General features: G+C 63.6%; 53 protein-coding genes and 4 pseudogenes (2 of these 57 only partly in view). 33 read left to right on the top strand and 24 right to left on the bottom strand.

What is annotated here, in order from left to right:
- On the top strand, positions 1–686 hold the 3' portion of the coding sequence (locus QFZ91_RS38705) for a transporter substrate-binding domain-containing protein (protein WP_429570507.1). Its footprint begins 52 nt before the window's first position; 686 of the gene's 738 nt are visible here — the last part of the coding sequence; its start codon lies off the left edge, out of view; it ends in the stop codon at positions 684–686.
- Positions 687–741: 55 nt separating this feature from the next.
- Here the strand turns inward: QFZ91_RS38705 and QFZ91_RS38700 are convergent, their stop codons facing one another.
- Positions 742–1,971: a TIGR03118 family protein gene (locus QFZ91_RS38700; RefSeq protein WP_429570506.1), complete on the bottom strand. Its 1,230-nt coding sequence runs from the start codon at positions 1,969–1,971 to the stop codon at positions 742–744.
- 40 nt (positions 1,972–2,011) lie between these two features.
- On the opposite strand from QFZ91_RS38700, the gene QFZ91_RS38695 reads away from it, so the two are divergent.
- Both QFZ91_RS38695 and QFZ91_RS38690 read left to right on the top strand, forming a co-directional pair.
- A complete protein-coding gene (locus tag QFZ91_RS38695) occupies positions 2,012–2,185 on the top strand; it encodes a hypothetical protein (RefSeq protein WP_429570505.1) in 174 nt (57 codons plus the stop codon).
- Between the two features lie 119 nt (positions 2,186–2,304).
- Positions 2,305–2,637 carry a hypothetical protein gene (locus tag QFZ91_RS38690; RefSeq protein WP_429570504.1) on the top strand — a complete coding sequence of 111 codons (333 nt, stop codon included), beginning with the start codon at positions 2,305–2,307 and terminating at the stop codon, positions 2,635–2,637.
- Between the two features lie 161 nt (positions 2,638–2,798).
- Here the strand turns inward: QFZ91_RS38690 and QFZ91_RS38685 are convergent, their stop codons facing one another.
- Complete coding sequence (locus tag QFZ91_RS38685) at positions 2,799–4,016, bottom strand: FAD-dependent monooxygenase (RefSeq protein WP_176106931.1); 1,218 nt, start codon at positions 4,014–4,016, stop codon at positions 2,799–2,801.
- A 125-nt stretch (positions 4,017–4,141) separates the two neighbouring features.
- Between QFZ91_RS38685 and QFZ91_RS38680 the strand changes: the two genes are divergently transcribed.
- The gene (locus QFZ91_RS38680; RefSeq protein ID WP_429570503.1) at positions 4,142–5,086 is read left to right on the top strand and encodes a LysR family transcriptional regulator; all 945 of its coding nucleotides are present in this window, start codon (positions 4,142–4,144) and stop codon (positions 5,084–5,086) included.
- A gap of 447 nt (positions 5,087–5,533) precedes the next feature.
- Complete coding sequence (locus QFZ91_RS38675) at positions 5,534–6,538, top strand: DMT family transporter (RefSeq protein WP_429570502.1); 1,005 nt, start codon at positions 5,534–5,536, stop codon at positions 6,536–6,538.
- A gap of 31 nt (positions 6,539–6,569) precedes the next feature.
- On the opposite strand, the gene QFZ91_RS38670 is transcribed toward QFZ91_RS38675, so the two are convergent.
- The 3 genes from QFZ91_RS38670 to galU form a co-directional block, all read right to left on the bottom strand.
- Complete coding sequence (locus QFZ91_RS38670) at positions 6,570–7,637, bottom strand: rhodanese-like domain-containing protein (RefSeq protein ID WP_176106934.1); 1,068 nt, start codon at positions 7,635–7,637, stop codon at positions 6,570–6,572.
- Positions 7,638–7,694: 57 nt separating this feature from the next.
- Positions 7,695–8,351, bottom strand: a complete 657-nt coding sequence (locus QFZ91_RS38665) for a peroxiredoxin (protein ID WP_176120989.1) — start codon at positions 8,349–8,351, stop codon at positions 7,695–7,697.
- Between the two features lie 376 nt (positions 8,352–8,727).
- Positions 8,728–9,627 (bottom strand): UTP--glucose-1-phosphate uridylyltransferase GalU, encoded by a 900-nt coding sequence (gene galU / locus QFZ91_RS38660; RefSeq protein ID WP_176378706.1) that lies wholly within the window; start codon positions 9,625–9,627, stop codon positions 8,728–8,730.
- A 640-nt stretch (positions 9,628–10,267) separates the two neighbouring features.
- On the opposite strand from galU, the pseudogene QFZ91_RS38655 reads away from it, so the two are divergent.
- Positions 10,268–12,251, top strand: a pseudogene (locus QFZ91_RS38655) (phosphatase PAP2 family protein).
- A 105-nt stretch (positions 12,252–12,356) separates the two neighbouring features.
- On the opposite strand, the gene QFZ91_RS38650 reads toward QFZ91_RS38655, so the two are convergent.
- From QFZ91_RS38650 to glnH, 5 genes are read right to left on the bottom strand one after another with little or no spacing between them, the layout of a single operon-like run.
- Positions 12,357–13,355: a MurR/RpiR family transcriptional regulator gene (locus QFZ91_RS38650; protein WP_429570501.1), complete on the bottom strand. Its 999-nt coding sequence runs from the start codon at positions 13,353–13,355 to the stop codon at positions 12,357–12,359.
- Positions 13,291–14,376, bottom strand: a complete 1,086-nt coding sequence (locus QFZ91_RS38645; protein WP_429570500.1) for a C45 family autoproteolytic acyltransferase/hydolase — start codon at positions 14,374–14,376, stop codon at positions 13,291–13,293. The genes QFZ91_RS38650 and QFZ91_RS38645 overlap by 65 nt, the downstream gene beginning before the upstream one ends.
- Positions 14,377–14,386: 10 nt before the next feature.
- Complete coding sequence (gene glnQ / locus QFZ91_RS38640; protein ID WP_018438275.1) at positions 14,387–15,124, bottom strand: glutamine ABC transporter ATP-binding protein GlnQ; 738 nt, start codon at positions 15,122–15,124, stop codon at positions 14,387–14,389.
- Positions 15,121–15,777: a glutamine ABC transporter permease GlnP gene (glnP, locus tag QFZ91_RS38635; RefSeq protein ID WP_018438276.1), complete on the bottom strand. Its 657-nt coding sequence runs from the start codon at positions 15,775–15,777 to the stop codon at positions 15,121–15,123. The genes glnQ and glnP overlap by 4 nt, the downstream gene beginning before the upstream one ends.
- 29 nt (positions 15,778–15,806) lie before the next feature.
- A complete protein-coding gene (glnH, locus tag QFZ91_RS38630) occupies positions 15,807–16,553 on the bottom strand; it encodes a glutamine ABC transporter substrate-binding protein GlnH (protein ID WP_176120984.1) in 747 nt (248 codons plus the stop codon).
- A gap of 403 nt (positions 16,554–16,956) precedes the next feature.
- Here glnH and QFZ91_RS38625 point away from each other — a divergent pair, with 403 nt between their 5' ends.
- From QFZ91_RS38625 to QFZ91_RS38560, 14 genes and pseudogenes are all read left to right on the top strand, one after another.
- Entirely contained in the window at positions 16,957–17,577 is a 621-nt protein-coding gene (locus QFZ91_RS38625) for a cytochrome b/b6 domain-containing protein (RefSeq protein ID WP_429570499.1), read from the top strand.
- Positions 17,578–17,580: 3 nt separating this feature from the next.
- Positions 17,581–18,375 (top strand): molybdopterin-dependent oxidoreductase, encoded by a 795-nt coding sequence (locus QFZ91_RS38620; RefSeq protein WP_429570498.1) that lies wholly within the window; start codon positions 17,581–17,583, stop codon positions 18,373–18,375.
- Positions 18,376–18,424: 49 nt separating this feature from the next.
- Complete coding sequence (locus tag QFZ91_RS38615; protein WP_429570497.1) at positions 18,425–19,039, top strand: hypothetical protein; 615 nt, start codon at positions 18,425–18,427, stop codon at positions 19,037–19,039.
- 257 nt (positions 19,040–19,296) lie between these two features.
- On the top strand, positions 19,297–21,681 hold the full coding sequence (locus QFZ91_RS38610; protein ID WP_429570496.1) for a bifunctional salicylyl-CoA 5-hydroxylase/oxidoreductase: 2,385 nt from the start codon (positions 19,297–19,299) through the stop codon (positions 21,679–21,681).
- Positions 21,678–22,451 carry an SDR family NAD(P)-dependent oxidoreductase gene (locus tag QFZ91_RS38605; RefSeq protein WP_429570495.1) on the top strand — a complete coding sequence of 258 codons (774 nt, stop codon included), beginning with the start codon at positions 21,678–21,680 and terminating at the stop codon, positions 22,449–22,451. The genes QFZ91_RS38610 and QFZ91_RS38605 overlap by 4 nt, the downstream gene beginning before the upstream one ends.
- Positions 22,448–23,002, top strand: a complete 555-nt coding sequence (locus QFZ91_RS38600) for a MarR family winged helix-turn-helix transcriptional regulator (protein WP_429570494.1) — start codon at positions 22,448–22,450, stop codon at positions 23,000–23,002. Before QFZ91_RS38605 ends, QFZ91_RS38600 begins: the two co-directional genes overlap by 4 nt.
- Before the next feature lie 19 nt (positions 23,003–23,021).
- Positions 23,022–23,873 carry an enoyl-CoA hydratase family protein gene (locus tag QFZ91_RS38595; protein WP_429570493.1) on the top strand — a complete coding sequence of 284 codons (852 nt, stop codon included), beginning with the start codon at positions 23,022–23,024 and terminating at the stop codon, positions 23,871–23,873.
- A 1-nt stretch (position 23,874) separates the two neighbouring features.
- Entirely contained in the window at positions 23,875–25,086 is a 1,212-nt protein-coding gene (locus QFZ91_RS38590; RefSeq protein WP_429570492.1) for an acyl-CoA dehydrogenase family protein, read from the top strand.
- Positions 25,083–25,523, top strand: a complete 441-nt coding sequence (locus QFZ91_RS38585) for an acyl-CoA thioesterase (RefSeq protein WP_176120955.1) — start codon at positions 25,083–25,085, stop codon at positions 25,521–25,523. The genes QFZ91_RS38590 and QFZ91_RS38585 overlap by 4 nt, the downstream gene beginning before the upstream one ends.
- Positions 25,523–25,918 (top strand): RidA family protein, encoded by a 396-nt coding sequence (locus tag QFZ91_RS38580; RefSeq protein WP_429570491.1) that lies wholly within the window; start codon positions 25,523–25,525, stop codon positions 25,916–25,918. Before QFZ91_RS38585 ends, QFZ91_RS38580 begins: the two co-directional genes overlap by 1 nt.
- Positions 25,919–26,002: 84 nt before the next feature.
- On the top strand, positions 26,003–27,643 hold the full coding sequence (locus tag QFZ91_RS38575; protein ID WP_429570490.1) for an AMP-binding protein: 1,641 nt from the start codon (positions 26,003–26,005) through the stop codon (positions 27,641–27,643).
- A gap of 33 nt (positions 27,644–27,676) precedes the next feature.
- On the top strand, positions 27,677–28,900 hold the full coding sequence (locus QFZ91_RS38570; RefSeq protein ID WP_429570489.1) for a dienelactone hydrolase family protein: 1,224 nt from the start codon (positions 27,677–27,679) through the stop codon (positions 28,898–28,900).
- 319 nt (positions 28,901–29,219) lie between these two features.
- Complete coding sequence (locus QFZ91_RS38565) at positions 29,220–30,713, top strand: MFS transporter (RefSeq protein ID WP_429570488.1); 1,494 nt, start codon at positions 29,220–29,222, stop codon at positions 30,711–30,713.
- 45 nt (positions 30,714–30,758) lie between these two features.
- Positions 30,759–31,591: pseudogene (locus QFZ91_RS38560) on the top strand (AraC family transcriptional regulator).
- A gap of 48 nt (positions 31,592–31,639) precedes the next feature.
- Here QFZ91_RS38560 and QFZ91_RS38555 read toward each other — a convergent pair.
- Both QFZ91_RS38555 and QFZ91_RS38550 read right to left on the bottom strand, forming a co-directional pair.
- A complete protein-coding gene (locus QFZ91_RS38555; RefSeq protein WP_429570487.1) occupies positions 31,640–33,004 on the bottom strand; it encodes an MFS transporter in 1,365 nt (454 codons plus the stop codon).
- 355 nt (positions 33,005–33,359) lie between these two features.
- On the bottom strand, positions 33,360–34,232 hold the full coding sequence (locus tag QFZ91_RS38550) for an AraC family transcriptional regulator (RefSeq protein ID WP_429570486.1): 873 nt from the start codon (positions 34,230–34,232) through the stop codon (positions 33,360–33,362).
- Between the two features lie 149 nt (positions 34,233–34,381).
- Here QFZ91_RS38550 and QFZ91_RS38545 point away from each other — a divergent pair.
- The 3 genes and pseudogenes from QFZ91_RS38545 to QFZ91_RS38535 form a co-directional block, all read left to right on the top strand.
- Positions 34,382–34,756: pseudogene (locus tag QFZ91_RS38545) on the top strand (hypothetical protein); the annotation flags it as partial.
- Positions 34,757–35,097: 341 nt separating this feature from the next.
- Positions 35,098–35,382, top strand: coding sequence for a PQQ-binding-like beta-propeller repeat protein (locus tag QFZ91_RS38540; RefSeq protein ID WP_429570960.1), 285 nt, complete (start codon positions 35,098–35,100; stop codon positions 35,380–35,382).
- A gap of 142 nt (positions 35,383–35,524) precedes the next feature.
- Positions 35,525–36,022 carry a GNAT family N-acetyltransferase gene (locus QFZ91_RS38535; RefSeq protein ID WP_176121093.1) on the top strand — a complete coding sequence of 166 codons (498 nt, stop codon included), beginning with the start codon at positions 35,525–35,527 and terminating at the stop codon, positions 36,020–36,022.
- 6 nt (positions 36,023–36,028) lie between these two features.
- Here QFZ91_RS38535 and QFZ91_RS38530 read toward each other — a convergent pair.
- The 3 genes and pseudogenes from QFZ91_RS38530 to QFZ91_RS38520 all read right to left on the bottom strand — a co-directional run.
- Positions 36,029–36,317: pseudogene (locus QFZ91_RS38530) on the bottom strand (flavin reductase); the annotation flags it as partial.
- A 138-nt stretch (positions 36,318–36,455) separates the two neighbouring features.
- The gene (locus QFZ91_RS38525) at positions 36,456–36,791 is read right to left on the bottom strand and encodes a hypothetical protein (protein WP_176106988.1); all 336 of its coding nucleotides are present in this window, start codon (positions 36,789–36,791) and stop codon (positions 36,456–36,458) included.
- 193 nt (positions 36,792–36,984) lie between these two features.
- Positions 36,985–38,610 carry a PLP-dependent aminotransferase family protein gene (locus tag QFZ91_RS38520; protein WP_429570485.1) on the bottom strand — a complete coding sequence of 542 codons (1,626 nt, stop codon included), beginning with the start codon at positions 38,608–38,610 and terminating at the stop codon, positions 36,985–36,987.
- A 93-nt stretch (positions 38,611–38,703) separates the two neighbouring features.
- Between QFZ91_RS38520 and QFZ91_RS38515 the strand changes: the two genes are divergently transcribed.
- From QFZ91_RS38515 to QFZ91_RS38480, 8 genes are all read left to right on the top strand, one after another.
- The gene (locus tag QFZ91_RS38515; RefSeq protein WP_429570484.1) at positions 38,704–39,438 is read left to right on the top strand and encodes a GNAT family N-acetyltransferase; all 735 of its coding nucleotides are present in this window, start codon (positions 38,704–38,706) and stop codon (positions 39,436–39,438) included.
- A 208-nt stretch (positions 39,439–39,646) separates the two neighbouring features.
- Complete coding sequence (locus QFZ91_RS38510) at positions 39,647–40,309, top strand: VC0807 family protein (protein ID WP_429570483.1); 663 nt, start codon at positions 39,647–39,649, stop codon at positions 40,307–40,309.
- A 290-nt stretch (positions 40,310–40,599) separates the two neighbouring features.
- Positions 40,600–42,117, top strand: a complete 1,518-nt coding sequence (locus QFZ91_RS38505) for an efflux transporter outer membrane subunit (protein ID WP_429570482.1) — start codon at positions 40,600–40,602, stop codon at positions 42,115–42,117.
- 54 nt (positions 42,118–42,171) lie between these two features.
- Entirely contained in the window at positions 42,172–43,323 is a 1,152-nt protein-coding gene (locus tag QFZ91_RS38500) for an efflux RND transporter periplasmic adaptor subunit (RefSeq protein ID WP_176378731.1), read from the top strand.
- A 16-nt stretch (positions 43,324–43,339) separates the two neighbouring features.
- Entirely contained in the window at positions 43,340–46,399 is a 3,060-nt protein-coding gene (locus QFZ91_RS38495) for an efflux RND transporter permease subunit (protein WP_429570481.1), read from the top strand.
- 95 nt (positions 46,400–46,494) lie between these two features.
- On the top strand, positions 46,495–47,463 hold the full coding sequence (locus QFZ91_RS38490; protein ID WP_429570480.1) for a quinone oxidoreductase family protein: 969 nt from the start codon (positions 46,495–46,497) through the stop codon (positions 47,461–47,463).
- A gap of 149 nt (positions 47,464–47,612) precedes the next feature.
- Entirely contained in the window at positions 47,613–48,200 is a 588-nt protein-coding gene (locus tag QFZ91_RS38485; RefSeq protein WP_176106995.1) for a DUF4337 domain-containing protein, read from the top strand.
- Between the two features lie 55 nt (positions 48,201–48,255).
- A complete protein-coding gene (locus QFZ91_RS38480) occupies positions 48,256–48,873 on the top strand; it encodes a LysE family translocator (protein ID WP_368715575.1) in 618 nt (205 codons plus the stop codon).
- A gap of 25 nt (positions 48,874–48,898) precedes the next feature.
- Here QFZ91_RS38480 and QFZ91_RS38475 read toward each other — a convergent pair whose 3' ends face one another.
- The 5 genes from QFZ91_RS38475 to QFZ91_RS38455 form a co-directional block, all read right to left on the bottom strand.
- The gene (locus QFZ91_RS38475) at positions 48,899–50,173 is read right to left on the bottom strand and encodes an RNA polymerase sigma factor (RefSeq protein WP_429570479.1); all 1,275 of its coding nucleotides are present in this window, start codon (positions 50,171–50,173) and stop codon (positions 48,899–48,901) included.
- Between the two features lie 16 nt (positions 50,174–50,189).
- Positions 50,190–50,603: a YciI family protein gene (locus tag QFZ91_RS38470; protein WP_176120937.1), complete on the bottom strand. Its 414-nt coding sequence runs from the start codon at positions 50,601–50,603 to the stop codon at positions 50,190–50,192.
- Between the two features lie 178 nt (positions 50,604–50,781).
- Positions 50,782–51,135, bottom strand: coding sequence for a YciI family protein (locus QFZ91_RS38465; protein WP_176106999.1), 354 nt, complete (start codon positions 51,133–51,135; stop codon positions 50,782–50,784).
- A gap of 315 nt (positions 51,136–51,450) precedes the next feature.
- A complete protein-coding gene (locus tag QFZ91_RS38460) occupies positions 51,451–51,924 on the bottom strand; it encodes a hypothetical protein (protein ID WP_176378735.1) in 474 nt (157 codons plus the stop codon).
- 698 nt (positions 51,925–52,622) lie between these two features.
- Positions 52,623–52,895, bottom strand: a complete 273-nt coding sequence (locus QFZ91_RS38455; protein ID WP_176107001.1) for a DUF1488 domain-containing protein — start codon at positions 52,893–52,895, stop codon at positions 52,623–52,625.
- A gap of 344 nt (positions 52,896–53,239) precedes the next feature.
- Between QFZ91_RS38455 and QFZ91_RS38450 the strand changes: the two genes are divergently transcribed.
- Positions 53,240–53,725, top strand: a complete 486-nt coding sequence (locus QFZ91_RS38450) for an N-acetyltransferase family protein (protein ID WP_429570478.1) — start codon at positions 53,240–53,242, stop codon at positions 53,723–53,725.
- Positions 53,726–53,773: 48 nt separating this feature from the next.
- Complete coding sequence (locus tag QFZ91_RS38445; RefSeq protein WP_429570477.1) at positions 53,774–54,124, top strand: DOPA 4,5-dioxygenase family protein; 351 nt, start codon at positions 53,774–53,776, stop codon at positions 54,122–54,124.
- 26 nt (positions 54,125–54,150) lie between these two features.
- Here the strand turns inward: QFZ91_RS38445 and QFZ91_RS38440 are convergent, their stop codons facing one another.
- From QFZ91_RS38440 to QFZ91_RS38425, 4 genes are all read right to left on the bottom strand, one after another.
- Positions 54,151–54,465 carry a high-potential iron-sulfur protein gene (locus tag QFZ91_RS38440; RefSeq protein ID WP_176378738.1) on the bottom strand — a complete coding sequence of 105 codons (315 nt, stop codon included), beginning with the start codon at positions 54,463–54,465 and terminating at the stop codon, positions 54,151–54,153.
- 36 nt (positions 54,466–54,501) lie between these two features.
- The gene (locus QFZ91_RS38435; protein ID WP_429570476.1) at positions 54,502–55,191 is read right to left on the bottom strand and encodes a nitroreductase; all 690 of its coding nucleotides are present in this window, start codon (positions 55,189–55,191) and stop codon (positions 54,502–54,504) included.
- Between the two features lie 110 nt (positions 55,192–55,301).
- The gene (locus tag QFZ91_RS38430) at positions 55,302–56,024 is read right to left on the bottom strand and encodes a PepSY-associated TM helix domain-containing protein (RefSeq protein ID WP_429570475.1); all 723 of its coding nucleotides are present in this window, start codon (positions 56,022–56,024) and stop codon (positions 55,302–55,304) included.
- Positions 56,021–56,303, bottom strand: the end of a protein-coding gene (locus tag QFZ91_RS38425; protein ID WP_429570474.1) for a Fe2+-dependent dioxygenase. 401 nt of this gene lie beyond the right edge of the window; the window shows 283 of its 684 coding nt (coding positions 402–684); the start codon falls outside the window, past its right edge — the gene reads right to left on this strand; it ends in the stop codon at positions 56,021–56,023. The genes QFZ91_RS38430 and QFZ91_RS38425 overlap by 4 nt, the downstream gene beginning before the upstream one ends.

Genomic DNA, 56,303 nt, shown 5'->3' with positions numbered 1-56,303 from the left:
CAGATGGTACTGCCACCGGTGCCGACATCGCTCTGGCCGACACGGTCCTTCGGGCGATCGGTGCCACCCGGATCGAGCACCATCTGACATCGTTTAGTGAACTCCTGCCCGGCGTCGAAGCAGGCAGGTGGGATATGAACGTTCCGCTGTTCGTCACGCGTGAACGCGCCGATAGGGTCGCGTTCAGCGTCCCCGTATGGGGGATCGCAGACGGTTTTCTGGTTCGGACTGGAAACCCGAAAGCGCTCGACAGCTACGCGTCACTCGCCGAGCGCGCTGACGCGCGCGTTGGCATCATAGCCGGACAGGTTCAGCACGACTCGGCGAGAGCATCTGGCGTAAGCGAGGATCAGATTACCGTCTTCGAGCATCAGGCCGATGCTATCGAAGCGGTGCTCTCCGGCGCCATCGATGCCTATGCGAGCACGGCCTTGGGGAATCGGATAGTGGCGAACCGGATCGGAGGCTCAATGCTCGAGGCCGTCGCGCACGAACCGGGAACGAAGGGCCAGCAGCAGAAGCCGCCGCTCGGGGCATTCTCGTTTAATAGAAGTAACAGCGATCTGATCCAGGCGGTAAACCAGGCCCTTCGTTCATATCTGGGCTCACCGGATCACCGTGCTCGCATGGCGGCTTTCGGCCTGACACACAACGAGATCGATCCCGCTATCGCGGGTCGAGGATAAAGAAATCCCGCCGCTCTCGCATCAAGAGCGGCGCTTGTCCATTGCGCGCTTGGCGCTACATTCCAACGCTCATCCCTCCGCCCGCGCTTGTGCCCGTGCCCGTGCCCGTGCCCGTGCCCGTGCCCGTGCCCGTGCCCGTGCCCGTGCCCGTGCCCGTGCCTGAGCTCGACGTTGCCGTATTCAGATCGATTCTTCCGTAGACGCCATCTGCTTCGTCATTCGGGCCTGCCGCGAAGAAGAGCGTGCTGGAAGGCTGATTGCTGAGGTCGTTGCCGAACGCGATGCCCCATATGCCGTGTTCGACGATCGGGCTGTTGTTCGGTCCACTGATCGGTCCCATCGACTGCCCGCTCGATGCGTTGAACGCATTGATCATGCCATCACCGAAATTGCCGATTATGATTGCGCCGCTCATCGAGCCGAAACTCGCGGGTGCCTGCGCAATGCCCCACGGCGCGTTCAGCGGACCGCCTGTTGCGAAGCGTTGCTTCAGATTGCCCGCCGTGTCGTACACATCGACCATGCCGAGCCCCGCGCCCGGGACATCGTCGTGTTTGGCTGCGTCCTGCATTGCATAGGTGACGAACAGATTCGAGCCGATCGCCTGAATGCCGAACGGCGCAAAGCCCGCCGGCATCGCCGGGTCCGTGAAGGCGCCGGGCATCGAGACCTTCGTGAACGAGGTATCGAAGACGTCGATCTTGTTGTTATGGAAGTCCGTCGCGTAGAGGAAGTTGCCATTGTTCATGGCGGCGAGCGCGAGGCCCTTATAGACGGCACCACCGGCACCATCGTCGTACATGACGAACGCATTGGTCGGCCCGACGGCGGGCGCCCAAGCGGTGATGGTGCCGCCTTCGCCCGTGAAGATGAATGCGGCGACTCCGGACTTGCCGTTTTCCGTGACGAGGAAGCTTTGTGTTCCGTTGAACACGATGCCCGTCGGCGATGCGGAGCCGTTCTTGCCATCAGGTATCGTGACGACCAGCGATTGCGGCACGCCATTGCCGTCATAGAGCGTCGCGACATTGGTGCCATTGTCCGCGACCCACGCGAAACCGCTGGGATTGAACGCGACGCCCCAAGGGTTTTTCAGATTTGCGTCGGTGTGTGCGGCCGGCACCGCGCCATCGGATACGAGCGCCGTCGCTGTGAACGACGACTGAACCGGCGTGCTCGTGCTGCTCGAATTCGAGCTACCGCCGCCCCCGCCGCCGCATGACACCAGAGTCGCGACGGCCGCGCCGCATGCAACGACGCCGAATATAGCGAGTAGAGACTTCATGACCGCACTCCTTGTTCTGCCCAAAAGGACCTAACGCTCAATGAACGAGCACGACATGGGGTTTATTCCGGCGGAGCGGCTGGTTTCGCGGCAGATCTCGTGCGATCGCAATGGTCGAGTTCGTCCAGACAAAAGCGATTGGTACGCCACGAACATGGGGCGTGACTATTCCATGCGTGCGGCCAAAAACTTGTATCGAGCCGTCATTGCGTGAAATTCAACCGTCGATTCAGCACCTGAGAAAACGCGCGGCACGCTGATTGCGACATTTCCTGTAGCGCAGGCGACAACTGTCTGCGTCTATCTTCCAGTCCAATCAAGGAGGGGCGGATCATGAGCAAGGCAACCATCACACTAGTCGCGGCCGTCGCCGCACTCTCGCTGTCGGGAGGCGCTTTTGCGCAGATGGCAGGAGGTCAGAGCGGCAGCGGTTCGACCGGAAACGCAGGCAGCACCGCCAGTCCGTCGAATCAGATGAACGGCACAACGTCAGGCGGCTACGGCATGCCAGGCAACACCAACACGGACAGCGGCATGGGCGCCAAGGCGCCGAACTCGGGCCTGCCGAGCAACGACACCGGCTCGACGACCGCCACCCCCGCGCCCAAGACCAACAACACGCTGGCGACCCCGAGCGTGGTATCGCCAGCCGCTACCGGCCATTAACAGCTGGCAAAAATGACCGTCGGCTGCGAACGAGTGCGGCACAAACGCTCCGTTCGCAGCGGCGTAGGTGTAATTGCGACCGGCGCCCAGTTTGTCGAATAGCAGAGGCATGGCCGTCACACGCGGCCAACCGCCTGGCTATCGAAGCGTCACGGACAGGCTCAAAGCCACGTGCCCCCTTGTCGGTCGCTCGGCTCCTGCGCGAGCGCATCGAAGTCGTGAATCCAGTCGAGGTGATGCAGCATGCTGTCGCGCGCCCCAAGCCGCGCGTTGCGTTCCTGGGCGGCGGGGCCGTCCGGCAGATGCAGCACGTCCGCGGTGCTGATCGACGCGTACTGCACCTTGCGCGTGCGGCCCCGGCGCAGACGCTCGTAGCCCTCCTGCGCTTCCCGCCAGTTGCCTGGGCCCGCCTTGGCCAGTTGCGCGGCCAGCACCACGGCATCTTCGATCGATTGATTGGCGCCCTGGCCGTGATGCGGCACGAGCGCATGCGCGGCATCGCCGATCAGCGTCACGCGACCCTTGCTCCAGCGGCCGAGCGGCGGACGGTGAAACAGGCCCCAGCGCTGACTGATCGGCACCGCCGTGATCATCTGCACGACGGCCGGATGCCAGTCCTTGAAGAGGCGCAGTTGTTCGCCTTCGGTCGATGGCATGACCCAGTCGCGCGACGGCCACGGCGACGGATGACGCTCGACCAGCAGGAAGTTCTGATCGCCGTTGTCGCCGATCGGATAGTGCAGCAGATGGCCGCCGGGCCCGACCCAGAACTGGATCGTCTCCGGATCGGGCAATAGGTCCATGCGCTCGGCCGGCACGATGCCACGAAAGCCCGAGCAACCGGAATACAGCACGTCGTCGTAGCCGAGCATCCAGCGTCGCGTGATCGAGCGTGCACCGTCGGCGCCGATCACGAGATCGGCATCGATGCGCCGACCGTTGTCGAACGCGAGGCTCACGCGATCGGGATGCTGCACGAGATCGACCAGCCGATGACTGAGCTCGATGTGCTCGAGACCGACCGCCTTCGACAGCACCGCCTGCAGATCGGCGCGATGGACGCCCCAGTACGAGCCACCGAACTGCTCGCGATAGCTGGGCATGCCGCGATGATGGCCAATCACGCTGCCGCTGCGGCCGTCACGATAGATGAGCCCGGGTACTTCGGCGCACACGTCGTCGAACGCGGAGCGTAGTCCCATGCGCTCGTAAAAGCGCGTCGCGTTGGCCGACAGCGCGACGGCCGCGCCCACTTCGCGCAACTCGTCGGTCTGCTCATAGAGTTGCGCATCGATGCCGTGCTCGCGTAGTGCGAGCGCCAGCGTAAGGCCGCCGATGCCGGCGCCGACGATCGCGATGCTCAGGTCCATCCGGGTCATGATTGTGTCTCCGATATGCGGGTTTATCGTGTCGGTATTTTCAGCACTAGACCGTCATTGCTCAATAAGATGAAATGAATCTCCTTCATCACCGAAATGAATGACCCTTTAGTCACGTCGAAGCCATGGAACTGAGCGATCTCGACCTCAACCTGCTGCTGCTATTCCAGCGGCTGATGCAGGAGCGGCGCGTGGCGAGCGTCGCCGAGCAAATGAACATGAGCCAGCCGGGCGTCAGCAATGCGCTCGCGAAGCTGCGCCGCCTGCTGGGTGATCCGCTGTTCGTGCGCGCGCCGGGCGGTGTGGTGCCTACCCCGTTCGCGCTGCGTCTCGCGGAACCGGTCTCGCAGGCGCTCGCCACCTTGCACGCCGCGCTCAATCCGGTGACGGGCTTCGATCCGCTGCGCGCAATGCGAACGATGACGATCGGGATGACCGACATCGGCGAAGTCGTGTTTTTGCCGGCATTGCTGGAACGATTGTCGCGCGTCGCGCCAGGCGTCGCGATGAATACGGTCCGCAATACGAGCATCAATCTGAGCAAGGAGATGGCCGACGGCCGCGTCGATCTGGCGATCGGACTGTTGCCGCAGTTGAAGGGCGGTTTCTTTCAGCGGCGTCTGTTCGATCAGCGCTACGTCTGTCTGTTCAGACGCGGCCACCCACTCGAAGAGGCGCCGCTCACGCTTTCCGCGTGGCGCGAAGCCGAGCATCTGGTGGTGGTGTCGGCCGGCACCGGCCACGGTCAGGTGGACGAGTGGCTGAAACGGCGCGGCGTGCGGCGTCAGGTGCGACTGACGGTGCCGCACTTCATGAGCGTGGGCTACATCCTGCAACGTACCGACCTGATCGCCACGGTGCCAGAGCGTCTCGCACTGGAGTTGGCCACGCCGTTCTCGCTCAGCCTGCGCGCGCTGCCGATGACGCTGCCCGCCGCGCCGATCCATTTGTTGTGGCACGAACGGGTCCATCACGACGAAGGCAATCGCTGGCTGCGCGAGGTCGTGATCGACCTGTTCGCGGATACGGCGACGAGTGGCAGGCGAGCGCGGGACGTGAGGAAGAAATAGGGCTTTTTTGTAAACGCGACTCGCACGCGGATCGACAATCGGCGTGCGGACTGCGTGAAGCCGCGCAAGCGGGCATCGCGCGATCGGCGCAGAATGATTGGACCCACGGGTGCCTGCGCCGCAGGTGTGAAGGTGCGCACCACTCGCCAGCGTATGGTCGGAAGATCGCCCGACACAGTGATGCGCACATAGCAGCCGGCGTAACGTCCGGTCGCCCGTGGCCTTTCGCGCAATGGCCGATGAGTATTCGCGGCCCGAATTCGCGTAGACGTTCGACGCATGGCTAGACGCCAGGCAGCCGGTCCTCCCTGACATTACAATTGCATTTGCGTATAATTTCGCGAAGCCTTCATGCGGTATCACTGAAAAGCAAATAAGCGATACCGCAATAAAAAAAGCACTGCCGTGGCCTGCCCACATAGTGCACAAAGACAACATCACCCGAAAATGTCCGTGCCTTCAGCCACAACCGGATCGCGCGATTCCGCGCTGTTTTTCACCCAACCGAAAGTGCTCGTCATCGTGGCGACGCTATGCTGCCTGCTTTGGGGCAGTTCATACCCGGCAATTAAAATTGGCTACGCGTTACTCGGAATCACACAAAACGATATTCCTTCGAAGCTGATCTTCGCGGGCTACCGGTTCGTGCTCGCGGGACTGTTGTTGTTGATTCTTGCTGCCTTTTCAAAGAAGCCTGTTTTCGAATTGAATCGACGCAATAGCGGACAGCTGATGCTATTGGGTTTCACGCAAACGGCCATTCAATATGTTTTCTTCTATATCGGTCTCGCCTATACGACCGGCGTTCGCGGTTCGATCCTGAACTCGACGACGACCTTCTTCAGCGTGCTGCTTGCGCATTTCATCTATAAGAACGATAAGGTCTCGCCACGCAAAGCGCTTGGATGTCTGCTGGGATTCGTCGGCGTGATGGTCGTCAATTTCGGCGACGGTCTGTTTGAATTTGCATTCAGCTTGCTCGGCGAAGGCTTTATCGTGATTGCCGCATTCGTGCTATCCGCTGCATCGATTTACGGAAAGCGCATTTCGCAGAGTATGGACGTCATGCTCATGACGGGTTATCAACTCGGGTTTGGCGGCGTCGTTCTGCTTGCGGCGGGGTACGCGACCGGTGGTTCGTTGCACGCGTTCACGCTGGGATCGATGGCTTTGCTGGCCTACCTGGCGTTGCTGTCTGCAGCGGCCTTCACGTTGTGGAGTCTTCTGCTCAAATATAACCAGGTCGGCAAAGTTACCGTTTTCAATTTCCTGGTGCCCGTGTTCGGTACCGTGCTGTCCGCGATTTGCCTGAACGAGAACATCATGGAATTGAAGAATCTCGTCGCGCTGGTACTGGTATGCGGAGGAATCTGGCTGGTTACGCGCTCGGCGCAACGGAGCGCTGGCTATTCGAAGGCTGGTGTCGCCGTGGGCCCTCAGGGTCGCGGCTGAGTTCGCGAGGTTCCGTAGCGTCGGCCCCCCGTCAAACGCTGTCCGACGCGACCGGCAACCCCTCCGTCCGCCACCGCAGCATCCCACCGGCAAGATTCGCCACCTTGCCGAACCCCGCCTTCGTCAACAATACGCTGGCCTGCGCCGAGCGCACGCCTGACCGGCAAACCGCGACCACCGGCCGCTCGCGATCCAGTTCTTCGAGCCGCGCTGTCAATTGCGACAGCGGCACCAGCTTCGCGTCCGGCAGATGACCCAGACGATCGATGAACTCCGGCGCCTCGCGTACATCGACGATCTGAAACTTCGCGCCATGCTCGAGCAGCGCCATCGGCTCGATTTCCCACACGCCGCTAAAGCGCAGCGTCAACGGTGCCCAATCCGGTGTTTCGGTCGCAACTTCGGCGCCGCCTTCCGGCTGCCCGCAACGCATGTTCGCGGGCACCGCGACCGCCATCTGTTTCGGATGCGGCAAATTCAGGTTGTTCATGTACCCGGCAAAATCGCCGACGTCGACGTCGCCGCCCAGACGCGGATTGAAGCGCCGCTCCTCGGTCACGCTCGTCACGGTGATGCCGCGATAGTCGTGCGCGGGATAGAGGAGGCAGCCGTCCGGCAGCGACAAGATCTGCTCGCGCACGGACGCGAACAACTGCTGCGGACTGCCCTGCTGGAAATCGGTGCGGCCGCAGCCGCGAATCAGCAGGCTGTCGCCGGTAAAGGCCATGCTCTGGTCGTCGAGCACATAGGTCAGGCAGCCATTCGTATGGCCAGGCGTCGCGCGCACGGTCAGGTGACGCGTGCCGAAGTCGATCCGATCGCCATGCGCGAGCGGCCGCGTCACGCCTTTCGCCCCCACGACCGCGGCAAGCCCGATCTCGCTGCCGCAACGCAAACGCATGCGCCATGCGCCGGTTACGTGATCGGCGTGCACGTGGGTATCGAGCGTAGTAAGCAGCCAGAGGCCCAGCTCGCGCAGCAGTGCCTGATCGCGCGGCACCTGCTCGTAGACGGGGTCGATCAGCACCGCCTCGCCGCTGTCGCCGAGCAGGTACGTGTAGGTCGACGAAACAGGATCGAACAGCTGACGAAAAATCATCTGTATCTCTCGAGAAGATCGGCGAGGCGGCCGCGAACGGCCGCCATGCCGCATCTGTCAGCGCGGTTGCTTGGTGGTGCGCAGATACGGTTTGATGGTCTTGAAGCCAGGGAACACCTGCTGCGCCTCTTCGTTGCTGACCGCCGACGTGATGATCACGTCTTCGCCCTGCTTCCAGTTGACCGGCGTCGCGACCCTATGTTTGGCGGTCAGTTGGATCGAATCGAGCACGCGCAGGATTTCGTCGAAGTTGCGGCCGGTGCTCATCGGGTAGGTCAGCGTCAGCTTGATCTTCTTGTCGGGACCGATGATGAAAACCGAACGCACGGTCGCGTTGGTCGCTGCGGTGCGGCCCTCGCTGGTATCGCCCGCGTCGGCCGGCAGCATGTTGTACAGCTTGGCGACCGCGAGGTCGGTGTCGCCGATCATCGGGTACTTGACGGCGGCGCCCTGCGTTTCCTCGATGTCCTTGGCCCATTTTTCGTGGTCTTCGACCGGATCGACCGATAGTCCGATCAGCTTCGCGTTGCGCTTGGTGAACTCCGGCTCGATCTTCGCCATGTAGCCCAGTTCAGTCGTGCAAACCGGCGTGAAGTCTTTCGGGTGAGAAAACAGGATCGCCCATTGGTCGCCGATCCAGTCGTGGAAATCGATGGTGCCCTGCGTGGTCCGCGCGGTGAAATTGGGCGCGGTGTCATTGATACGAAGTGACATATTGCCGTCCTGTGAAGTCGTGGTTAAGCGGAAGACCCGAGCGAGGCCTGTCTGCAACGGTCCAACACGAGCCCGGTTAATCTCGGGGATTGAAAATCACCAAGGCTCACAACGATAGATGAAGCTTTCGCGGCGCATACTCGCGCGGCAAGTAGCGCATCGCCGCATCGCGCAGTGAGAATTCAAATATAGCGCGTTACGCGCAAGCCCATGCTCACACCATCGAAATCTGTCCGGCTGGCCACTCCGGAATGTCTGAGAGGAACGACGTTGATCGGTAAATCATGGACATTCGATGCGCCGGCGTGTGTGCGATAGCGCACAGATTTACCGGACCCTGCTTTGATCGGACCGTGCCGTCGTCCAATGGGCGGCGCTAATGCGTGGTGCCCGGCGCGGCAGTCTCGCCGTCTACGCGCTTGCGCAACCAGGCACCGAATGCATCGTGCACCTCGTTATGCCGCAGCGCGAAGTCGACGGTCGCCTGCAGATAACCGAGTTTGGTCCCGCAGTCGTAGCGTTTGCCGATGAATTCATACGCGAGCACCTGCTCTTCCTCGAGCATCGAATGAATGGCGGGTGTCAGTTGAATCTCGCCGTGAGGGCCGGGCCGCTGTGCGCGCAAGTGGTCGAATACCGCTGGCATCAACACATAGCGGCCCGCGACGCCGAAGCACGAAGGCGCTTTTTCCGGCGCGGGCTTCTCGACGATGCTCGACACGTTGATCACGCGCTCGTCCCAATGTCGTCCGCCGACCACGCCATGCGAGCAAGCGCCGTCCGCTTCGAATTCCTCGACCCCGATCACCGACGAATCGTAATGGCTGAAGATGTGCACCATCTGCTCGAGAACGGGCGGCTGACCCTCGAGCAGATCGTCGGCAAGAACGACCGCGAACGGCTCGTCGCCGATCAGCTTTTGCGCGCACAACACCGCATGCCCGAGTCCGAGCGGCTCGGCTTGCCGAACATAGATGCAGTTGACGTTGGGTGGTTTGATGCTTTGCACGAGTTCGGCGAGGTTTTGCAGCCCGCGTGCCCGCAGCACGTGTTCGACTTCGTAGGATCTGTCGAAATGATCTTCGATCACGCGCTTACCGCGGCCCGTGATGAAGATCAGCTCGGTGATACCCGCGGCAACCGCTTCTTCGACCGCATATTGAATCAGCGGTTTGTCGATGACCGGCAGCATCTCCTTCGGACTCGCCTTCGTGGCCGGCAGAAAGCGCGTGTCGATTCCCCCGACCGGAAACACCGCCTTGTGAACTGCGAGCATGATGAACTCCTCGTCCGGCTGGTAGACGGAGCAGCACGGCTGTGGAGCATGGCCGGATGCCGCCGGCTGGGCGTCCCGCTTCGGCTGGCCAGTGCTGCGCGTCGGAGCGTGCGGTACTGATGAAGCGCTTGCAACAAACGTGGCTTCCATCCGCTCGCAAACATCTGCTGAATGCTCGCCATGATGGCACGGTTTGCCGGCGGATGTGGATATTCGCCGTTGCGGCGCGTCAGTCCGCGGAGCCGGGCGACTCGGGGGAACCCAGGTCGCCAAGGGGACAGGCTCGGGATAAGCGGCTTTTAAGCTTGCAGGGCGTAACTTCACACCCACGCTGAATGCTCACGCACGCCTGACTCCCTGTTCACATGCGGACGTCGCACGTTCGATCCGACTTTGATATGAAAAAGCTAGCGCGCTCGATTGACTTCATTCTGTTGACCGCCGCGTCGGTGGGCCTCGTCGTGTTTGTCGTCTGGCGAGTGGCGACGGTAAAGGGTTGGCTTTAGGGGTTGGCTTTCTCCCTCTCTGCGCTCAGACGTCTGCGGTGCATGTCCCCCTTGCCTGAAAATAGGTCGCAACAATGCCGTAATAATTCATCCGCACAATTCGACGCCACCAACAACGACAAGAAAGTCTCATGATGCCTCATCTTCGCGGCTCTCTTCCGCTGCGCCTCACTATTCTCGCAAGCGTGGCGGCACTAGCCGCGTGCGGTGGCAGCAATGACTCTTCTACGCCGACGGCCTCGAATACTTCGACGACAACGGCGACGGCCTCGATCCCGGCTCCGCCTGCCGACCCTGGTTTTGTCGACAACGCCGCAATCCCCGACGTGCCCGCGTTCGTCGACACGATTGCGACCAACCAGCGCGGCGACGCTCGATATGCGACGCTCGCCACGAATGCGGGCGTGCGTGTCGTCTCGCGATTCCTCGATATCTGGCAACCGTTGACCGAGATCGTCGATGCGGGCGTATCCGCCCCCGCCAATGGTTCGTTTCCGGCTGTCGTGCAGTCCACGTGGACCGGACTACCCAATGACGGTACGCCGGGTGGGGCTGTCGTGAACAGCGCCGTCCATGCCGCAAATATTCAATTCGTGGTCACCGAAACGACCAACCGAACCCAGGGCGCAGGCCGATGCAGCCTACTACGACGACCGGCGCGGCAAAGGCTACAGCGTGACCGACGGCATGGGCCCGCTCACCAACGCGTGGCGCACGGCGGCGCAGCAGACGACGACGATCACGTCGATCCCGGCGGATGCGACGACCGTGCTGTACAACGACGCCGGCAACAACATCGGCGTCGGCAGCAGTGGCGGCAACAGCAATTTCGGCCAGGTTGTCGACCTGCTCAGCAACATGGGCAACAACGCATCGACCGAGCCCGCCAAGCGCTTCTACAAATACGCGCGGCCATACCGCTGGAGCACGAGTGTCGTGGTAGCTCCGACTCTGGTGCCGGCCGAGAGCACCACGCCTTCGACCGATGGCGGATATATCAGCGGTCACGAGGCGGAGGCGATGCGCGACGCGATGACAATGGCCTACGTGCTGCCGGAGCGGTTCCAGGAGATGGCGAGCCGCGGCCTCGAACTTGGCGAAAACCGCATTTTTGCCGGTATGCATTCGCCGCTCGACGTCATTGCTGGTCGAATGTTTGCACTTGCGGCGACTGCTGCGAATCTCTCCGATCCCAGCAACGCCACGTTGAAGAGCGCCGCATTTAGTCAGGCACACGCAGCCCTGATGCAGTCGACCAACGCCAATTCGACGAACTTCGCCGCTTTCGCCCACTCCGGCACGGCAGCGACGGACCGCTTCGCCGACTATGCGACGAACAAAGCAGACTTCACCCGCCGTATGACGTTCGGCTTCGCTCCGATCGAATCGACCGATGCGCCTCCCGTCGTGCCGAAGGGTGCGGAAGTATTGCTGGAGACGCGCTTTCCGTATCTGAGCGCAGCCCAGCGCCGCGTAGTGCTCAAGACGACCGAGCTTCCTTCCGGCTATCCGGTCATGGATGACGCGGAAGGTTGGGGCCGCCTCAACATGTTTGCGGCCGGCGACGGATATGGTGCGTTCAATGGCAGCGTCATCGTTTCGATGGATGCGTCCCAAGGCGGATTCAACGCGTCGGATCTGTGGCGCAACGACATTTCCGGCGCGGGCAAGTTGACGCTGCAGGGTAGCGGTACGTTGAAGCTCGGTGGCAACAACACCTGGTCGGGCGGTTCCCAGGTAAGCGGCGGTGTGCTCGAGGCGGATTCTCCGAATGCGTTCGGCACGGGCGACATGTATGTGGGTGCGGGCGGCGTCACCATCGCGGCGACTTCGCCCGTGTCCATCGTCGGCAAGTACACGCAGCTCGGCGGCACGACGCTCGAACTCGACATCGACGGCAAAGGCGCCGGCCAATTGCACGTTGGCAATCAACTCACCATCGCAGGCGGCACGCTGCACGTGAAGTTCGTGAACGGCTATGCGCCCAAGGTCGGCGACACCATCGATCTGATCGATGGCAACGGGGCGACCACGCAGTTCACGACGATCATGGTCGACGGCTACAAGGCGACACCCGTTTATTCGGCGACAGGGGTGTCGGTGCACATCGATTCGTAATCCGGCCGGATGCGTGAGCTACGGACCGCGCTCGGCCCTCGTAAAGCGAGGGCCGCTCTCGTCAACTCAGCGCGCGCAGAACGGAGTTCGCAACCCTCGCCAGCATTAGTCCGTCTCGATCCCCAACGCGGTAATCAATCGTTCGCGCCGCGATAGCGCCTGCAAAGACCGCTTCCCCAGATGCGTTGCAACCAGATTGAGCAGGCCTTCGCAAAAGATCAGATACGCACCCATGCTATTGCTGAAGAAACTGCTGTCATGCGGAATCAGAAACGCGTGCCGTGCGGGCGGCACCAGTGGAGACGCGAGCGTATCCGTGATCGCGATGACCGTCATACCCGCCTCGGCGGCTGCCTTCGCAGCTTCAGCGACGCTGCGCGTATAAGGCGAAACGCTCGTGACGACCACCACATCGCCGGGTTGCAACTGCGCGAGTCCTTCAGCCACGCCGAGCCCTTGCGCATCTAGCAGTGCGACGTCGGTGCGGATCATCCCGAGCCCATAGCAAAGAAAGCTGGCGAGCGCGCTGAACTGCCGCAAGCCGTGCACGCGCACGCGCGGCGCCCCCGCCAATAGCGCGGCCGCGCCGCGCAGATCGTCAGCCGATAGCCGCGCGAGAAACGTCTCCACATTGACGATCGATTCGTGCGCGAGTTGCACGACGACCTCGACTTCGGGCGACGTTCCGCTATTGGCGGGCGTGTGCGCACGCTGCTTTTTCCCTGCAACGAGCCGCTCCGCCTGATTCGTATAGAAATGCCGGTGACGCTCCGCCAGCGAATCGCGAAACACGCTCTGAAAATCCGCGAACCCTGTATAGCCGAGCTTCGTGCTGAGCCGCGTCAGCGTCGACGCATTGACGTCGAGTGCCGTCGCCAGATCGGTGATGGTCCGCACGGCCACTTCCTCCGGCCGTTCGAGCAGCCACGCCAGCACGGCGTGCGCCTTACCGCCGAGCGACAGGCCCGCTTCGTCGCGACCGATGCGCACCACCAGTTCGCGCAGCGCATCGACGCTGCGCGGCGCGCCAGCGACGGCTTCAGGCGCGCCCGCCTCGTCCGTGTTCGCCGGCTTGCGGCGCTTCGTGCGTAGGTTTGTGTCCATTGATCAATCGATATCGCGGCGGCGTCCCTAGTTGTTCATAAACGTCCCATTCTATGTGAGACGCCCTGATCACGATATCAGCGGTTGCGAGCGTGTTTTCGTCGTCGGGATCGGCGGGATCGGCGCGGTAGATCGGCAGCGATGCGTCGTGCGTGTCCGCAAGGATCGCGAGCGGCTCAGGCGCATGCCCCGCTTCGCGTGCGTCCCGCAGCATCCGGTCGCCGCGCGCCTGCCGACTACGCGATGAATCGGTCACGAGCTGAGCGAGGCCGTGCATCGGCGGATGAATCGCGTGATTCGCATGCAATGACGGCTGCGTGATCTCCTGCACGGAACAACCGTGCGCGCTGTACTCGACGCTCAGCAACGGCGCGCTCGCCTGATGCGCAAGCGTCAGATGGAAGCCGCCCGCGCGGGGGTTGTCGCGCACCACGGCAACGGCCGCATCGAGATCGCGCGCATCCAGCAAGGCGCGCGTGAGCACCATGCGCGGCACGCCCGCCTCGGTCTGGCGCACCCGCAGGTTGTTTACGGTGACGGCAAGACCCGCGTCCGTCACGGCGAACGTATGGCCCGGCAGCGAGCCCGGATACACGAACGCCGCGAAGCCCGGACTGCCGTCGATCCGGCACGCGGCAATCGCGCAATGCCCCGCGAAGCCTGGGTCGCCGTCTTCGTTGTGACTGATGCGCTTGCCATCAACCGATGGCAATTGCACCGTCGTGCAACCGTCGGGCGACGCAGCCCACAGGTCGCCGCGGCAGTTCCACAGGAACACATCGTCGAAGGGCAGTTCGAGGCCATCGGCAAGCCCCTGCAATTCCGCCCAGATACGCGGAAAGCGCTGCTGCGTATGTGCGGAAAGCGCGACGGCGAGCGGCGTGCCACGCCATTGCATGACGTCGCGCCAGGCGGCCGATTGCACCAGGTGGCGATGCGCGGCCAACGCGCCGAAGCGGCCTAGCGCCTCGCCCGCGTCGAACGGCGAGCCGGATATTTCGATGAATCCGATTGCAGACATGAGTTCGAGATCATTCGACGTGTTGAAGGAAATCGCGCAGGCGCTGATTCGGCGGATTGTCGAGCAACTGCGCAGGCGGCCCGTCGACCGTGATGTGGCCGTGCTCCATGAAGATAAGACGTGTGCCGACCTTGCGCGCGAACGTCATTTCGTGCGTCACGACGACCATCGTCATGCCCTCTTCCGCCAGCGACTGCATCACCCGCAGCACTTCCTGCCGCAGTTCGGGATCGAGCGCCGAAGTCGGCTCGTCGAACAGCATCAGCTTCGGCTTGACGGCCAGCGCACGCGCAATCGCGACGCGTTGCTGCTGGCCACCCGACAACTCGCTTGCATAGTGCCCGACGCGGCCCGCCAGGCCGACTTTCGTCAGCAGCTCGTGCGCGAGCGTTTCAGCGTCGGACTTGCTCATGCCGCGCACCTGACGCGGACCGAACGCGACGTTTTCGAGCGCCGTCAGTTGCGGGAACAGGTTGAACTGCTGAAACACCATGCCCGCTTCGCGGCGAATCTCGCGCACTTTCTTCGAGCCGCCGTGCACGCTGATGCCATCGACGATCAGATCGCCGCCGTCGATATGCTCCAGCGCATTGATACAACGCAGCAGCGTCGATTTGCCCGAACCCGACGGACCGATCAGCACCACCACTTCGCCCGCGCGAATGTTCAGATCGACGCCGTCCAGCACGGTGGTCTGCCCGAAGCGCTTCGTGACCTGCTTGAACTGCACCATATCGAGCGCGCTCATAGTATCCGCATCCTCTTTTCCATCGTGCGCAGACAGAACGTCAGCACACCGATCATGCACAGATAGATTGCGGCCACGGCCGTCCAGATTTCAACGGCCCGAAAATTCGCCGCCATGATTTCCTGGCCCTGACGCGTGAGTTCACCGACGCCGATCACGATGAACAGCGACGTATCCTTCAGGCTCACGATGAACTGGTTGCCAAGCGCAGGCGTCATGCGGCGAATCGCAACGGGCCCGACGACGAACCCGAGCACGCGCCACATCGGCATGCCCAGCGCGAGTCCCGCTTCCTTCAGTCCGCGCGGCACCGACAGGAACGAGCCGCGCACGATCTCGGCGATATACGCGCCCGAATTGACGATGATCGACACGATCGCGGCCGTCAACGCGTCGACGCGCACGTTAAGCAGCACGGGCAGAGCGAAGTAGATGAACATCACCTGCACGACGATCGGCGTGCCGCGCACGAACTCGACGTACGCGAACGCGATCTTCTGCATGAAGGCGTTCCCGTACGCGCGCATCAAGCCGAACAGAAAGCCGACCGCCAGGCCTCCCGCAAGGCCCGCGATGGTGATGAGCACCGTCAGCTTCGCGCCCTGCAATAGTGCCGGTAACGCATCGACGACGACTGACAGATCGAACTGCATGACTTGCCTCTCCCGCAGCCGTTGCGTTATCAGGACTTCGTCGGCTCGGCGCCGAACCACTTCTTGTAGATCGCCGCATAGCGACCGTCAGCCTTGATCTTCGCGAGCGCCGCATTGACCTTCGGCACGAGCGGGCTGCCCTTCGGAAAGCCGATGCCGTATTGCTGCGCCATCATCTGCGCACCGACCGCCTTCACATGGCCCTTGCCGGCCGTGTTGATGTAGTAGAGAACGTTCGGCGTGTCGTGCATCGCTGCATCGACGCGTCCTGTCTGCAACTCCAGATACGCGTTGTCGATGTTCGGGAACTGGCGCAGATCGGTACCCGCGAAATGCGCCTTCGCGTAATCCGCCGCCGACGTCCCCGTCTTGATCGCGAGCGACTTGCCCTTCAGGTCGTCCGGGCCCTTGATCGCGCTGGTGGCCGGCACCATCAGCGTGAAGCCGCTGTCGTAGTAGCCATCGGAGAAGTCGATCACTTTCTTGCGCTCGTCCTTGATCGTGATGCCCGCGAGCGCGACGTCGACGTTATGAGTTTGCAGCGCCGGCAGGATGCCGCTGAAATCCATCGGCTGCAGCTTGTAGTCGAGCTTCAGGTCCTTCGCGATGGCTTCCCACAGGTCGATATCGAAGCCGACGTATTTGTCGCCCTGCTTGAATTCGAACGGCACGAACGCCGTGTCGCAGGCGACCAGCAAGGTCTCCGCCCGCGCGGCGTGACCGAGGACGGAAACGGCGACGAGTGCAGCCGCGGCGAGCTTTGCTACGAGTTTCATGACGACCTCTTCGAGGTGGGGTTGAGGAACGACAGCAAACCGATTTGCGATGAGTATCATTCCGCAACTTTATTTGCGCAATAGTTTGACGCGCAAATTTGCTTGCGAATCGGGTATACCCCGATGGGAGATGTCGGACGGAAGGCGCTGGGTGCCGAAGCGTGTCTTTGCGCCGAAGCGCTTGTGCCCGGCGCAATAGGGCATGCCGGATGCTGCGAATCCCTTGGGGCGGGACGGCTTTCGCGCGCGGTGTGTGTCGCTATTGAAAGTCGGTTGCAAGGGAAAAATCTTCACGCGCGACGGAATAACGGTCGATCGATCGCGTTAGCCCTTGTGTTGCAGATGGCACCCTGACGGTCGGAGGGCGATTCGGTGTCGACCGGCTTGCTCCCGCGCTACTGGCATGAATGCCACCGAATCTGGAGTGATCTTGAGTCACAACATGGTTCAACCCGGATGGGTACGGATTACGCACTGGATCAATGCTGTCGCGGTCGTGCTGATGGTCATGAGCGGCTGGCAGATTTACGATGCGTCGCCAATCTTTCCAGCCATTCAGTTTCCACCTTCGATCACACTTGGCGGTTGGCTCGCCGGCGCGCTGCTATGGCATTTCGCCGTGATGTGGCTGCTGGTCGCCAATTTTCTGGTCTATCTCGCGCTGAATCTGGCGTCCGGTCGCTTGCGACGCAAACTGCTGCCCATCAGGCCGAAACAGTTGGCCGCCGATCTAATCGCCGCGCTGCGCGGGCGCCTGAAACACGACGACCTCGCGCACTACAACTCGGTGCAGAAGCTCGCCTATCTCGTCGTGATCGCCGACATCGTGCTGATCGTGTTGTCGGGGCTCGTCATATGGAAGTCGGTGCAGTTCCCGCTACTGCGCATGCTGATGGGCGGATATGACAATGCGCGCGTCGTGCACTTCGTATGCATGAGCGTCCTGGTGGCGTTTTTCATCGTTCACGTCGCGATGGCCGCGCTCGTGCCGCGCTCGTTACTGTTGATGATACGGGGACGATAAATCGTGACGATCCGCAAACGCACCGCGCAAAATGGCAGTTTTCTCGCGACACATGCCGAATCGATCATCCGCGACGCACAGCGCGAACTCAAATTGCCCGCGCGCCGCCTGTTCGGCCGGCGGCTGCTGACCCTGGGCGGCATCGCGATGCTCTCCGGTTGCGATCTGACCAACGACAAGGCAGTGAACACCGCGCTGCGCCGCATCTCGCTCTTCAACGACCGCGTGCAGGCGCTGCTGTTCGATCCGAACAAGCTGGCGCCCACGTATCCGGAGTCGATGATCACGCGGCCGTTTCCGTTCAACGCGTTCTATGAGATCGACGATGTACCCGAGATCGATGCCGCGACCTACCGTCTGCAGGTCACCGGCCTCGCGTACGGCAAGCGCACCTGGTCGCTCGACGAACTGCATGCGCTGCCGCAGGAAAGCCAGATCACGCGTCTTGTCTGCGTCGAAGGATGGAGCGCGATCGGCCGCTGGGGCGGCGTGCGCTTTTCCGAATTCCTGCGTCGCGCGGGTGCGGACACGACTGCAAAGTACGTGTCGCTGCATTGCGCGGACTACAACTACTGGACCAGCATCGACATGCCGACGGCGCTCCACCCGCAGACGCTGCTCACGCTGACTTACGACGGTGACGTGTTGCCGCCGAAGTATGGCTTCCCGATGAAGCTGCGCGTGCCGACCAAGCTCGGCTTCAAGAATCCCAAGCATATCGTCGCCATCGAAATCACGAACCAGTATCCGGGAGGCTATTGGGAGAACCAGGGCTACAACTGGTTCAGCGGCTCGTGAAGCAATGATGTCGTTCCCCCGTCCTTCAACCATCCAGTTGGGAGGTTCTATGACATTCCGCATCAAACTTGGCGCAGCCTTGTTGGCTTCCGCGCTCGCGAGCGCTGCTATCGCGCAGGCGCCCGCCACGACGCCCACGCGCATCCGTGGCGAAATCGTGTCGCAAAACGGTGAGACGCTCAAGGTCCATCGCCGCAGCGGCGATACCGTGTCGGTCGATGTGAAGCCGGATGTGCGTGTCTCGGCTGTGAAAACGATGCAGCTATCGGATATCAAGCCGGGTACGTTTATTGGCACGGCTGCCACCACGGGCCCCGACGGCAAGCTGACGGCAACGGAAGTGGTGGTGTTCCCCGAGTCCGCGCGCGGCACGGGCGAAGGGCATTACCCGTGGGACCTGGGCCCGAAAAGCTCGATGACCAACGCGAACGTCGACTCCGTCGTGCAGAGCACTAACGGACGCGACCTGAAGCTGTCGTACAAAGGCGGCAGCAATGTGGTGACGGTGCCGCCAAACGTGCCCGTCGTCACGTTCACGCCGGCGGAGCACAGCGATCTTACGGCCGGCAAAAAGGTGTTCATTGTCGCAACGCCTGCGTCGCAGGGAAGCTACGTTGCGCAACGCGTCGTGGTCGAAAAGGACGGCGTAGTGCCGCCGATGTGACCGCTGACCTTCGCCTCGGCGAGCGCCACGCACGGCGTCGTGTGTCGACGCCGCGCGTGCCGACGCATCGTCACGATTGATTTGCCTGGATGGGGTGCATTCATCTCGCTGCCCGCCGACCGCGCAGCCGCACGAGCATCGTCTGCGGATTCATGCTGGCTAAATTCCTCCATGCCGGCAATCCCGAAATTTACTTGACATCTAAACTATCAAAACCTAAATTAATCTCAACGCGGAGTTCATTTTGGGGAACCAGCATGCGCATAGTTTGTATCGGGGGCGGCCCGGCCGGTTTGTACTTCGGTCTGTTGATGAAAAAACGCAACCCCGGCTATGAAGTCACGGTGATCGAGCGCAACCGCCCCTATGACACCTTCGGCTGGGGCGTCGTGTTCTCCGACCAGACGCTCGGCAATCTGCGCGCCGCCGACGCCCCGAGCGCCGAGGCGATCCTCGACGCGTTCAATCACTGGGACGACATCGAGATCCACTTCCGCGGCCGCAGCGTGCGTTCGTCGGGCCACGGCTTTTGCGGCATCGGTCGCAAACGCTTGCTGAATATCCTGCAGGCGCGCTGCGAAGAACTCGGCGTGAAGCTCGTGTTCGAAACCCAGGTCGTGGACGACAGCGCATACGACGCGGACCTGATCATCGCGAGCGACGGCCTGAACAGCGCCGTGCGCCAGAAATACGCGCACACCTATCAGCCGGACATCGACGTGCGCGACTGCCGCTTCGTGTGGCTCGGCACGAAGAAGCTGTTCGACGCGTTCACGTTCGCGTTCGAGGAAACCGAATTCGGCTGGTTCCAGGCGCACGCCTACCGCTTCGACGATCAAACCTCGACGTTCATCGTCGAAACCCCGGAACGCGTATGGCGCGCCGCCGGTCTCGACGAAATGAGCAAGGAAGACAGCATCGCGTTCTGCGAGAAGCTGTTCGCGAAGTACCTCGACGGCAATGCGCTGATGTCGAACGCAGCGCATCTGCGCGGCTCGTCGCAATGGATCCGTTTTCCGCGCGTCGTCAACAAGGAGTGGGTGCATTGGCGCCGCAACGCGAACGGCACACGAACGCCGATCGTGCTGATGGGAGACGCCGCGCATACCGCGCACTTCTCGATCGGCTCGGGCACCAAGCTCGCGCTCGAAGACGCGATCGAACTCGCGAACAGCATCAGCGCGCATACGGGTTCACATCCCGACGATCTGACCGCAGCGTTGAAGCACTACACCGAAGTACGCAGCGTCGACGTGTTGCGCATCCAGAACGCCGCGCGCAATTCGACCGAATGGTTCGAGCACGTCGATCGCTATACGTCGTTCGAGCCGGAACAGTTCGCCTATTCGCTGCTCACGCGCTCGCAGCGCATCTCGCACGAGAACCTGCGCGAGAGAGATTCGCAATATCTGTCCGGCTTCGAAGACTGGCTCGCGAAGCGCGCGGGCGTCGAGCGCGCGGCGGACAAACATTCGATTCCGCCGATGTTCACGCCCTTCAAGGTGCGCGGCGTCACGCTGAAGAATCGCGTGATGGTGTCGCCGATGGCGCAGTACTCGGCGGTAGACGGCGTGGCGGGCGACTATCACCTGATGCATCTCGGCGCGCGCGCAATGGGCGGCGCCGCGCTCGTGATGACCGAGATGACCTGCGTGTCGCCCGAAGCGCGCATCACGCCGGGATGCCCCGGCATGTACGCGCCCGAGCATCTGGCCGCGTGGAAGCGCATCGTCGATCTGGTGCATCTGCAATCGGATGCGAAGATCGGTATCCAGCTCGGCCACTCCGGCGCGAAAGGTTCGACGCGCGTCGCGTGGGAAGGCATCGACCAGCCACTCGACGAAGGCAACTGGCCGCTCGTTTCGGCGTCGCCGCAGCAGTATCTGCGCGGCATCAGCCAGCATTCGCGGGAAGCCACGCATGAAGAGCTACGCGCAATCGAGCAGCAGTTCGTGAAGGCGACGCGCATGTCGATCGAAGCGGGTTTCGACTGGCTCGAATTGCACTGCGCGCACGGCTATTTCCTGTCGAGCTTCCTGTCGCCGCTGACGAATCACCGTACCGATGAATACGGCGGCTCGCTCGAAAACCGTCTGCGTTATCCGCTGCAGGTATTCAGCGCGATCCGCGCGGTGTGGCCGCAGGACAAGCCGATCTCGGTGCGGATTTCCGCGCACGACTGGGTCGAAGGCGGCAACACGCCCGACGACGCCGTGAAGATCGCGCAAGCGTTCAAGGCGGCCGGCGCGGACATGATCGACGTGTCGTCGGGCCAGGTCAGCAAGGAAGAAAAGCCCGTGTTCGGCCGCATGTTCCAGACGCCGTTCGCCGATCGCGTGCGCAATGAAGCCGGCATCGCGACGATCGCGGTCGGTGCGATTTCCGAAGCGGACCACGTGAACAGCATCATCGCGGCTGGCCGCGCGGACCTGTGCGCGATCGCGCGTCCGCATCTCGCGAATCCGTCGTGGACGTTGAACGAAGCGGCGAAGATCGGCTATCTCGACATCGCGTGGCCGAAGCCCTACACCGCCGCGAAAATGCAGCTCGAACGCAACCTCGAACGCGAGCGCGCGCAGGCCATCGCCAACGCCGGCCTGACGGCGCAACAACGCGCGCAACGCGCCGAAGGAACCGTGTGAACACGTCAGACACCTCTCTCGCCGGCCAACACGCGGTCGTCACCGGCGGCGGCAGCGGCATCGGCGCGGCCATCGCGCAGGCGCTGCTGCGCGCCGGCGCGCGCGTCACGCTGATGGGCCGCAACGCACAACGCCTCGAAGCGCAGCGCGAACGATGCGCGGCACTCGGCGACGTCGCGTGTATCAGCGTGGATGTCACGCAAGAAGAGTCAGTGGCGCGCGCATTCGGTGAGGCGGGCGCCGTCGATATCCTCGTCAACAACGCGGGGCAGGCGCAGGCCGCGCCGTTCACGCACACCGATCTCGCGCTCTGGCAGCGCATGCTCGACGTGAATCTGACCGGCGTGTTTCTCGGCACGCGCGCTGTGCTGCCGGGCATGCTCGAGCGTGGCTATGGCCGCATCGTCAACGTTGCGAGCACCGCGGGGCAGATCGGCTATGCGTACGTCGCCGCGTATTGCGCCGCGAAGCACGGCGTGATCGGTCTCACGCGCTCGCTCGCGCTCGAAACCGCGACGCGGGGCATCACCGTCAACGCAGTGTGCCCCGGCTACACCGAAACCGAGCTGCTGCATGCATCGCTCGAACAGATCACGAGCAAGACCTCGCGCACCGAAGCCGAGGCGCGCGACACGCTGCTGCGCTCGAATCCGCAGCGCCGCTTCGTGAGTCCGGAGCAGGTCGCGAACGCGGTGTTGTGGCTGTGCCGCCCCGGCTCGGATGCGATCACGGGGCAATCCATTTCCATTTCGGGTGGGGAAGTAACGTGAGCAAATCAACACAAGCAAAAAAGTCGGCGGCGGATGCGAAGCCGTCGCGCAAAGGCGTCGCCCAACCCGCGGAGAACGTCGTGGACCTCGAAATGAGCACCGGTGCGGACAGCCATATGGGCCTGCGTCTGTGGTTGCGCATGCTGACTACCACCAATCTCGTGCAAGCCGAATTGCGCAAACGTCTGCGCACCGAATTCGACACCACGTTGCCGCGTTTCGATCTGATGGCGCAACTCGAACGACATCCCGAAGGCCTGAAGATGACCGAGCTGTCGCGCCGTTTGATGGTGACGGGGGGCAACGTCACCGGCATCACCGATCAGCTCGAAAAAGAGGGGCTCGTCACGCGCGATACCGATCCGAACGACCGCCGCTCGATCAGCGTGTGCCTGACGCCCGCTGGCCGCAAGGCGTTCGACAAAATGGCCGTCGCGCACGAGCAATGGGTCGTCGAAATGTTCGGCGGCCTGAGCCTCGACGAAAAGATGAAGACCCATCAGGACCTCGGCAAACTCAAGCGGCATCTGCTCGACAGCCTGAAAGGCTGACTTCGCACTGGAGGCATACATGACACGATCCAACGCCGACGCACTGTTGGCCGGCAACCGCCTGACCCTGGCAGGCTATGAGGCGAAGCACTTCGGCTGGTCGGTGACCAGCAAGGTCGCGACGATCACGCTGAACCGCCCCGAGCGCAAGAACCCTCTGACCTTCGAATCGTATGCGGAGTTGCGCGACCTGTTCCGCGACCTCGCGTACGCGACCGACGTGAAAGCCGTCGTGCTGCACGGCGCGGGCGAAAACTTCTGCTCGGGCGGCGACGTGCACGACATCATCGCGCCGCTGATCGATCTGCCGATGCCCGAGCTGTTGCTGTTCACGCGCATGACCGGCGACCTCGTCAAGGCCATGCGCCATTGCCCGCAGCCGATCATCGCGGCCGTCGACGGTGTCTGCGCGGGCGCCGGCGCAATCCTCGCGATGGCTTCCGATCTGCGCCTCGGCACTGCGCGCAGCAAGCTCGCGTTCCTGTTCACGCGGGTCGGCCTCGCCGGTTGCGACATGGGCGCATGCGCGATGCTGCCGCGGCTCATCGGCCAGGGACGCGCCGCCGAACTGCTGTTCACCGGCCGCTCGGCAAGCGGCGACGAAGCTCACGCATGGGGCTTTTACAACCGCCTGTGCGACCCGGCCGCGCTCATTGCAGAAGCGCACAAGCTCGCCGCCGATCTCGCGTCCGGCCCGACCTTCGCGCACGGCATGACGAAGAAGATGCTGCACCAGGAATGGAGCATGAGCATCGACGAAGCGATCGAATCCGAAGCGCAGGCGCAGGCGATCTGCATGGGCACGCGCGACTTCGAGCGCGCGTACGACGCGTTCGCGGCGAAGACAGGTCCGGTGTTCGAAGGAGACTGAGTTGAGCGCCGACCATCAGAACACGCCGATCGACTTGCATAACCCGCTCGCGTGGCCGTTTTTCGAGCCGCGTCATCGCCAACTCGCGGGCGGCATCGACGCGTGGTGCCGCGAGCATCTCAAGCATCAAGATCATGGCGACACCGACGCGACCTGCCGCCTGCTGGTGCGTGAACTCGGTGAGGCCGGCTGGCTGAAATACGGCGTCGGTGGCGTCGCCTATGGCGGCCACGGCGACACGATCGACACGCGCGCGGTGTGTCTGCTGCGCGAAACGCTCGCGCGCTATTCCGGCCTCGCCGATTTCGCACTGGCAATGCAAGGGCTCGGCTCAGGCGCGATCTCGCTCGCCGGCACGCATGAGCAGAAATCGCGCTATCTGCCGCGCGTCGCGAGCGGCACGGCGATCGCCGCATTCGCGCTGTCGGAGCCGCAAGCGGGCTCGGACGTCGCGGCGATGGCGCTGGCCGCACGCGAAGAGGGCGACCACTACGTGCTCGACGGCGAGAAGACGTGGATATCGAACGGCGGAATCGCGGACTTCTACGTGGTGTTCGCGCGCACCGGCGAGGCACCGGGCGCGCGCGGCATCAGCGCGTTCATCGTGGATGCAGAAACGCTGGGCCTGGATATCGCCGAGCGCATCGACGTGATCGCGCCGCACCCGCTAGCGCGTCTTAGCTTCACGAACGCGCGCGTGCCGAAGAGCCAGATACTCGGCGCGCCCGGCGAAGGCTTCAAGATCGCAATGCGCACGCTCGATATTTTCCGCACGTCGGTGGCGGCCGCATCGCTCGGCTTCGCGCGTCATGCGATGGCCGAAGGTCTCGCGCGCGCGGCGTCGCGCAAGATGTTCGGCCAGACGCTCGGCGACTTCCAGTTGACGCAGGCGAAGCTCGCGCAGATGGCGCTGACGATCGACAGCAGCGCGCTGCTCGTCTATCGGGCCGCGTGGCTGCGCGACCAGGGCGAAAGCGTCACGCGCGAAGCCGCGATGGCGAAGTGGCACGCGAGCGAAGGCGCGCAGCAGGTGATCGACGCAGCCGTACAGCTTTACGGCGGCATGGGGGTGCAAAGCGGCAGCGCGGTCGAGATGCTGTACCGCGAGATCCGCGCGCTGCGCATCTACGAAGGCGCGACCGAAGTGCAGCAGTTGATCGTCGGCCGCGATCTGTTGAAGGCGCATGCCGCCGCGAACGGTAACGCGCAATGAGTACATCGTTCGAGCGGCCCGTCCGCATCCGCTTCTCGCACTGCGATCCCGCGGGCATCGTGTACTTTCCGCAGTACCTCGTGATGACCAACGTGCTCGTCGAAGACTGGTTCAACGAGGGCCTGCGCATCGACTACGCGCACATGATCGCGCGGCGCCGCATCGGCCTGCCGATCGTCAAGCTCGACTGCGAGTTCTCGCGGCCGAGCCAGATGGGCGAAACGATCCTGCTCACGCTCGAGGTCCACACCATCGGCCGCAGTTCAATCGGCATCGAGATTCACGGGCATTGCAACGGCGAAACGCGCTTTCGTTCGAAACAGGTGCTCGTGTTCATGTCGTTCGACAGCGCCAAATCGATCGATATTCCCGGCGACATCGCGAGCGCGCTCGCGGCGTACGCTCCATCGCCCTCCCCCATCGAGGCTCAGCGCTGATGAAAAAAGCTCTCCTTCCCGCCGGCTGGGTCAAACCGCGCGGCTATGCGAACGGCGTCGCGGCGAGCGGCACACAGGTGTTCATCGCCGGCCAGATCGGCTGGGACGAACAGGCGCAGTTCCATTCCGATGATTTCGCGCGGCAGTCCGAGCAGGCGCTGAAGAATCTGCTCGCCGTGCTGCGCGAAGCGGGAGGCAAGCCCGAACATCTGGTGCGCCTCACCTGGTACGTGACCGACAAGCGCGAGTACCTCGCATCGCTGAAGGACATCGGCCGCGTGTTTCGCGAGCTGATCGGCGACTACGACATCGCGATGAGCGCGGTGCAGGTCGTCGCGCTGATGGAAGACCGCGCGAAGGTCGAGATCGAAGCCACCGCGGTGATTCCGCACTGAAGGTCATACAGGTATCGAACGCACAGGCAAGCCCTTCACACCGAACGAAGCGCATTTTCCGGCTCAACGCCCCGGGAGACCATGATGGAACCGTCAGCACACGTCGATACTTTCGCGCGCGACAATCTTCCGCCGCAGGATCAATGGCCCGTCTTTCTGCTCGACAATCCGGACGTCGCCTATCCGCCGCGGCTGAACTGCGCGACGGAACTGCTGGAGCGGACCATCGAGGCGGGGCATCGCGACCGGCCGGCGATCTGGTCCGACGTGGATGGCAAGCCTCAAGCGACCACGTATGGCGAACTGCTCGCAATGGTCAACCGCAGCGCGCATGTGCTCGTCGATGAAATTGGCTTGCGGCCCGGCAACCGGGTGCTGCTGCGTGGACCGAACACGTTGCAGATGGCCGTCACCACGCTCGCGGCGCTGAAGGCCGGGCTCGTCGTCGTGCCGACCATGCCGCTGCTGCGCGCGAAGGAACTCAAGCAGATCATCGAGAAAGCGCAGGTCAGCGCCGCGCTTTGCGACGCGCGCCTGACCGCGGAACTCGAGCGCTGCACGAATTCGCGCGACGAGTTCTACTGCGCGGTGCTGAAGCAGACGCGCCGCTTTCACGACGATTCCGCCGATTCGCTCGAGACGCTCGCCGTCAACAAGCCCGAGCACTTCACCGCGTGCGACACCGCCGCCGACGACGTCTGCCTGATCGCGTTCACGAGCGGCACGACCGGCGCGCCGAAAGGCTGCATGCATTTCCATCGCGACATGATCGCGATGTGCGATCTGTTCCCGCGTCATGTGCTGAAGCCTTCCGCGAGCGACATCTTCTGCGGCACGCCGCCGCTCGCGTTCACGTTCGGGCTCGGCGGCCTGCTGTGCTTTCCGCTGCGCGTCGGTGCGTCGACGGTGCTCGTCGAAAAGCTCACGCCGCAGACCTTGCTCGACGTGGTCGAACGTTTTCATGCGACCGTGATGTTCACCGCGCCGACGTTCTATCGGCAGATGGCGCCGCTCGTTGCGCAACATGACGTGTCGTCGCTGAAGAAGACCGTGTCGGCCGGCGAGGCGCTGCCCGATTCGACGCGGAGTCTGTGGCGCGACGCGACTGGCATCGACATGATCGACGGCATCGGCGGCACCGAGCTGATTCACATCTTCGTTTCGTCGCAAGGCGCGGAGATCCGCCCGCACGCGATCGGCCGCGCGGTGCCGGGCTACGTCGTGCAAGCCGTCGATGACGACATGCACCCGGTACCGCCCGGCACGATCGGCAAACTGGCGGTGCGCGGTCCGACCGGCTGCCGCTATCTGGCCGACGACAGACAGTTGCGCTTCGTGCGCGATGGCTGGAACCTGCCGGGCGATTCGGTCTATCTGGACGCGGACGGCTACGTGTTCTACCAGGCGCGCGCCGACGACATGATCGTGTCGGCCGGCTACAACATCTCCGGTCCTGAAGTGGAAAGCGTGCTGATGCAGCACGAGGCGGTGGCCGAATGCGGCGTGATCGGCGTGCCCGACGAAACGCGTGGGCAGATCGTGCGGGCCTTCGTCGTGGTGAACCCCGGCTACACGGCCGACGATAAACTGGTCGCGCAACTGCAGGATTTCGTTAAGAATAACGTCGCGCCGTATAAATATCCCCGCGTCATCACGTTCGTCGGCGCGCTGCCGCGCACTGAAACCGGCAAGCTCAAACGTTTCGAGTTGCGCATGATGACGTAACCCGTATCTATCATAAGACTGGAGACAGACCGCATGGCCGGCTCTTTCATCGAAGTCGTCGCCCACGATGGCGGCCGTTTCAACGCTTACGTCGCGCGCCCCGCGCAGGGCTCGGGCCCGGGGCTCGTGCTGCTGCAGGAAATCTTCGGCGTCAATGACACGATGAAGGCGACCGCCGATCGCTACGCCGAAGAAGGCTACGTCGTGCTCGTGCCCGATCTGTTCTGGCGCATCAAGCCGGGCATTTCGCTTGGCTACGGCGACGCCGATATGAAACAGGCGCTCGGCTATCTGGGGCAGTTCGATACGGATGTCGCCGTGAAGGACATCGCCGCCACGATCGCCACGTTGCGCGAACTGCCCGAGCAGGCTGGTAAGGTGGGCGTGGTCGGCTACTGCCTCGGCGGCAAGCTCGCGTTTTTGAGCGCGGCGCGCACCGAAGTCGATTGCGCGGTCAGCTATTACGGCGTGGGGCTTGACGCGCATCTCGACGAAGTATCGGCAATCAACTGCCCGATGGTGTTCCACTTCCCTGAAAACGACGCGCACTGCCCGCCCGAAACGCGCGAACTCATTGGCGCCGCACTGCGTACGCGGCCGCAGATCGAGCAATACGTGTATCCCGGCTGCGATCACGCGTTCGCCGCGCCGCAGCGCAAGCAGTACGACAAGCCCGCCGCGATGATGGCGTACTCGCGCACCCTCGCGCTGCTGCGCAAGGTGCTCGGTCCGGTCTACGATCTGAACGCGCTGTGGGAAGCGCATTGCTATCACGAGTTCGCGACACGCGACGTCGATGCGGTGATGCCGACGATGGTCGCCGAGCCCTACGTCAATCACGTGCCGACGATGACGGGCGGTGTCGGGCATGACAATCTGAAGCGCTTTTACACGCATCATTTCGTCAACTCGAATCCGCCCGATACGAAGCTGATCCCGATTTCACGCACGATCGGCTCGGATCGCATCGTCGATGAGTTCATTTTCAGCTGCACGCATAGCTGCGAGATCGACTGGCTGCTGCCGGGCGTCGCGCCGACCGGCAAGTACTTCGAGGTGCCGATGCTCGCCGTGGTGTGCTTCCGCGGTGACAAGCTCTATAACGAGCACATCTATTGGGATCAGGCTTCGGTGCTCGTGCAGGTGGGGCTGCTCGATCCGGAGGGTTTGCCGGTGGCGGGGATTGAAAGCGCGAGGAAGTTGCTGGATGAGACTTTGCCGTCGAATGGGTTGATGGGGGGTAAGTCGAAGGTTTGAGGATGTGGTCATTCCCTCGATGAAAAATCGGGCGATCATCCGGTCATAGAATGACGGCGGCCGCTTTATAAACGACGCGTCGTCGCCGCCACGAGAAAATGAAACGCCTTCTGAACCGGGTAGTACACGTTGCCAACCATCACCGCGGGCGGCTCGAAGAAACACGGCCTCCCCTACGAGATCAAGCGTTATGGGCGCGATCCGAAGAGCCGCCGCCCAGGATTTCGTAGTTGGACGCGAAATGCGCGGGTGCTAGACTCGAAAACCCATCGTCGGTGATCGACCGAATCCGCGTAAATCCGCGTAAAGGGGCACCCGCATGACCCACTCCCTCCACGGCAAGCAACGTTGGCTCGCACTGATCGTGCTCTGCCTCGGCGTGCTGATGATCGTGCTCGACACGACCATCGTGAACGTCGCGCTGCCGTCCATCGCCACCGATCTCGGCTTTAGCGAAACCTCCCTCGTATGGGTCGTCAACGCCTACATGCTGACGTTCGGCGGCTGTCTGCTGCTCGGGGGACGGCTTGGCGATCTGTACGGACACCGCAAGCTGTTCCTGTGCGGCATTACGCTCTTCACGCTCGCTTCGCTCGCCTGCGGCCTCGCGAATTCGCAAGTGCTGCTGGTCGCCGCGCGCGCCGTGCAGGGCCTGGGTGGTGCGATCGTCTCGGCGGTCTCGTTGTCGCTGATCATGAATCTGTTCACCGAACCCGGCGAACGCGCGAAAGCGATGGGCGTGTATGGCTTCGTCTGCGCGGGCGGCGGCAGCATCGGCGTGCTGCTCGGCGGACTGCTCACCAATCTGCTGAGTTGGCACTGGATCTTTCTGGTCAACCTGCCGATCGGCATTGCGGTGTACGCGCTGTGCCTCGCGCTCTTGCCCGCCGCGCGCGGACACGCGCACGGCGAACGGCTCGACGTGGCCGGTGCGCTCAGCGTGACCGCATCGCTGATGCTGGCGGTCTATGCAATCGTCAACGGCAACGAAGCGGGCTGGACTTCTGCGCAAACGCTCGGCCTGCTGTGCGTCGCGCTCGCGCTGCTTGCGGTGTTCCTCGCAATCGAGGCGAGAGTCGAACATCCGTTGATGCCACTCGGTCTGCTGCGTTTGCGCAATGTCGCGACCGCGAACGTGGTCGGCGTGTTGTGGGCGGCCGCGATGTTCGCGTGGTTCTTTATTTCGGCGCTGTATCTGCAGCGCGTGCTCGGGTACCGGCCGTTGCAGGTGGGGCTCGCGTTTCTGCCCGCGAATCTGATCATGGGACTCTTTTCGCTGGGATTGTCGGCGCGTGTGGTGATGCGCTTCGGGCTGCGCGGGCCGCTCGCGGCGGGCCTGCTGATCGCTGCATGCGGGCTCGCGCTGTTCGCGCGCGCGCCCGTCGGCGGCAGCTTCGTCCCCGACGTGTTGCCCGGCATGTTGCTGCTCGGCTTCGGCGCCGGCATCGCATTCAACCCGCTGCTGCTCGCCGCGATGAGCGATGTCGATCCCGCCGATTCGGGCCTCGCGTCGGGCATCGTCAATACGTCGTTCATGATGGGCGGGGCGCTCGGGCTCGCGGTGCTCGCGAGCCTTGCCACGGCGCGCAGCGAGGCAATGCAGGCGTCGTCGAGCGCGGCGGCCGCGCTGAACAGCGGGTATCACGTCGCGTTTCTGTTTGGGGCGGTCTTTGCGACGGCGGCCGGCATGCTGGGTGGGCTGTTGCTGAGGCCGGAGCAGGCGGGCGGCGCTGCGGGCGCGCAGAGCGAGGTGGTGGAGTCGCCCCGGCCCTCCGCCGCGACTGCAAAACAGCAAGCGCGATCAAATGCCTGAGTTCGCCGCTGACTATGCTGGCTTCATGCTGACATGAGAGCTGACATGAACCCGGTTGGAAAAGCGCTCTGGTATATCGAAAGCCACTTCGCGGGCGAATTGACGCTCGACGATATCGCCCGCGGTGGCTGCGTATCGCGCTTTCATCTCGCCCGCGCGTTCGAAGCGGCCACCGGGATGCCGGTGATGCGCTACGTTCGCGCACGGCGTTTGAGCGAGGCCGCACGACGTCTCGCGGATGGTGCGCCCGACATCCTCGCGGTCGCCCTCGACGCCGGCTACGGCTCTCACGAAGCATTCACGCGCGCGTTTCGCGACCAGTTCGGGCTCACGCCGATGCGCTGCGCGCGCGGGGTCATCTCGACAACCTGAGCATCGTGGAGCCGATCAAAATGGACGAAACCCTTCTGACCCATCTGGAACCGCCGCGCTTCGAAGACGGCAAGCCGCTTCTCATCGCTGGACTGAGCGAGCGCTATACGTGCGAGACCAGCAAGGCGATTCCCTCTCAATGGCAGCGCTTTGGCGCCTGGTACGGCAGGGTGCCGGGACAGGTCGGCAAGGTGGCTTATGGCGTTGGCTATAACGCCGACGAATCGGGCAACTTCGACTATATGTGCGGCGTCGAAGTCAGCGATTTTTCCGCATTGCCGCCGGAGCTGGGTCGCGTGCGCATCGCGGCGCAACGCTATGCGGTATTCAGTCATCGCGAGCACATCTCGGGCATTCGTCGCACGATGAATACGATCTGGAATCAGTGGTTGCCCGCATCAGGGCACGTCCCTGCCGATGCACCGCACTTCGAACGGTATGGCGAGCAGTTCGATCCGGTGACGGGAATGGGTGGAGTCGAAGTCTGGTTGCCGCTGAAAAGCTGATGCCTGATTCGGCGGATGGCCGCTGCGACCGGCCATCCGCCTTATCGATCACGGAGTGGCGTGTCCCTGGTCATGCAATGCATGCACGTCGTCGTATTCCCGCGAAATGTCCTTATTCGTGTAATCGCCGAGTCGCAAGGCAGCGGCCACGCTAATCACCGCGCACGCGAATACATACCACGCCACCGCGAATCCCGAATGGAAGTAGGCATAAAGCGCGGTCGCAATCAACGGCGCCGGACCGCCAGCGATGACGGAAGCCAACTGGTATCCCATCGACGCGCCGCTGTAGCGCAAGCGCCCCGTGAACGATTCTGCGATCAACGCGGCTTGGGGACCGTACATCATTGCGTGCGGCACCAGCGAAAGCACGATCGCCGCGAAGATCCATCCCGGGTTATGAGTTCCGACCATGAAGAAGTACAGGAAGCCGAATAGCCCGACTGCAGCGGCGCCGATTACGTACATGCGTCGGCGTCCGATCAGATCGGACACGTGACCGAACAACGGAATCGTGAAGAATTCCAGCACCGAAGCAGCCAGCACCGCGGTGAGCAACAGATCGCGTGTAACGCCCAGACTCATCACGCCATAGGTGAAGATAAATGCCGTGAAAATATAGAAAGGCGCCTGTTCGGCCATACGTGCAAGAGCCGATAGAAGAATGTCTTTCGGCTGCCGGCGCAATACTTCACGCATTGGTGCCTTTTCGATCCTGCGCTCAGCGAGAAGCTTCGCGAAGATCGGCGTCTCGAGGATACTCAAGCGGATATAAAGGCCGATCGCGACCAGCGCAATACTGAGGAAAAACGGCACCCGCCAGCCCCAGGTGAGAAATGCGCTGCCGGAGATCTGGCTGGTGGCGAGCACCACCAGATTCGCGAGGAACAATCCCGCCGGTACGCCGAACTGCGGCCACGACGCGATGAAACCACGATGCTTGTTGGTGCGTGCCCATTCCATCGACATCAGCACCGAACCGCCCCACTCGCCTCCCACGCCCACCCCCTGAATAAAGCGCAGAGCCGTGAGCGCGATGGCCCCCCAGATGCCGATCGACGCGTAGGTCGGAACGAAGCCGACGGCGAATGTCGCGAGTCCCATCAGCAATAGCGTCACGATCAACGTTGCTTTGCGTCCGATGCGATCGCCATAGTGGCCGAAAATCGCCGCGCCCACGGGCCGCGCGATAAAGCCGACGGCGTAAATCAGAAAAGCCTGGAGTGTGCCGACGAGCGGGTCCGATTCAGGAAAAAACAGCTTCGCGAATACCAGACCAGTGACCGTGCTGTACAGGAAGAAGTCGTACCATTCGATCGTGGTACCGATCGTGCTGGCGATGACAGCGCGGCGCAACTGGCGCCGTGCCTCCTCTTCGGAGAGGGGCATAGCCCCAGATTGCGTGGCAGCCATTTGATATCTCCCCAAAATGGACGGGTGACATCCTTAGTTGACACTTGGGGTATTGGGGGGTTCCGGTGATTAGGCGAGATGCCGAAAGCGAAACCGCCTTTCGGCTTCTGTCATGGCTGAGAGCCTGGATCGATGAAAACCCGTATCTGAATCATTATTCGCAGAGATCCGGGGTTTGTTTCAAAGGTACATTCCGCAATTGCATTTTTTGCCGCATCTACAATCCGGCAATCATCGCTTCAATGCAATTGATACCGACGCGAAAATTGGATCGGAGCCCGAATGAACCAAAACTTCGGAGACCTCGCGCAGAACGGTTAGGCATCTCATATGCTGATCGCCTCCGTTCCCCTAATCACACCAACGGAATGTAGATATCCGTCTGCCATTGATCGAGTGGCGTCTCGGGATAGACGCTCAGGTAGTGGAAAAACAGTGGATGATCTCGCAACTCTTCTCCGCTCGAAGGCAGCCAGTCGCGATAGATCGGGTAAATCGTCTCGCCGATGTGATCGGTCGATCCCGTGTGTCGCACCACTGCGCACCGTCCGCCCGGCATGACGAGTTCGCGCACGCCATAGCGATTCGGTGCTACCGGCTCGTCGATCTCTCCGCAGATATCGAAGCGGAATTCCTCCGCTGGCATGGTGTCCGGATTGCCGTGCGGGATGCCGAAGGTCCTGCTCGACCCCACCGGCGATTGTCCGCTTTGAATACGCCAATCGATGAACTTGCGCGCACTCTCGTTGACGAGTCCAGGTGAACCACAATGCTCGAGCGCGGCAACCCGGGTTTCCGCAAAATCGACGATTTTCACTTGCATGGTCAGTCTCCTCGAAAGATAGGGAACAATAAAACTCGCACTCCAGAACTGCCATGCTGGATGCCGTCGAAACGCGCTCGGCGCCATGCCGAACGCACGCTTGAACGCGCGGCTGAAGGCTTCGGGACTGTCGAAGCCGGCGTCGAGCGCCGCATCGAGAACCGAGCACGACGCCCGCGACGCGAGGCGGTGAGCCGCGCGACGCAAGCGCATCAACTGCACGTAGCGTGCGACGGGCACGCCGACATACGCGACAAACTGTCGATGGAAATGGAACATCGAGAAGTTTGCGATACGGCTTAGCGCGTCGACCGACAGATCGCCCTCGAGGTTTGCGTCGATATAGGCGAGAACGGCCTCGAAGCGTTTAGCGTAAGCGGCGGTGGCGTCTGTGTGAGTTAGCATGGTCTGGATCGTGCGAGTTCCAATATGGTCGCCGAGGTTGGACACATCTTACCTAGCCGGACTTGCTCGATCTTCGATTGGCTCGCAGCCGACCCTGGAGAATCTGCGTAAACTTATTCCGTGGCCTCGCTTACTGAGATTATCCGCCGATGCCCTCTTCGATCAGCAATTCGCTCCTCTGGATCTTCGACGCGTTCGAACGCGATCCGACTTATCTGCGCCGGCGGATGTTTGGCAGCGATGCCGCGTATATCGACGGCCTGTTGTGTCTGGTCGCGGCCGATCGCGATAAGCCGTGGAATGGGCTGCTCGTCTGTACGTCGCAGGAACGCCATGCTGCGCTGATTACCGATCTGCCTGCATTGCGGCCTCACCCTGTACTCAGGAAGTGGCTGTATGTGCCGCAGGAGGACCCTGCATTTGAAGACACTGTCGAGCAGTTGACGGCGCTCGTTCTGGAGGGGGACCCGCGAGTGGGGGTGGAACCAAAGCCGAAAAAGCGGCGCGGAAAGTCGGCATTGCCGGCGAGGCTTGAAGCGCGTCAGACTCTTGCCGGCGAACCCGGCAAGCCTCCTTTGCCTTTCAGATACCCCACTCCCTCCGCCAGACCAAATTCACGCTGTGCCCCATCCTTCGCCCAACGCACATCGAATTTCGCAAGGGCGCCAAGAACTCATTTTATTCAAATAGCATAAATACTCGAAATAACTTTGCAATGGAGAAATTACTATTTGATTCGGTGTGCCTGACATGAAGCACTCTGTGCGATTCCGCACATTACGCCAATGCGCCTCAAGTAGACGTTCACTATATTTTCGATTGCCCCACCACCCCACCGCTAAAGATTGTTTAATTAGTTAGTCTTATTAACAGTTTTTCCGGCGCGGTCAAGTGGACCACGCCGGACCCAGTCGGAAGCCGCGCGGAGGCAGCGGTCAGTGTCGCGAATGGCGTGGTGTTCGGATGCAATCTCGACTACACGAAAGGCACGATGTACGCGCTCGATGCTTCCAACGGAAAAGTACTGTGGTCATTCGATAGCGGCGGCGCGTGCAATGCCGGACCGGCCGTTGCGGACGGCGTGGTGTTCTGGGGTTGTGGTTCAACGAACGGACCGGGGCCGAAAAAATTGTTCGCCTTCGGTCTGTAGGAAACGCCAAAGGCCTCGTCCTTTCACGACGGGGCCTTTGGCTCTTTGCTACGATGTGAGTCTGTTCCGAGGCCGGCGCATTTGGCGCGTGCGTACCGCCAGCCGGACCGGAATCACCACCGAACTCACCGAGCACCAGACCTTGACGATCCACATCCGCCCCGCCACCGCCTCCGACGCCCCCCTGATCCTGCGCTTCATCACCGAACTTGCGATCTACGAGAAAGCCGAGCACGAAGTCGTCGCCGGTATCAAAGACATCGAGAAAAGCCTGTTTTCCGAGGGCGTGCCCGCGAAAGCGCTGATCTGCGAAATGAACGGCGAGCCCGTCGGTTTTTGCGTGTACTTCTTTTCGTATTCGACGTGGCTCGGCAAGCAGGGGCTTTATCTGGAAGACCTGTACGTGTCGCCCGCATCGCGCGGCAGCGGCGCGGGCAAACAGATGCTGCGCCATCTCGCGCAGATCGCCTGCGAAACGGGCTGCGGCCGCTTCGAATGGAGCGTGCTCGACTGGAACGAGCCGGCCATCGGCTTCTACAAGTCGATCGGTGCGAATCCGCAAAGCGAATGGGTGCGTTACCGTCTCGCGGGCGACGCGCTCAAGGCATTCGCCGAAGGCGAAACCGCACCGAACACCTAAGCGCGATCACCGCGCGAAGGCCGCGACGGGCGCCACCTCGAACGCATCGCCCGTCGCGAAGAAAGTGCCGCCTGCCACGTAATGGCACGTGCGCAGGTCGGGATCGTCACCGAAATGCCAGCGGTTGTGCGAATACACGCGGCTATCCGCATACGCGGCGACCACTTCTCCGATGATCAGATCATGCCGCTGGCTGTCATCCGGAATCACCTTGCATTCCATCCACGTGATGCAGCCGGGCCAGCATCGGCACGTCGATTTTTTGCGCGCGGAAGGTCTCGAGATCGAACGCGGAGATTGTAGCGGGGCGGAAGAAATGCGATGCGCGCAGTGCGCAGCCGCAGTGTGGAGCGATGGGCGGGCGAATCGAACTGCCAGGCGGCAGCCCACGAGCCGCCGCCCGACCAGACTTCAAGCGAACTTCAATGGCCGCTCAATGATGCGGCGCCTTGCCGTTCGGCACCACATTGTGCGGCTTGTGCTGCTCTTCGCCGAGTCCCGGGAAGAACGCGTTCCAGGCGGCGCGCACACCCTGCGCCGCGGTGGCCTCGGCGCTGACCGACTCGGCCGCGCCGTCCGCGGCTTTCGACGGATCGGCGGATAGGCCGCGCCAATGCGTGAACACGAGCAACGGCTTTTCGGTCCATACGCCGTCGCCAAATTTCGCAAACGCCGTGTCCCCGCTCGCCAACTGCACCTCGTACCAGCCTTCGCGTACGGGCGTATGGATGGCCAGCTCAAACCACGGGGTCGGTTCGATTTCCTTCATATCGTCTCCGGTCGGATAAATCGTCATCGAAAACCACACTCAATGCATTGTTCGTGCCCATCGCCGGCGCCATACCTGCGACGCGGCGGGCCGAGCAACCACGGCACATGCGGGCAGACCCAGCACTTCGGAGCGAAGTCGCCGCGCATACGACACGATAGCGCGACATGGTCCGGGCGGACAAACGTAAAACTTACATATCCTGGGTTGCGGGCGTACGACGTTGCGGGGTGGGCTTTTTGCGGGAGCGGGCGGGTTTTCCAGCGGGTTTTGCGGCGGGTTTTCCGGCGGGTTTTCCGGCGGATTTTGCCGCGCGCTTCGCAGCCGGTCGCGCCTCCCTCTGCATCGCACGCACCAGTTCCGCCAGCGCTTTCACCGCCGGCCCCAAGCGCTCCGCCTCCGTATTGCCATACCCGATCACGAGCCCGTTGGTCTGCTCCGACGCCCCGATCGCGAACCCCGACAGTGCGCGCGGACCGAGCCCCAACGCCTGCGCCCGCGCCGTCAGCGCGCGATCGTCGAGCGACGCGGGCAGGCGCAGCGTCAGATGCATCCCGCAATCGCCGCCAAGAATCGTCGCCGCCGGAAAATGCTCGGCCAGCGCGTCGCGCAGCGCCTGCTGGCGCTCGCGGTACAGCCGCCGCATCCGCCCGAGATGCCGCCCGAATTCGCCGCTTTCGAGGAAATGCGCGAGCGCCAGTTGCTCCAGTCGGTGCCCGCCGCGCAGCATCTCTTGCAGTGCAACAGCGGCATGCGCGGCGATCGCCCGAGGCAGCACGACGAAGCCGATGCGCAGCGCCGGAAACATCGTCTTGCTGAACGAGCCGACATACAGCACGGGCGCCTCGTCGACGAGGCCCTGCATGCTCGCGATCGGCTCGCCGGTGTGGCGCACCTCGCCGTCGTAATCGTCCTCGATCAGCCACGCGCCGCAACGCCGCGCCTCTGCAATCAGTTCGAGCCGCCGCGCCACCGACAACACCGCGCCGGTCGGATACTGATGCGCGGGCGACGTGTAGATCAGCTTCGGTGGATGCCTGCGCCACGCGTCGGCCGGCACGACCATGCCTTCGGCGCCGACGGGAATCGGCTGCAAGCGCAAATCGCCCGCGTTGAAAGCGGCCTTCGCGCCGCGGTAGCCGGGGTCCTCGGTCCATGCGATATCGCCGGGATTGGTCAGTAGCCGCACGCACAGGTTCAGCGCCTCCTGCGCGCCCTCGGTGATCACGACCTGCGAGCCGTCGCAGCGCACGCCGCGCGCCATCCGCAGATGCGCGGCGATCGCGTCGCGCAACGCCGGTTCGCCGGCCGGCGTGCCGTAGCCGAGCGCGTGCGGTAAGGCGCGCTCCATCGCACGTTCGAGCGCGCGCCGCCACGCGGCCAGCGGGAAGCGGTCGAGCGCGGGCGTGCCGGGGGTCAGCGCATAGCTGTTGTCGGCGTGCTTGTGCGTCGCCGCGAACTGCTCGACGCGCGTCGCGTACACGACCTCCGGCGCGGCCGGCGCCGTCGCCCGCTCGCCGCGCGCGGCGGGGCTCGACAGCGGACTCACGCGCGTGCCCTGACGATCGGCGATGACGTAGCCGACCGCGGCGAGATGTTCGTAAGCGATCACGACGGTGTTGCGCGACACGCCCATTTCGGCGGCGAGCAGCCGCGACGACGGCAGCAACGACCCGGCCGGCAGACGGCCAGCGTGAATCGCCTGCTGCAGACGTTCGATCAGCTGCTTTTGCAGCGGCGCGGGCCGAGTGGCCCCGCTGGCGCCGCTCGCGGCGTAAACGTCGTTCGCATGGACGAGCGGTCCGATAATTTCGATCATGGTGGCTGGACCTATCGAATAAGCGTGTCGTGGATCTTTTGAACATACCACGTTTGCCGTATCGTTCCTGCATCGACGACCAGGAGAAAGGACATGGAACCCACACGTAACGCCTACGGCCAGCCGATCGGCGCGCCCATGCCCGGCTGGCACGGCGCGCAGCCGCCTGGCCGCGAGCCGCTGAGCGGCCGCTATTGCCGGCTCGAAGCCGTCGACGTCGAGCGCCACGCGGCCGACCTGTTCGACGCGTACCGCTCGGCCACCGACGGCCGCGACTGGACCTATCTGGCGGTCGGCCCGTTCGACAGCCTCGCGGCCTATCGCGACCACCTGACGCGGATGGCGGCATCGAAAGATCCGCTGCACTATGCGGTGATCGACCTCGCGACGGGCAAGCCGGTCGGCACGCTGTCGCTGATGCGGATCGATCCGGCCAACGGCGTGATCGAAGTCGGCCACGTCACGTATTCGCCGCGGCTCAAGCGCACGCGCATCGCAACTGATGCCATGTACCTGCTGCTCGGCGAAGTGTTCGATAAGCTCGGTTACCGCCGTTTCGAATGGAAATGCGATTCGCTGAACGAGCCGTCGCGCAAGGCTGCGCTGCGCTACGGGTTCACGTTCGAGGGGATCTTCCGGCAGGCGATCGTCTACCGCGAGCGCAATCGCGACACGGCGTGGTTTTCGATCATCGACAGCGAATGGCCGGCGTTGCGCTCGTGTTATCAGCGGTGGCTGGACGCGGGCAATTTCGATGCGCAAGGGCAGCAGGTCGAGCGGCTTGCCGATCTGATCGCGCAGCGGCGAGCGGCGGACGAGGCCCGGTAAAACCAGGCGATCGCATCGGCGCGCCGCCGATGCCCCGCACGCGGCGCGCTTGCGCCAGCCTTTCGCTGCGCGCCGCCAACCTCAGCAGCGGGCACAACTTCGCTCTACACTGGCTCCATACGTTCGTGCGCCGCTGCCGAAGCGCGATTGTCACAGCGCACCAGCATGTGCCGCGCGTGCCTCCGTCCATGCCGTTACAGCCCAGCCGATGAAATCCCGCCTGCGCTACCTGAGCGCATTGCTCGTCAATCTCGCGCTGCCCTTGCTTGTCTACCGGCTCGCGTTTCCGCATTGGGGGCAGACGGGCGCGCTCGCCGCGTCGGCGTTGCCGCTGATCGCATGGATGACGGTGGATCTGCTGCGTTACCGGCATTTCGACGCGCTGAGCGCACTCGTGCTCGCGGGCGTGCTGCCAGCGCTCGCCACGAGCCTCGTGTTCAGCGACGCGCGTCTGCTGTTGATCGAAGATCCTATGGTGTCGGGTTTTATCGGCATCACGTTTCTCGCGTCGCTCACGCTGCGCAAGCCGATGGTGTTCTATCTGGCGCGCTCGACGATGTCGCGCGAAGACCATCGCAGCGTGGAAGTGTTCGAGCGACATTGGCGCGATCGTCCGATGCTCTCCACCTATATTCGCCTGATGACACTCGTGTGGGGGATCGGCATGATCGGCGAGAACATCGTGCGAAGCGCGATCGTGCTGCATTGGCCGAACGACCCGCGCTCGGCGCTTGCATCCACTGCGCTGCGCTATGGTGTGTACGTGTCGCTGACGCTGTGGACGATCCTGATTCGCCGGCGTATCAAGAGGGACGCGCAGCGCTATCCGGCGGATGAGGCGGCGGCGGAGAGTTCGACGGCTGGTGCGTGAATGACCGCGCCGGCGGTCCGTTCATGCCAACTCCTGGAACCTGGCCAAACAAGGATTCCGGTTCGCCGGCCACCAGGCGAGCACCGCCGCAGACAGCGCGGAGCTCCAGCCGTTATCACCGCCCTCCTACGTGATCTCGTATCCGCCTTCGGCGGTTAGCGAACGCGAGGCCAAACGCGGCTCGCGCCGTGCGTGGTAAATTCCAGCGTCGGCAAGACAACTCCAAGAACGTTCGGGTGCCCTGAACATCTTCGTCCGGTCCACCCGCCACTGGCGTACAAGGTAGATCGATGATCGACGTGAGTCAGCGTATTGTCTGGCGGCGCCTCTTCGTTGCGCTGTGCAGCGGCGTCGCGCTGGCCGGCTGCATGGTCGGCCCCGACTACCACGCGCCGCCCGCGCCGGCCACGAACACTTTCACCCCCACGCCACTGCCTGACCAGACCGCGTCCGCGCCCGGCCCCGCCGGCCTGCCGCAGCGTTTCGCGCCGGCGCAGGACATTCCCGCCGCGTGGTGGACGCTGTTTCATTGCGAGCCGCTCGACGCGCTGATCCGCGAGGCCATCGCCAATAGTCCGAACATGACCGCGGCCCAGTCCGCGTTGCGCCAGGCCCGCGAAAACTACATCGCGCAGGCGGGGGGCACCTTGCTGCCGAGCGTCGACGCGCAACTTAACGCCACGCGCGAAAAGATCAACGGCATCGCGTTCGGTCAGCCCGGCCTGGTCGAAGAATTCAATCTCTACAACGCGTCGGTCAACGTCTCGTACAAGCTCGACGTGTTCGGCGGCGCGCGGCGCGAACTCGAAGCGCTGCATGCGCAGATCGACTATCAGCGCTTCCAGCTGCAGGCCGCCTATCTGACGATATCGGCCAACATCGTGACCGCGGCGGTCAAGGAAGCGTCGGTGCGCGCGCAGATCGACGCGACCGAGCGGATCGCCACCGAGGAAGAGCAGCAGCTGAACGTGCTCGATCAACAACTCTCACTCGGCGGCGTGAGCCGCGCGGCCGTGCTCGCGCAGGAAACGCTGCTCGCGCAGACCCGCGCGACGCTGCCGCCGCTCTATCAGCAACTCGACCAGGCGCGCCACCAGCTTGCGGTGCTCGCCGGCAAACTGCCGAGCGACACGGGCGTGCCCGAATTCACACTCGACATGTTCTCGCTGCCCGACACGCTGCCCGTGAGCCTGCCGTCTTCGCTGGTGCGCCAGCGCCCCGACATCCTCGCCGCCGACGCCACGCTGCATCAGGCGAGCGCGCAGGTCGGCGTCGCGACCGCGGCGATGTATCCGCAGATCACGTTGACCGCGAGCTACGGCGCCGAGGCGCTGACGCCCGCGCAAGTGCTCAGGGCGGGCAGCACGATCTGGAGCATCGGCGCGGGCTTGCTGCAACCGGTCTTTCACGGTGGCCAGCTGAGCGCGCAGAAGCGCGCGGCCGAGGCCGCCTACGAGCAGGCCGGCGCGCAATACCGCGAGACGGTGCTGCTTGCGTTCCAGAACGTCGCGGACACGCTGCGTGCGCTCGAACACGATGCGACCGGCCTCAAGGCGCAGACCGACGCGTCGCGCGCCGCGAGCGATTCGCTCGAACTGACGCGCGGGCAGTATCGCGTCGGCGGCGTGAGCTACCTCGCGCTGCTCGACGCGCAACGCCAGTATCAGCAGACAGTGGTGAGTCTCGCGCAGGCGCAGGCCGCGCGTTACGCCGACACGGCCGCGCTGTTCCAGGCGCTCGGCGGCGGCTGGTGGAATGGCGCGGCGCCCGAGTCGGCCGCCGCGCCCGCCGCCGCAACGCCACATTGACCGTGCCCTGACACAACCCTCAGCCCTCGCCCGAAGCCGAGCAAGGACATCACGATGGCCGAAAGAAAACCGATGACGAAGCGCATGGTGATCATGTTGATCTGCGTCGGCCTGCTGCTCGCCGGGCTGGTCGGCTTCAACCTGTTCCGCGCGCACATGTTCGCGAAGTTCATGGCGGCCAACACCACGCCGCCCGCGACGGTGTCGGCGGTGGTGGTCCACTATCAGTCGTGGCAGCCGCAGCTCGCGGCGGTCGGCAGCCTGCGCGCGGTGCGCGGCGTCGACGTGACGACCGAAGTCGCCGGCCTCGTGCGCCAGGTCGCGTTCGTGTCGGGGCAGGAAGCGAAAGCCGGGCAGATCCTCGTGCGACTCAATGACGACAGCGACGTCGCGCTGCTGCAATCGCTGCAGGCCGCGGCCGACCTCGCGCAGACGGTCTACGAGCGCGACCGCGCGCAGTACGACATCAAGGCGATCGCGAAAGCGCAGCTCGACGCCGATGCGGCGGACCTCAAGGGCAAGAAGGCGCAGGTCGCGCAGCAGCAGGCGCTCGTCGACAAGAAGACGATTCGCGCGCCGTTCGCGGGGCGCCTCGGCATCACGACGATCAATCCGGGGCAATATCTGAATCCCGGCGATACGATCGTCACGCTGCAAGCCATCGATCCGATCTACGCCGACTTCTCGGTGCCGCAACAGCAGCTCGGCCAGCTCGCGATCGGCGCGACCGTCAGCGTCGATACCAACGCGTACAGCGGACGAAGCTTCACCGGCAAGATCCAGTCGATGAGCCCGAAAGTCGACAGCGCGACGCGCAACGTGCAGATCGAGGCGAGCGTCGACAATCGCGAGCGCAAGCTGCTGCCCGGCATGTACGCGAACGTGAAGATCGACTCGGGCGCCGAGGAGCGTCACCTGACGCTGCCGCAAACGGCGATCACCTACAACCCGTATGGCGCGACCGTGTTCATCGTGAAGCCCGGCACGCAGCCCAACGCGCAGGGCAAAACGCTGCCCGTCGCGCAGCAGGTGTTCGTGACGCCGGGCCCGACGCGCGGCGACCAGGTGGCGATTTTGAAGGGCGTCGACGACGGCACGCAGGTCGTGACGAGCGGCCAGCTCAAGCTGAAGAATGGCACGCCGCTGATCATCGACAATCGCGTCCAGCCGTCGGACAGTCCGAATCCGACGCCGCAGGAACAATAAGCGAGGCCGCCCGATCATGTTCACGGACATCTTCATCCGCCGGCCGGTACTCGCTTCGGTCGTGAGCCTGCTGATCCTCGTGCTCGGGCTGCGCGCGCTCGCGGTGCTGAAGGTCAGCCAGTATCCGCAGACCGAGAACGCGGTCGTCACGATCACGACGGCCTACTATGGCGCGAACCCGGACACCATCGCCGGCTTCATCACCCAGCCGCTCGAAGCGGCGATCGCGCAGGCCCAGGGCATCGACTATATGTCGTCGACGAGCATCACGGGCGTGTCGACGATCGTCGCGACGCTGCGTTTGAATTACGACGCGAACCGCGCGCTGACCGAGATCAACACACAGATCGGCTCGGTGCGCAACCAGTTGCCGCCGCAGGCGCAGCAGCCGGTGCTGACGGTGCAGACCGGGCAGACCACCGACGCGATGTACATGGGCTTCTACAGCAGCGTGCTGCCGAGCAACAACGTCACCGACTACCTGTTGCGCGTGGTCAAGCCGAAGCTCGATTCGATCCAGGGCGTGCAGACCGCCGAAGTGCTCGGCGGCCGGCAGTTCGCGATGCGCGCGTGGCTGGATTCGGCGCGGCTCGCCGCGCACGGCGTCAGCGCGAGCGACGTGTTTACTGCGCTCGGCAACAACAACTATCTCGCGACGCTCGGCACGACGAAGGGGCAGATGGTCAGCGTCGACCTCGAAGCGGGCACGGACCTGCATACCGTCGACGATTTCAAGCAGCTCGTCGTCAAGCAGAAGAACGGCTCGATCGTGCGTCTCCAGGATGTCGCGAACGTCGTGCTCGGCGCCGACAGCTACGACTTCAACGTCGCGTTCAGCGGCAAGCGCTCCGTGTTCATCGGTATCAAGGTCGCGCCGGACGCGAACATTCTCGATGTGGCCAAGCGGGTGAAAACCGTGTTCCCCGATCTGCAGAGGCAGTTCCCGACCGGTATGACGGGCGACATCGTGTATGACGCGACCGACTTCGTGAACACCGCGATCAGGGAAGTGATCAAGACGCTCGTCGAAGCGCTCGTGATCGTCACGATCGTGATCTTCCTGTTTCTCGGCAGTTTCCGCGCGGTGATCGTGCCGTTGATCGCGATGCCGCTGTCGCTGATCGGCACGTTCTTCGTGATGCAGGCGCTCGGCTATTCGATCAATCTGCTGACGCTGCTCGCGCTCGTGCTCGCGATCGGGCTCGTGGTGGACGACGCGATCATCGTCGTCGAGAACGTCGATCGGCATATGAAGCACGAAGGCAAGACGCCGTTCGACGCGGCGCTGATCGCCGCGCGCGAACTCGGCGGCCCGATCGTCGCGATGACCGTCGTGCTGATCGCCGTGTACGCGCCGATCGGCTTCCAGGGCGGGCTGACGGGCGCGCTCTTCACCGAATTCGCGTTCACGCTCGCGGGCGCGGTGACGGTATCGGGCGTGATCGCCCTCACGTTGTCGCCGATGATGTGTTCGCGCTTCTTTCGCGCGGAGCAGGAGTCCGGGCGTTTCGCGCGTTTCGTCGACCGTCAATTCGAGCGCGTGCATCGCGGCTATGGCCGGCTGTTGCACGCGACGCTCGATACCTGGCCCGTGTTCGTGATCATGGGCGTGCTGCTGCTGTGCGGCACCGTGTATCTGTTCATGACCTCGAAGTCGGAACTCGCGCCGCAGGAAGATCAGGGCGTCGTGCTGTCGCAGATCATCGGGCCGCCGAACGCGACGATCCAGCAGATGCAGACCTACGCGGACCAGGTGTTCGACGCCTCGAAATCGCTGCCCGAGTACTCGCAGATGTTCCAGCTGACGGGTTCGCCGACCATCAACCAGGGCATCGGCGGGGTGCTGTTCAAGACCTGGGATCAGCGCGGCAAAAACGCGACCGTACTGCAGGAGGAATTGCAGCAGAAGTGGAATCAGATCGCGGGCGCACGCGTCGCAGCGTTCCAGTTTCCGCCGCTGCCGGGCTCGCAGGGCTTGCCGGTGCAGTTCGTAATCAGCACGACCGAGCCGTTCCAAAACCTCAACGAGGTGTCGCAAGCGGTGCTCGAAAAAGCGCGCGAGAGCGGCATGTTCTTCTTCGTCGATACCGACCTGAAAATCGACAAGCCGGAAGCGGTGCTCGTCGTCGATCGCGACAAGGTGGCCTCGCTCGGGCTGTCGCAAAGCGACGTCGGACAGGCGCTCGGTTCGGCGCTGGGCGGCGGCTACGTCAACTATTTCTCGATCGCGGGGCGTTCGTACAAGGTGATTCCGCAGGTGCTGCAGACCGATCGGCTCAATCCGTCGCAGGTGCTCGACTACTATCTGCGCACGCCGGACGGCAGCGTGATTCCGGCCTCGACGGTCGCGCATATCAAGCACAGCGTCGTGCCTGAATCGATCAATCACTTCCAGCAGTTGAACTCGGCGACGATCTCCGGCGTGACCGTGCCGGGTGTGTCGCAAGGCCAGGTGCTCGATTTTCTGCGCAAGGCAACCGCGCAGGTCGCGCCCGCCGGCTATTCGGCCGATTACTCGGGAGCGTCGCGCCAGTTCGTGCAGGAGTCGGGCGGCTTCGTCATTACGCTGCTGCTTGCGACGATCATCGTGTTCCTCGCGCTCGCGGCGCAATTCGAGAGCTTCCGCGATCCGATCGTGATCCTGATCTCGGTACCGATGGCGCTGTTCGGCGCGCTGATCTTCATCAACATCGGCCTCACTACGCTGAACATCTACACGCAGGTCGGCCTCGTCACGCTAATGGGACTCGTCAGCAAGCACGGCATTCTGATCGTGCAGTTTGCCAACGAATTGCAGCGCGCGGGCCGCGGCAAGCGCGAAGCGGTCGAGGAAGCCGCCGGCGTGCGGCTGCGTCCGATCCTGATGACGACCGCCGCGATGGTGCTCGGCGTGGTGCCGCTCGTGATCGCGTCGGGCGCGGGCGCGGCGGGCCGCAACGCGATGGGGCTCGTGATTTTCACGGGGATGTCGATCGGCACGCTGTTCACGTTGTTCGTCGTGCCGGCGATGTACATGTTTCTGGCCGCCGATCATCAGCGGCATGCTCAGGCGCCGAAAGCCGGCGAGGCGGGTTAGGGCTTGGGTGTTCGCGTACCCGCTGCGCGTTCGTCACCTAGACTACGGAGCATTCGCTGCGCAACGCGGCGCAAGACCAACCGGAGCCACGCACGATGAAAGCGATCCAGTTCAAATCTTTCGGCAGCCCCGAAGTGCTCGAATACGTCGATCTGCCGACGCCACAGGCCGACGCGGAGCATGCGGTCGTGCGGGTCATGGCGGCCTCGGTCAATCCGAGCGACGTGAAGAACGTGGCCGGCCGTTTCGAGCACACGGTGCTGCCGCGCATACCGGGGCGCGACTTCAGCGGCGTGGTGGTGGATGGCCCGGCCGCGTGGCGTGACGCCGAGGTGTGGGGCACCGGCGGCGACATCGGCTTCACGCGCGACGGCACGCACGCCGAGTACCTCGGCATTCCGGTCGCGGCGCTGTCACGCAAGCCCGTTGCGTTGAGCCATGTCGAGGCGGCGGCAATCGGCGTGAACTTCGTGGTCGCGTGGCTCGGCACCGTCGAATACGCAAGCTTGCAGGCCGGCGAGACCGTCGCGGTGCTTGGCGCGGGCGGCGGTGTCGGCGGCGCGGTCGCGCAGATCGCGAAGGCACGCGGCGCGCGCGTGATCGCCGTCGACCGCCGGCCGCTCGATCCGGCCACGCCCGCGGGCCGCCTGATCGACGCCTACGTGCCATTCGACGAACACGCGGCCGAACGTGTGCGCGAGCTGACCGGCGGCGCGGGCGCGGAAGTCGTCTACGACACGGTAGGCGGTGTCGCGTTCGAGACCGCGCTGAGTCTCGCGAAGCGGCGCGGCCGCGTGCTCGAAATCAGCGCGACCGGCAAGCGCCGGGTCGAGTTCGATCTGATCGATTTCTATCACAACGAGACGCAATTGCTCGGTGTCGACAGCGCGAAGCTCGGCGTCGCGCAATCGGCGCCGCTGATGACGTCGCTCGTCGAGGGCTTCGACAGCGGCAAGCTGAGCGGCCCGGCGATCGCACAGGAATTTCCGCTCGCCCGCGCGCGCGAAGCCTACGAGGCGGTCGCCGCCGGCACGCGCGGGCGCGTCGTGATCCGCATGCAATAGCCGTCCTCCGACACAGCTCCCCCCAGCGCGCTGCGCCGACGCCGCATTGAAGCCGCGGCCTCAGGCCGCCCGCAACACGCTAAGATTGAGGCCGCCGGGCGCCCGCGCCGCCCGGCGAGAACGACAAAAGCATTGCCTCGGAGAATCTGATGTCTGATGAATATGAAGTGCACGGTCCGCACGACCACGCCGTCGAACACGCCGGCCACGCCGGGCATCACGACGCTGATCCGTTCGCGAGCCGGATGGCCGTGATGACCGCGATCCTCGCGACGATCGGCGCGCTGTGCGCGTACCAGAGCGGCAATGCCGAAAACCTCGCGCTGTTCTTCAAGAACGAAGCCGCGATCAAGAAGACCGAAGCGTCGAACCAGTGGAGCTACTACCAGGCGAAGGGCGAGAAGGAGAACCTCGCCGAACTCGGCGCGGCGCTGTCGGCGCCCAATACCGATGCGCACGCGAAATTCGTCGCCGACGTCGAGAAATACAAGCAGCAGAAGGAGCCGATCCGCGCGAACGCCGAAGCGATCGAAAAACAGGTCGTCGCCGCCGACACGCGCAGCGAAACGCTGCTGCACGGCCATCATCGCTGGGCTCAGGCGACGCTGCTGATTCAGGTCGCGATTGCGCTGTGCGCGATCACGCTGCTCACGCGCAAGAACTGGCTGCGCAATGTGTCGTACCTCGTCGCGGGAGCAGGCGTCCTGACCGCGGGCGCGGCGTTTTTCGGGCTATGAGCTAGGTGCATCGGTTGCCTTCTTCGAGCCGGAGCTTTTCAACAGGGAGTGTGTCGTGATCGATGGGTCCGCCGTGGTCGGCGTGTTTTCCGTGTATGTCGCGGGCGTCGTGAGTCCGGGCCCGAACTTCGTCGCGGTCGCGCATAAGGCCGCTTCGGCGACGCGCGTCGAAGCGCTCGCGATGGTCGCCGGCATCGTGCTCGTCAATCTGTTCTGGGCAAGTTGCGCGATTCTCGGCGTCGGCATCGTGTTCGCGGCGTTCCCGTGGCTCGCGCTCGTGGTCAGGATCGTGGGCGCCTGTTATCTGCTGTGGTTCGGCGGGCGGCTGATCTTCAATGCGTCGGCGGCAAGGCAGGCGGTGCTCGTCAAAGCACCGGCGGGTGGCTTCAGGCAGGCGTTCGCGCAGGGTTTCGCGACCAACATCGCGAATCCGAAGTCGATGGCGTTTTTTGCCGCGGTGTTTTCGTCGGCCGCACCCGCGCATGTGAGCACCGGCACGTTTGCCGCGATGCTCGGCATGGTGTTCGTCGTCGCGAGCAGCTGGTACGGGTTCGTCGCGCTGGCGTTGTCGCATGCGCGGATCGCGTCGGTGTATCGGCGCGGCAAGATGTGGGTCGATCGCGTGTGCGGCGGGCTGATCGTCGCGTTGGGAGTGCGGCAGTTGATTCGTTGAGGCGGCACTCGGAGGTGCCCAAAACTCAATGCGCAAGCCCGCGCGCACGCTCCAGCAACAGCTCGCGCTCGCGCGTATTGCGCGTCATCGCCGCGGCGCGCTCGAACTCCGCGCGCGCTTCGTCGATGCGTCCGAGCTTGACCAGCAGATCGCCGCGCACGCTCGGCAGCCAGTGATAATTCTCGAGCGCTGAACCAGCGGCGAGCGCATCGACGATCTCGAGTCCGGCCGCCGGCCCGAACGCCATCCCCACCGCGACCGCGCGATTCAATTCCACGACCGGCGATGGCGCGACCTGCGCCAAAGCATCGTAGAGCGCGACGATCTGCGCCCAGTCAGTGTCCTCGGCGCGGCGTGCCCGCGCATGACACGCGGCGAGCGCCGCCTGCAACGCATACGGCCCGCTTGCGCCGCCGAGTGCATGCGCGCTGTCCAACGCCGCGAGGCCGCGGCGAATCAGCAGCGGGTCCCAGCGGCTGCGATCCTGATCGAGCAACAGCACCGGCCGCCCCTGCGCATCGGTGCGCGCATGCGTGCGCGACGCCTGGATCTCCATTAGCGCAACCAGACCGTGGACCTCGCTTTCGTCGGCGACGAGTCCGCTCAACACGCGCCCGAGCCGCAACGCCTCCTCGCATAGCGCCGGGCGCATCCAGTCGTCGCCGGCAGTGGCCGAATACCCTTCGTTGAAAATCAGGTAGATCACCTGCAGCACCGACGCGAGCCGCGCCGCGCGCGCGTCCGCCTGCGGCACCTCGAACGGCACGCGCGCCGCCGACAGCGTGCGCTTCGCGCGCACGATCCGCTGCGCGATGGTCGGCTCCGGCACGAGAAACGCGCGCGCGATTTCGTCGGTGGTGAGGCCGCCGAGCAGGCGCAGCGTCAGCGCGACGCGCGCATCGGTCGACAACACCGGATGGCACGCGGTGAAGATGAGCCGCAGCAAATCGTCGCCGATGTCGTCGGCGCGCGCGGCATCGAGCGCATCGACGAAATCGGGCACCACGTGCGCCTCGATCGCGTCGAGATCGTGGCCGAGCTCCTCGCGCTTGCGCGCATGCAGCGCTTCCTGGCGCAGGCGATCCAGCGCGCGGTTTTTCGCGGCCGTCATCAGCCAGGCTCCGGGGTTGTCGGGCACGCCCGCCTCCGGCCAATGCTCGAGCGCGGCCACCAGCGCGTCCTGCGCGAGTTCCTCGGCGAGCCCCACGTCGCGCACGATCCGCGCGACGTGAGCAATGACCTTCGCGGATTCGATCCGCCAGACAGCGTCGATCGCACGATGGGTGGCCTGTATCGTCACGGCGTCAGCCTTCACCTCAGCGGTGATCTTCTTCGAGCTTGCGAAAGCGCTCGACTTCCGGCCCCGGCTCGAAGTCGTCGAGTTCGAACAGCTGCCGCACTTCGATTTCGCCATCGGCGTGCTCACCGAAAGGCGCCGGGAAACGCCGCGCCCATTCCATCGCCTCGTCGCGCGAGCGCACCTGGATCAACGTGTAGCCAGCAATCAGCTCTTTGGTCTCCGCGAACGGCCCATCTACGACGCTCCGTTTGCCGCCGCTATAGCGCACGCGCCAGCCTTTCGAGCTCGGCTGCAGGCCGGTTGCGTCGAGCAGGACACCGGCCTTCGAGAGTTCTTCGTGGTAGGCGCCCATCGCGGCGATCAGCGACGGTTCAGGCATCTCGCCGGCTTCGCTCGCGGCCGTGGCTTTTACGATGATCATGAATCGCATGTCGTTGCTCCTTGTTGTTAGTGGTTCGTCGTGAGTGGATTCGCGTGAATCGCTTGAAGAGGCCACTCGGGCTAGCCCCTTACTCACACGACGCGCGATGCAAGGTCAGATCGACACCCGCGGCGCTCCCGGCATCCCAGGGAAAACACGAAGCGGATGACGTGAAAGCCACCCGTGGCTAAATGAAGCACGGGCCGAGCTTGCGGACCTCGACCGTGCACCACGCCGCCGCCGGACAGGTTTGCGCGATCGCCACGGCCTCTTCGCGGCTGTCGCAGTTCAGCAGAAAGAAGCCGCCGATCATCTCCTTCGCCTCGGCGAACGGCCCGTCGACGAGCTTCGACTGGCCATTGCGAACCTGCACGCGGACGGCGTCCTTCTGCGAAGTCAGCGATTCGACCGCGAGCAGCTTGCCGCGCGCTTTCAGGTTCTCGGAGAACCGCACCATCTGGTCATAGAGGTCGCGACCGGCGGCTTCGCCGCGCTCCTCGCGTTGGTCCGTGGGTTCGACGATCAGCAGCATGTAGGACATGGAGTCTCCGACAGGGCTCGGTTGTATGCGCGGGTCGGCATCGCAACGACGTCAGCGACGCCCGGCCTCGGCGGCATAGCAGGTAGGCAGGCAGATAGGTGGCAGTCAGGCGCAGCCAGTCTAGCAAGCGGGAATCTCAGCGGCAAACGCGCCCGGCGGGACTTCTACGGACACTCGTAACGAGCCACGCGCGCGCATCAGCCGGCCGCGCGCGACACGTCGATGCCGCGTTCAAGTATTCTCCGTAATCAATTTAAGTCCGCGCCGAATGTGAAAAGCGCCCCGATGTGGGGCGTTTTGCATGTTGCGGGACGCTCAAACTGGCGCTTCGGCCAGCGCTCTCAGCCGCGCGGAGCGCATCAGACCTTCGATCATTTTCGCTTCCGCGCTCGCCAGTTCGTTCAACGACGCCGCCGACAACTGTCCGTCGAAGATCGCGAGCGCCGCGCACAGGCTTGCGTAGTCGTCGTCTTCGAGCGACCAGCGGCCGGTCTTGCGCTCGCGCATGTCGAGCCGCACCATCGCCGCATGCGCGCTTTCGATGTCCGCGAGCGCGTCGGCGCCCAGTCCGGCGCGCGTCAGTTCCTGCGACACCAGCAGATGCCGGCTCAGCGTCGTGTGCAGCATGCGTGCGCCGTGGCCGCAGCGGAAGGCATCGAGCGCGGCGTAGGCCTGCAACAGCATGGTCTGCGTGACGGGCGCGTGCGCGGTGCGGCTCTGCGTCAGGGAACGCAACAACGGGGACATGGCCGTGCGGCCGGGCTTGCGAACTCGCGATTTGCTGGACATCGATTCAACCTCCTTCTTTCGGCAGCGCGCCCGGACTTCGGCACGCGACGGCGGCAAACGCCGCGCTCGAACGTCCGACGCATTTCGCGCCCGACAGTTCACGCGCTGCGACGCGCCGGTTCTTCGAACATATCGAAGAACACACTGTCCCCATATCGGTTCTAAGCCGCCGGAAACAAGCAGCGCGTTTCGTTGCGACGAAAAAAAGCCCTGTTCCGCGAGGGAACAGGGCTGACAGGATGGAACAGTCGAGCAGGCGCGTGGAGTGCCTGCAAACCTATAACCACCTAACCTGCAAAGCTATTGCTTACGTGTACTGCAACGGCAATTTCTACCGCTCGACAGCAAGTTTCGAACTGTCGATTCAATTCACTTCCAAATACCACTGCATGTGGGCCGGTCCTCGTTATTTCCTACTGCTGGCCGCTACCCCTTTTGCTTCGCGCGCGTGTTCGATGCATTGCGCGCTTTGTATTGCGTCAACTGCGAACTGCGAACTGCAGACTACTTCATCAACGGTACGGTTCAAATCCGACACGAGGGGAAGTCGCATCGATGGAGTTCGGTGATTTGTCGCTCCATGGAAAAGAGTGTAGGCGCGCACCCGCGAATGCAATTGCGCGAAGCGAGGGACATTGGCGGCTTAATTTGGCGAATCGATGTAACAACGGGCTTTTCGGCCCGCCGCGCCACGCACGTCAACCGCGTGTAGAGAAATCGTCGATCGTCAGCAAGACCTTCTCACCGGGACGCGCGAGCATTTTTCGTTCGGCGATCGCGGTAATGCGTTGGCGCCCATCCGCGAACGTCTTCAGAATGCGCGCCTCACCCGCGCCGCGTTGCAGCCAGAAGTGCTGTTCGAGCGCCTCGCGCGTGACCGCGCATTCAAGGTCTCGTCCCCGCGACGAAAGCTGGAAAATCACCGCCCGTCCATCTGCCGAGACGCTGGGTACCGCCTCGATCATCGCCATAGCACACCTCGCAACGTTGATTACGACGTTCGCCGTATGACGCGAACGTCCCCGGAAAATCATCAAGCTCGCCGCATCGCGAGGCCCGTTTTGTCTGTTCGTACGGTGGTGCGGATAGTGCGGCCGCAATGGAGCCAGACGTGAGAGCAAACCGCATGCCACCCAACGCCGATAGCGACACAGGCACTCACGGGCACCGGCAACGATGACCGCATCGCAAAGTGGGAAGACCGCAACATAGCCGCGTGGTAAAAAAGCGCAGCGGACGTGACAATCGACGACAATTCTTACTCGCGCTTCGCACGATCATCGCGTGCGCCATCGCGCGCTACCACCTTGCCGACATGACCGCCCAACTGCCCGACCAACGATCCGGGTTGACCTTGCGCCCCGCGCAACCCGACGACGAACCCTTCCTGCTCGAACTGCGCAAGGCGACGATGACCGAACACCTGGCGCGCGCCGGCGAGCCGACCGACGAAGACGCCCATCGCGCGCGCCTGCGGCATCGCTACGACGCCGCGCAGGTGATCTGCATCGACGGCGCGCCCGCGGGCCTGTTGAAGGCGCATCGCAACGACGACGAATGGTTCGTCGCGCAGTTGCAGATCGCGCCGGCGATACAAGGCCGCGGTATCGGCGAGCAGGTGCTGCGCACGATCCTGCGCGCCGCCGCGGCCGAAGCGCTGCCGGTCAGCTTGCAGGTGCTCAAGGGCAATCCCGCCAAACGGCTGTACGATCGTCTTGGCTTCGCGATCGTCGGCGAGGATCAGACACAGTTTCACATGCGCGTTGCAGCGCGCGCGCCGGCGGAAAACGAAGCAGAATGAATGTCGGATAAAGACTGATACGGAATGAGCCTGGCAATGAACTCTGATATGAACTTTCGAGATGCTTCAGCAATACAAAGCTGGCACGCGCACATTTATTTCGACGCGGCGAGCCGCGATGCCGCGTGGGCGTTTCGCGAGCAGATTGACGCGCATTGGGGCGACAAACTGCAGATCGGGCGCTTCCATGAACGGCCGGTCGGCCCGCATCCGTTGTGGTCGTATCAGCTCGCGTTCGCGCACCAGCAGTTCGCCGACGTGGTCAGCTGGCTCACGCTCAATCACGGCGCGCTCGATGTCTTTCTGCATCCGAATACCGGCGACGCGCTGCGCGATCATCGCGACGCCGCCGTGTGGATCGGGCACTCGCACGAGCTGGTGTTGAAGGCACTGCTGTAGCAGCCGCGAACGATGCGGCGGCGTGCTTACATATTCGTGTACGCGCTGCACCAGCCGCGCGACGCGACCTGCTTGGCGCCGAACAGCGTGCAGCCGCCGTACGCATCCGACGCCTTGCCCTGGAACAGCGAGCAGTTCGCGCACGATTGCCCGGCCGCGAAGTTCGGGAACCTGGCCTTGTCGACCTTCGACGCATCTTCGGTATAGCCGACCTTCTGCGCCTGCGGATCGCTCTCGCTCAGCGCATTGGGAACGGTCGCGGCGAACGCGACGCGAGACAGCGCGAGAGACGAGCCGACGCCCGCGCTGACCAGCAGGAAATGGCGGCGCGATGTTTTCATTTTCGTTTGCCTCTGGGTGGGGACTGAGGTCTGCGGTCAATCGAGAAAGCGCGTGAAGCGCTCGACCGGCTCGCGCTCGGGGCGCAGCGTATTGACCGGCGCATTGGGGTCGGCGAAGCCGAGCGACATGCCGCACAGGAACTGCTCGTTCTCGGGCAGGCCGAGATATTCGGCAATCAACCTATGAAACTGCATGAACGCAGCCTGCGGACAGGTGTCGAGGCCGCGTCCGCGCGCGGCCGTCATGATCGCCTGCAGGAACATGCCGTAGTCGAGCCAGCTGCCGCGCTCGAGGCTGCGATCGATCGTGAACAGCAGGCCGACGGGTGCGTCGAAGAAACGGAAGTTGCGCGAGTGCTGTTCGTGCATGCGCGCCTTGTCGCCCTTCTCGATGCCGAGCAGGCCATACATATCCCAGCCGATCTTGCGGCGCCGATCGATGTACGGCGACTGCCATTGGCGCGGGTAGTACGCGTACTCCTCCTGGTACAGCTGGTCGCGCTGCGGATCGTCGTAAGCCGCGAGCAGATCGCGCGACAGACGCGCGAGCGATTCGCCCGTCAGCACGTACACCTTCCACGGCTGCGTGTTGGTGCCCGACGGCGCGTAGCTGGCGGCTTCGAGAATGGCTTCGATGTCGGCGCGCTGCACCGGTGTAGGCAGAAAGGCGCGCACCGCGCGTCGCGTGGTCAGCGCGGTGTCGACGGGGTTCGCGGGAGAGGTCATCGGCGAATGGCGGCAGAGCCAGCGAAGTAGGTCTGCGACGATTCTAGCCCGTACCGCTCCAAGTCTGCCCGCCAGCGCGCAGGCTTCGTCCAGGGCGTTGTGCTGCGCCCTTACATCGTCCCCAACGCCACCGCCGCCGCAATCGAACCCGCCACCAGCACGAGCCCCACCGTCTTACGCTTGTTCAACTCGGTCCACAACAGCACGCCCGTCAGCGACAGCAGGATCAGACTGCCCGCGAGCGTATCGATCAGCAGCACCCAGCCGACGCTCAAGCCCACGCCCTTGTGCATGTTAGTCAGCATCGCGAGAAAGGTGTTCGCGCTGCGCTTGACCGTCACGGTGTTATTGCCCACCCAGTATTCGGCCGAGGTATTTTCTTTCGGCGACGCGAAATTCAGCTGCCAGTGCTCGGGCTGCACGACGCTGCGATCGCCCCATGCCACCGGATGCTCGGGTTCTTTCTGCACACGCCCCGGATCGCCGGCGATCTTCAGCTCCTGCTTGAGCCACTTCGCGAGTTCACGCGGGGTTTCCGGTGCCGGTTGCGGCAGCGGCACCTGCATCACCGAGACCTGCGGCTCGCCGGTCGACACGCGCAGCGGACCGCCGCGATGGTTCAGGAAGAAGCCCGTCGTGCCGAACAGTAGACCGAGCGCCGCGCCCCACAATCCAACCCAGCCATGCACGTTGCGCAGCCACTTGATGAAAGTCGCGCGACACGAGCGCTGCTGGCGCGCCTTCAGTTCATCGCCATCGAGCCGATGCGGTTCGTGCGCGCGATGTTGGCCGGCCGCCGGCGGTTGCATGTCGAGGGTGTCCGATTCGCTCACGTTTCACTCCAGGTACGCAGCAGATTGTGATAACTACCGACGAGGCTGCGTCGCGCAGCCTCGTCGGCATGGGTTGCATTGAGCCGTTGAATCGCGGTGTCCATGTCGAACAGCAGCGCGCGATGCGTGTCGCTGCGCACGAGACTCTGCACCCAGAAGAAGCTCGCCACGCGCGCGCCGCGCGTGACGGGCGTCACCTGATGCAGACTCGTCGCCGGATAAACGATCATGTCGCCGGCCGGCAGCTTTACCTGCTGCACGCCGTAGGTGTCTTCGATC

It is taken from the genome of Paraburkholderia sp. JPY419, from assembly GCF_050435705.1.
Lineage (GTDB): Bacteria > Pseudomonadota > Gammaproteobacteria > Burkholderiales > Burkholderiaceae > Paraburkholderia > Paraburkholderia youngii.
Note: the sequence above shows the minus strand (reverse complement) of the source record. Positions and strands in the feature narration are given on the sequence as shown.

Excerpts from the sequence above, each read along its gene's own strand:
- QFZ91_RS38650 (WP_429570501.1), bottom strand. The coding sequence starts at position 13,355 with ATGGACACAAACCTACGCACGAAGCGCCGCAAGCCGGCGAACACGGAC.
- QFZ91_RS38555 (WP_429570487.1), bottom strand. The coding sequence starts at position 33,004 with ATGGCTGCCACGCAATCTGGGGCTATGCCCCTCTCCGAAGAGGAGGCA.
- QFZ91_RS38440 (WP_176378738.1), bottom strand. The coding sequence starts at position 54,465 with ATGAAAACATCGCGCCGCCATTTCCTGCTGGTCAGCGCGGGCGTCGGC.
- QFZ91_RS38450 (WP_429570478.1), top strand. The coding sequence starts at position 53,240 with ATGACCGCCCAACTGCCCGACCAACGATCCGGGTTGACCTTGCGCCCC.
- QFZ91_RS38645 (WP_429570500.1), bottom strand. The coding sequence starts at position 14,376 with ATGTCTGCAATCGGATTCATCGAAATATCCGGCTCGCCGTTCGACGCG.
- QFZ91_RS38505 (WP_429570482.1), top strand. The coding sequence starts at position 40,600 with ATGATCGACGTGAGTCAGCGTATTGTCTGGCGGCGCCTCTTCGTTGCG.
- QFZ91_RS38585 (WP_176120955.1), top strand. The coding sequence starts at position 25,083 with ATGAGTACATCGTTCGAGCGGCCCGTCCGCATCCGCTTCTCGCACTGC.
- glnP (WP_018438276.1), bottom strand. The coding sequence starts at position 15,777 with ATGCAGTTCGATCTGTCAGTCGTCGTCGATGCGTTACCGGCACTATTG.
- QFZ91_RS38460 (WP_176378735.1), bottom strand. The coding sequence starts at position 51,924 with ATGTCCAGCAAATCGCGAGTTCGCAAGCCCGGCCGCACGGCCATGTCC.
- QFZ91_RS38670 (WP_176106934.1), bottom strand. The coding sequence starts at position 7,637 with ATGATTTTTCGTCAGCTGTTCGATCCTGTTTCGTCGACCTACACGTAC.
- QFZ91_RS38695 (WP_429570505.1), top strand. The coding sequence starts at position 2,012 with ATGAACGAGCACGACATGGGGTTTATTCCGGCGGAGCGGCTGGTTTCG.
- QFZ91_RS38470 (WP_176120937.1), bottom strand. The coding sequence starts at position 50,603 with ATGCGATTCATGATCATCGTAAAAGCCACGGCCGCGAGCGAAGCCGGC.
- glnQ (WP_018438275.1), bottom strand. The coding sequence starts at position 15,124 with ATGAGCGCGCTCGATATGGTGCAGTTCAAGCAGGTCACGAAGCGCTTC.
- QFZ91_RS38570 (WP_429570489.1), top strand. The coding sequence starts at position 27,677 with ATGGCCGGCTCTTTCATCGAAGTCGTCGCCCACGATGGCGGCCGTTTC.
- QFZ91_RS38445 (WP_429570477.1), top strand. The coding sequence starts at position 53,774 with ATGAACTTTCGAGATGCTTCAGCAATACAAAGCTGGCACGCGCACATT.
- galU (WP_176378706.1), bottom strand. The coding sequence starts at position 9,627 with ATGCTCGCAGTTCACAAGGCGGTGTTTCCGGTCGGGGGAATCGACACG.
- QFZ91_RS38685 (WP_176106931.1), bottom strand. The coding sequence starts at position 4,016 with ATGACCCGGATGGACCTGAGCATCGCGATCGTCGGCGCCGGCATCGGC.
- QFZ91_RS38625 (WP_429570499.1), top strand. The coding sequence starts at position 16,957 with ATGAATGCCACCGAATCTGGAGTGATCTTGAGTCACAACATGGTTCAA.
- QFZ91_RS38495 (WP_429570481.1), top strand. The coding sequence starts at position 43,340 with ATGTTCACGGACATCTTCATCCGCCGGCCGGTACTCGCTTCGGTCGTG.
- QFZ91_RS38690 (WP_429570504.1), top strand. The coding sequence starts at position 2,305 with ATGAGCAAGGCAACCATCACACTAGTCGCGGCCGTCGCCGCACTCTCG.
- QFZ91_RS38455 (WP_176107001.1), bottom strand. The coding sequence starts at position 52,895 with ATGGCGATGATCGAGGCGGTACCCAGCGTCTCGGCAGATGGACGGGCG.
- QFZ91_RS38610 (WP_429570496.1), top strand. The coding sequence starts at position 19,297 with ATGCGCATAGTTTGTATCGGGGGCGGCCCGGCCGGTTTGTACTTCGGT.
- glnH (WP_176120984.1), bottom strand. The coding sequence starts at position 16,553 with ATGAAACTCGTAGCAAAGCTCGCCGCGGCTGCACTCGTCGCCGTTTCC.
- QFZ91_RS38565 (WP_429570488.1), top strand. The coding sequence starts at position 29,220 with ATGACCCACTCCCTCCACGGCAAGCAACGTTGGCTCGCACTGATCGTG.
- QFZ91_RS38465 (WP_176106999.1), bottom strand. The coding sequence starts at position 51,135 with ATGTCCTACATGCTGCTGATCGTCGAACCCACGGACCAACGCGAGGAG.
- QFZ91_RS38665 (WP_176120989.1), bottom strand. The coding sequence starts at position 8,351 with ATGTCACTTCGTATCAATGACACCGCGCCCAATTTCACCGCGCGGACC.
- QFZ91_RS38485 (WP_176106995.1), top strand. The coding sequence starts at position 47,613 with ATGTCTGATGAATATGAAGTGCACGGTCCGCACGACCACGCCGTCGAA.
- QFZ91_RS38520 (WP_429570485.1), bottom strand. The coding sequence starts at position 38,610 with ATGATCGAAATTATCGGACCGCTCGTCCATGCGAACGACGTTTACGCC.
- QFZ91_RS38500 (WP_176378731.1), top strand. The coding sequence starts at position 42,172 with ATGGCCGAAAGAAAACCGATGACGAAGCGCATGGTGATCATGTTGATC.
- QFZ91_RS38435 (WP_429570476.1), bottom strand. The coding sequence starts at position 55,191 with ATGACCTCTCCCGCGAACCCCGTCGACACCGCGCTGACCACGCGACGC.
- QFZ91_RS38700 (WP_429570506.1), bottom strand. The coding sequence starts at position 1,971 with ATGAAGTCTCTACTCGCTATATTCGGCGTCGTTGCATGCGGCGCGGCC.
- QFZ91_RS38675 (WP_429570502.1), top strand. The coding sequence starts at position 5,534 with ATGTCCGTGCCTTCAGCCACAACCGGATCGCGCGATTCCGCGCTGTTT.
- QFZ91_RS38550 (WP_429570486.1), bottom strand. The coding sequence starts at position 34,232 with ATGCTAACTCACACAGACGCCACCGCCGCTTACGCTAAACGCTTCGAG.
- QFZ91_RS38680 (WP_429570503.1), top strand. The coding sequence starts at position 4,142 with ATGGAACTGAGCGATCTCGACCTCAACCTGCTGCTGCTATTCCAGCGG.
- QFZ91_RS38510 (WP_429570483.1), top strand. The coding sequence starts at position 39,647 with ATGAAATCCCGCCTGCGCTACCTGAGCGCATTGCTCGTCAATCTCGCG.
- QFZ91_RS38525 (WP_176106988.1), bottom strand. The coding sequence starts at position 36,791 with ATGAAGGAAATCGAACCGACCCCGTGGTTTGAGCTGGCCATCCATACG.
- QFZ91_RS38580 (WP_429570491.1), top strand. The coding sequence starts at position 25,523 with ATGAAAAAAGCTCTCCTTCCCGCCGGCTGGGTCAAACCGCGCGGCTAT.
- QFZ91_RS38490 (WP_429570480.1), top strand. The coding sequence starts at position 46,495 with ATGAAAGCGATCCAGTTCAAATCTTTCGGCAGCCCCGAAGTGCTCGAA.
- QFZ91_RS38595 (WP_429570493.1), top strand. The coding sequence starts at position 23,022 with ATGACACGATCCAACGCCGACGCACTGTTGGCCGGCAACCGCCTGACC.
- QFZ91_RS38615 (WP_429570497.1), top strand. The coding sequence starts at position 18,425 with ATGACATTCCGCATCAAACTTGGCGCAGCCTTGTTGGCTTCCGCGCTC.
- QFZ91_RS38575 (WP_429570490.1), top strand. The coding sequence starts at position 26,003 with ATGGAACCGTCAGCACACGTCGATACTTTCGCGCGCGACAATCTTCCG.
- QFZ91_RS38515 (WP_429570484.1), top strand. The coding sequence starts at position 38,704 with ATGGAACCCACACGTAACGCCTACGGCCAGCCGATCGGCGCGCCCATG.